This window comes from Streptomyces sp. AM8-1-1 (assembly GCF_032229325.1).
Classification (GTDB): domain Bacteria; phylum Actinomycetota; class Actinomycetes; order Streptomycetales; family Streptomycetaceae; genus Streptomyces; species Streptomyces achmelvichensis.
Genome location: NZ_CP135086.1, coordinates 2,453,409 through 2,510,784, shown reverse-complemented (window position 1 = coordinate 2,510,784; position 57,376 = coordinate 2,453,409). Strand labels below are relative to the sequence as shown.

The following is a 57,376-nucleotide window of genomic DNA, read 5'->3' as shown; positions in this document are numbered from 1 at the left end:
TCCGGTGCATATGCGACCGCCGCGGGAGTGCCTGCGCCGCCGCAGGCACCCACCCGAGAGGCCGGCGACGTCCTGAGGGCGGCGCCCGTGCTGCGTGACCTGCGGGACCGCGCGGGACGCAGCCCGCGCAGCCTGGGGTTCGCCGCGGGCGACGTCGTGGTGGTGTCCGGCCTGCCCGGCAGCGGGAAGTCCACGCTGATCAGGCGCGCGGCGAGCGGCCGGCGGATCGACTCCCAGGACACCCGGGACCGGTGGGACGCGAGGATGCCGAGGCTCCTCCCGTACGCCGTCTACCGGCCCTTCGTGCGCCTCGCGCACTACGCGGGCCTGCGCCGGGCCCTGCGCTCCGGCGAGAGCGTGGTCGTGCACGACTGCGGCACCCAGACCTGGGTGCGGCGCTGGCTGGGCCGGGAGGCGCGGCGCCGCGGCAGCGCGCTCCACCTCGTCCTCCTCGACGTCTCCCCGGGGATCGCCCGGCAGGGACAGCGCGAGCGGGGCCGTGGGGTGTCCGGGTACGCCTTCGCCCGGCACCAGCGTGCCGTGGGCCGGCTGATCGGCGACGCGGAGGCCGGGAAGCTGCCCGCCGGCTGTGCCTCGGCGGTGCTGCTCGACCGGGACGCGGCGACAGTGCTGTCACGGGTCGGTTTCGGCGAGGAGTGATCGCCCGGCCCCGTCCCCGGCCCGGCGGGCGCGCGCATTAGGGTCGGGGGAAGCACAGAGGAGAGCCGGGGGAGAGACCAGCACATGACCATTCCGGGACAGGCGCATCCGCATCCGTCCGGCGGCTGGCCGGCGAACGAGCTCGAAGAGGTGCTCGGCGCCTCGCTCGGCAACCCGGCCGCCGGGGGCCGGCTCGTGGAGGTCCTCGGCCGCAGCTTCCTCTGGGTCCCGCTCCCCAACGGCGGCGGCCCGGACAGTCCGAACCTCGATCTGCCCACCACCGAGATCGAGGGACAGGCGTATGTGCCGGTCTTCAGCTCCGAGCACCAGTTCCTGACCTGTGTGGGCAGCCATATGCCCTTCACCGTGGCGCCCGCGCGCGAGTTCGCCCGCGGGCTGCCCCCGCAGCTCGGCATCGCCGTCAACCCGGGCGGTGTCGTCGGCGCACCGCTGCCGCCGTCCGCCGTGGCGGAGCTCTGCCGGGCCGGACGGCACGAACCGGGCGACGCGCAGGCCGGCGCCGGGGGGCCGAGCGGCGGGCGGGTGCGGCTGTTCGAGCCGGACTGGCAGGAGGAGCCCGTCGACTTCCTGGCCGCCGCGGCCGGTGAGTTCCAGGAGTCCGGCGTCGTCGTCACCGCCCGGCGGGCGCTCGCGTCCATCGAGGGCGATCCGCCCACCCTGTTCATCGGTGTGCAGCTGTCCGGCTGGGACGCGGTCGGCAGCAACGCGCCCATGGACGCCCTCGGTCGGGCGCTCGGCCGGGTCCAGGTCGGCTGGCCGGTCAGCCTCGTCCTGCTGGACGTCGCCCAGGACCCCGTCGCCGACTGGATGCTGGCGCGGGTGCGGCCGTTCTACCAACGAGAGCACGTGTAGTCGTCAAGTCGGTGTCGAAACGGCCGATTAAGCTGGTTTCATGGCCTGCTGAATCGTGATGCGAAGAGGGGCGGAACCCAGAGTGAGTGCGTCAGGCACCGCGGCGGCCGGGCAGGTCGAGCACATGCTGCGCCAGGTGACTCCCGGACGCTACGACGCGTACGAGGCGCTGCTGAAGGCGCTGGCCGACCCGGCGAGCGGCCAGGTCTGGATGCTGCTCTGGCACGGCCGGGCGGGCTCGCCCGAGGCCCAGTACGGGAACATGGAGGTCGACGGCGTCGGCTACGCCCCCTGTGTCACCTCCGCCCAGGAGCTCGCCGTCTCCGGCTGGAACCGCGCGCACGAGGTCGTCGGCGGCCTCGACATCGCCCGCGCCCTCTACCCCGACCGCTGGGGCATCTGGCTCAATCCGCACGCCCCCGGCGGCGGTGTGGGCATCCCCTGGCCCGACCTCCGCAGGATCGCCACCGGTCTCGACCGGATGCCCGCGGGACCGCTGCGGCTGTCCGAGCCGGCCATCGAGATCCCGCAGTTCTACGCCCTGCTCTCGCAGAACGCCCACCGCACCCCGGCCGTCCGCTCGTTGCGCCGCGCCTGGGTGCAGCCCGCGCTCGGCGCTCCCTATCTGGCGATCGGGCTCGATCTGTACGACACGGGGCGGCAGTCGGTGGACGCGGTCCGCGCGATGATGCAGCAGTCGATCGCGGCCGTCCCGGAGGGACTGCCGGTGTCCACCGTCGCGATGTCCGACGAGTACGACCCCGTCACGATGTGGCTGCGGGCCAACTCCCGGCCGTTCTACGACCGTGATGCGCACGGCGCCCCCCAGGGCGGCGGTTACGGCTATCCGCCGCCTCACGGCCACTGAACCGACCGGCCTCGGCCGCTTTCCCACCACACCGCTCCAGAGGGCGAATTCGTCCTCTTTCCATGCCCTGCGCGGATGTTCTGGTCGGATTGTGTGTGCGCAACCCGTGAAGCGCCTTGTATTCGAATGAGGCGCCTCTGCGTGACGGGCGGTGCATCGGTGAACTTCCGTCCCATATGGGCTATTTGGCGTTCCGCTCAGTCGGCGGTCCCGTCCGTATAACGGAAACCTGCTTCCCTCATCACGTTTACGCAAACATTCCCCGAGGGGTCTGGCGGGTGATCGCGGCAGCGTTGAAGACTCCCGCAACAAGGACCCTTCGGTCCCGTGTACGACCTGCTTCTTCAAGCTTTCCTCGCACCACACACAACTGCACCACTGATGTGAACGAAGCCGCTACAGCGGCGGGCATGGGTCGGTCACCACCGGCCGAGAGGGGTCCCCACCACGATGACGGCACCACTGCACGACACGAGCGCGGCCGAGACCGCGGCCGTCGATGTCGCCGCCGATGTCCCGCAAAAGGCCATCGAGGGGCGTTCACCCTGGAAGATCGCCTGGGTCCGCCTCAAGCGGGACAAGGTCGCGCTGGCCGGTGGGGTCGTGGTGCTCCTGCTGGTCCTGGTCGCGCTCCTCGCTCCGCTGATCGTGGACGCGTTCGGCCACCCGCCGGAGGAGCTGCACGAGGACCAGATCGACCCGCTCCTCGGCACCCCGATCGGCAGCTGGGGCGGCATCAGCTCCGACTTCCTGCTCGGAGTCGAGCCGGTCAACGGCCGTGACGTCTTCAGCCGGATCATCTACGGCGCCCGCATCTCGCTCCTGGTCGCCTTCCTGTCCGCCTTCGTGGCCGTCTCCCTCGGCACCCTCTTCGGTGTCATCGCGGGCTACTTCGGCGGCTGGGTGGACGCGGCGATCAGCCGGGTCATGGACCTTCTGCTCGCCTTCCCGCAGCTGCTCTTCATCATCGCCCTGATCTCCGTCACCCCGAACGAGCTGTTCGGGTTCTCCGGCTCCGGACTGCGCATCGCCGTCCTGGTCCTGGTGATCGGCTTCTTCGGCTGGCCCTACATCGGCCGCATCGTGCGCGGCCAGACCCTGTCGCTGCGCGAACGCGAGTACGTCGAGGCGGCGCGCAGCCTGGGAGCCGGCCGGTCCTACATCCTCTTCCGCGAGCTGCTGCCGAACCTGGTCGCGCCGATCACCGTCTACACGACGCTGATGATCCCGACCAACATCCTCACGGAGGCCGCGCTGAGCTTCCTGGGCGTCGGAGTGAAGCCGCCCACCCCGTCCTGGGGCGAGATGCTCCAGACGGCCGTGCGCACCTACGAGGACGACCCGGTGTTCATGATCATCCCGGGTCTGGCGATCTTCATCACCGTGCTCGCCTTCAACCTCTTCGGTGACGGCGTACGGGACGCGCTGGATCCCAAGGGATCCCGCTGAACCACCGCAAGCCCTGCGGATCCACAGCCCCTGCCACCAGTCAGGAGCGATAGCCCAGAACCCGCGGCCCTCAAGGGCCGTGACTACTACGGAGGTTGCGAGCATCGTGACAACCCATCGCACGTCGAAGCGCAGGCTTGCCGCAGGCACGGCTGTCGTGCTCGCGGCCCTGCTCACCACCACGGCCTGTGGCGGCAACAAGGACGACGACAAGGACGGAGCCGGCAAGACGCCCGGCTTCAACGCCGGCATCGGCAAGGTCGCCAACGCGTCCACCGCCAAGGGCGGTGAGCTCAAGTTCGTCGGCACGCAGGACGCCGACTCGTGGGACCCGCAGCGCGGTTACTACGGCTTCATGTGGGACTTCGCCCGCTACTACACCCGCCAGCTGGTCAGCTTCAAGCCGGCGCCGGGTGCGGGCAGCACCGAGCTCGTGCCGGACCTCGCGACCGCGAAGGCCGAGATCTCGCCCGACGGCAAGACCTACAAGTACACGCTGAAGGACGACGTCACGTGGGAGGACGGCACGCCCGTCACCTCGCAGGACATCAAGTACGGCATCGAGCGCACCTGGGCCCAGGACGTCATCTCCGGCGGCCCGGTCTACCTGATGCAGGTCCTCGACCCGAAGACCGAGTACAAGGGTCCGTACAAGGACAAGTCCGCGGACAAGCTCGGCCTGAAGGCCATCGAGACGCCGGACGCGAAGACCATCATCTTCAAGCTTCCGAAGCCGAACGGCGACTTCGAGCAGATGCTCGCCATGCCGGCCGCCTCTCCGGTCAAGAAGGAGAAGGACACCGCCGCCAAGTACGGCCTGAAGCCCTTCTCCAACGGCCCGTACAAGATCGACTCGTACGCGCCGAACAAGTCGATGAAGCTGTCGCGCAACGCCAACTGGAAGGCCTCGTCGGACACGATCCGCAAGGCGCTCCCGGACAAGATCTCGGTCACCTTCATGACCAACGCGGACGACATGGACAAGCGCCTGCTCAAGGGTGACTTCGACATCGACATCAACGCGACGGGCATCGGCCAGGCGGCCCGCACCACCGCGATCCGCGAGCACAAGGGCAACCTCGACAACGGCCAGACCGGCTTCATCCGTTACGCGGTCTTCCCGCAGACGGTGGCGCCGTTCGACAACATCGAGTGCCGCAAGGCCGTCATCTACGCCGCCGACAAGAAGTCCCTGCAGACCGCCCGTGGCGGCCCGCAGGCCGGTGGCGACATCGCCCCGAACATGCTCCCCGCGGGCATCAAGGGCGCCGACCCGTCGTACGACCCGTACGAGGTCCTGAAGAACGACAGCAAGCCGAACGTCGAGAAGGCCAAGGCCGCGCTGAAGGCCTGTGGCAAGCCGAACGGCTTCAAGACCACCATCGCGGTGCGCAACAACAAGCCGGTCGAGGTCGCCACGGCCGTCTCGCTGCAGAACGCGCTGAAGCAGGTCGGCATCGACGCCCAGGTCGACCAGTTCGACGGCGCCCAGACGTCCGGCATCATCGGTTCGCCGAAGGTCGTCAAGGACAAGGGTTACGGCATCATCATCATGGGCTGGGGTGCGGACTTCCCGTCCGGACAGGGCTTCTCCCAGCCGCTGGTCGACGGCCGTTTCATCCTCCAGAGCGGTAACAACAACTTCTCGGAGCTGAACGACCCGGCGATCAACAAGCTCTTCGACCAGGCCATCGCGGAGACCGACCCGGACAAGGCCGGCGAGATCTACAAGCAGATGAACCAGAAGGTCTCCGAGGCCGCTGTCTACCTGCCCTTCGTCTACGACAAGACGATCACCTGGCGCAGCACCCGCCTCACCAACGCCTACACCGCGGACGCCTACAACGGCCGCTACGACTACGCCTCGCTCGGCGTCGTCAAGTAAAACCCAGTCAGTTCACGTTCCAGTGCCACACCCGCTAGGCACGAAGGGCAGGTGATGGCCGCGAGCGGTGGCCCGGGGCCCTCTCCAGAAGAGAGGGCCCCCGGGTCGCCGTCGGGCCGAGCGCAGTGCTTGCATATCTCATCCGGCGAATCTTCGCCGTCATCGTCATGCTGATGGTCATCACTCTGGTGACCTTCGGAATCTTCTTCCTGTTCCCCAAGATGATCGGGACGGACCCGGCGCTTTACTTCGTCGGCAAGCAGTCCGACCCGGCCGCCATCGAGGGCATCCGGCAGAAGATGGGCCTGGACGACCCGATCCTGGTCCAGTTCGGCAAGTTCGTGGTCGGGCTGGTGGCCGGACGTACGTACTCCAACGGTTCCGACGTGACGCAGTGCGCCGCGCCCTGCTTCGGGTACTCGTTCAAGACCGAGCAGGAGGTCTGGCCGCTGCTCCTCGAGTGGCTGCCGGTCACCCTCTCGCTCGCCCTCGGTGCCGTCGTGCTCTGGGTCATCGGCGGTGTCGCCACCGGCATCGTCTCCGCCCTCAAGCGCGGTACCCCGCTGGACCGTTCGGCGATGGGCATCGCCCTCGGCGGTGTCTCCCTGCCCATCTACTTCACCGGCATCCTGTCCCTGGCGCTCTTCTCCGACCAGCTCGGCTGGTTCGGGCGCCCGGACACGGAATTCGGTGAGGATCCGGCGACCTGGTTCAACGGCATGATCCTGCCGTGGGTCACCCTCGCCTTCCTGTACGCCGCGATGTACGCGCGGCTCACCCGGGCCACCATGCTGGAGGTCCTCAACGAGGACTACATCCGTACCGCCCGGGCCAAGGGCCTCACCGAACCCGTGGTCATCGGCAAGCACGCGATGCGCTCGACGATGACCCCGATCCTCACGGTCCTCGGCCTCGACCTCGGAGCGCTGGTCGGCGGCGCGGTGCTCACCGAGAGCACCTTCTCGCTGCACGGCCTCGGGTACAACGCGGTGAAGGCCATCAGCGACCACGACCTGCCGGTGATCCTCGGGGTCACCCTCATCTCGGCCTTCTTCGTGGTCCTCGCGAACCTTGTCGTGGACCTCATGTACGCAGTGATCGACCCCCGAGTGAGGCTCTCATGACCGAACTGACGAAGACCGGCGCCGTCGGCGAGCCCGTCTCCGCGGGATCGGCCCCCTCGACGGCCTTCCTCGAAGTCCGCGATCTCGAGGTGCACTTCCCCACCGACGACGGTCTGGTGAAGTCCGTCGACGGACTCTCCTTCCAGCTGGAGAAGGGCAAGACCCTCGGCATCGTCGGCGAGTCCGGCTCCGGCAAGTCGGTGACCTCACTCGGCATCATGGGCCTGCACCGCGTCGGCCAGTACGGCCGGCAGAAGGCCCACCTGTCCGGCGAGATCTGGCTGAACGGCAAGGAACTGCTGTCCGCCGATCCGGACGAGGTGCGCCGCCTGCGCGGCCGCGACATGGCGATGATCTTCCAGGATCCGCTGTCCGCGATGCACCCGTACTACACCATCGGCAAGCAGATCAGTGAGGCGTACCAGGTCCACAACAAGGTGGACAAGAAGACGGCGATGAAGCGCGCCGTCCAGCTGCTGGACCGGGTGGGCATCCCGGAGCCCCACAAGCGCGTGGACAGCTACCCGCACGAGTTCTCGGGCGGTATGCGTCAGCGCGCGATGATCGCGATGGCGCTCGTCAACAACCCCGAGCTGCTCATCGCCGACGAGCCGACCACCGCCCTCGACGTCACCGTCCAGGCGCAGATCCTCGACCTGATCCGGGATCTGCAGAAGGAGTTCGGCTCCGCGGTCATCATCATCACCCACGACCTGGGCGTGGTCGCCGAGCTGGCCGACGACATCCTGGTGATGTACGGCGGCCGCTGCGTCGAGCGCGGTCCGGCCGAGAAGGTCTTCTACGAGCCGCAGCACCCCTACACCTGGGGCCTGCTGGGTTCGATGCCCCGCATCGACCGCGACCAGACCGAACGCCTCATCCCGGTCAAGGGCTCCCCGCCCAGCCTGATCAACATCCCCAGTGGCTGTGCCTTCCACCCGCGGTGCCCGTACGCCGATGTGCCCAAGGGCGGCATCACCCGCACCGAGCGGCCGAACCTGCGTGAGGTGGGCAGCCGGCACCACTCGGCCTGCCACATGTCGCAGGAGGACCGCACGCGGATCTGGACCGAAGAGATTGCGCCGAAGCTGTGAGTGAGACAAAGGATTCCGAGATGACGATCCCGGAGCAGGCCACCTCCTCGCCCGAGCCGCTGCTCAAGGTCACCGGACTGGTCAAGCACTTCCCGATCACCAAGGGGCTGCTGCGCCGGCAGGCCGGCGCCGTCCAGGCGGTCGACGGCATCAGCTTCGACGTGCTTCCCGGCGAGACGCTCGGCGTCGTGGGCGAGTCCGGCTGCGGCAAGTCGACGATGGGCCGGCTCATCACCCGGCTCCTCGAACCGACCGGCGGTTCCATCGAGTTCGAGGGCACCGACATCACGCACCTCGGCGTGGGCGCCATGCGTCCGATGCGCCGGGACGTCCAGATGATCTTCCAGGACCCCTACGGTTCGCTGAACCCGCGTCACACGGTCGGTTCGATCGTCAGCGCGCCGTTCAAGCTCCAGGGCGTCACGCCCGAGGGCGGGATCAAGAAGGAGGTCCAGCGCCTGCTGGGCCTGGTCGGTCTCAACCCCGAGCACTACAACCGCTATCCGCACGAGTTCTCCGGCGGTCAGCGCCAGCGCATCGGCATCGCCCGCGCGCTCGCCCTGAAGCCGAAGCTGGTCGTGGCCGACGAGCCGGTCTCCGCGCTGGACGTCTCCATCCAGGCGCAGGTGGTGAACCTGCTCGACGATCTCCAGGAAGAGCTGGGCCTCACCTATGTGATCATCGCCCACGACCTGTCGGTGATCCGGCACGTCTCGGACCGCATCGCGGTCATGTACCTGGGCAAGATCGTGGAGCTGGCGGACCGCAAGTCGCTGTACGAGGCGCCGATGCACCCGTACACGAAGGCGCTGATGTCGGCGGTGCCGGTGCCCGACCCGCGTCGTCGCGGCGTCAAGAGCGAGCGCATCCTGCTCAAGGGCGACGTGCCCTCGCCGATCTCGCCGCCGACGGGCTGCCGCTTCCACACCAGGTGCTGGAAGGCGACGGAGATCTGCACCACGCAGGAGCCGCCGCTGATCGCCCTCAAGCCGGGGCAGCAGGTGGCCTGCCACCACCCGGAGAACGCGCCGGACCAGGTCCCGCAGGACGTGGTGATCGCGTCGGCGCGGGAGGCGATCGACATCGTCGACGCGAGGCCGAAGTCGGAGGAGACGGCGGAGGCCGCCGCGGCCGACGCCTCGGTTGCCGAGCCGGCCGTGGTCGAGACGCCGGTGACGAAGGCTGCCGAGCCCGAGGCGCCGGTGACGAAGGCCGCCGAGCCCGAGGCGCCGGTGACGAAGGCCGCCGAGCCCGAGGCCGCCGTGGTCGAGGCGCCGGTGACGAAGGCTGCCGAGCCCGACGCCCCTGTTGCCACGACCGCCGTGTCCGAGACGCCGGAGGCCGATGCGGACGAGGCCAAGGGCCCGGGGGGCACCGCCAAGGAGTAGAACCGGCACAATCGTCCGGTGCTCCAAGAACTGTTCACGCCCTCCGTCCAGCATTCGCTCGACCTCGCCGGAATCTTCGTCTTCGCGATCTCCGGTGCACTGCTCGCCGTGCGCAAGAACTTCGACGTCTTCGGCATCGCGGTGCTCGCCGAGGTCACCGCGCTGGGCGGAGGGCTGTTCCGTGACCTGGTCATCGGGGTCGTCCCGGCCGCCTTCACGGACCTGGGCTACTTCCTCATGCCCCTGGTCGCCGCCGCACTGATCTTCTTCCTGCATCCGCAGGTCGAGCGCATCCAGTCCGGGGTGAACGTCTTCGACGCCGCCGGCCTCGGCCTGTTCTGCGTCACGGGCACGACCAAGGCGTACGAGTACGGGCTCAGCCTGACCTCGTCGGCGGTGCTCGGCCTCGCGACCGCGGTCGGCGGCGGTGTGCTGAGGGACGTCCTCGCCAACGAGGTCCCGTCACTGCTGCGCTGGGACCGCGACCTCTACGCCGTCCCGGCCATCGTGGGCGCGACCATGGTCGTCCTGTGCATCCGCTTCGACGTGCTGAACGCGTTCACCAGCGGGACCGCCGTGATCACCGCCTTCCTGCTCCGGCTGGCGGCGATGCGGTTCAACTGGCGCGCACCCCGCGCCTGGAACCGGCGCTCGTCCGCCGCGGAGGAGGCATGACCCCTCTCCGCGGGCCCGCGTCCTGACGGTCGCCCGGAGGGAAGCGTCACAGCACAAAAAAGCTACCGCTCAGTAATGACCTGTTGTACCGTACCGGTATGGCACAGGCAGTTCAGGCATCGATCGGGGACAGCGAGTTCGACCGCGACACCGCTGTGTCCCTGCGCGCACCGGGCGTCTACGACGCGGAGCTCTCGGCGGGCTGGACGATCGTCCGCGCCGTCAACGGCGGGTACCTGCTGGCACTTCTCGGCCGCGCCCTCGGCGAGGCCCTGCCGCACCCGGACCCCTTCACCGTCTCGGCGCACTACCTCACCGCGTCGCAGCCGGGTCCCGCGCTGATCCGTACCGAGATCGTCCGCACCGGCCGCACCCTCTCCACGGGCCAGGCCTCCCTCGTCCAGTTCGAGGAGGACGGCACCGAGGTCGAGCGCATCCGCGTGCTCGCCACCTACGGCGATCTCGACACGCTCTCCGACGAGGTCCGCACCTCCGCGGCCCCGCCGGTCATGCCCCCGTACGAGCAGTGTCTCGGCCCCGCGGACGGTCCGGTGGCGATCCCCGGCAGCTCCGCCATCACCGAGCGGCTGAACATCCGGCTCGACCCGGCGACCGTCGGCTGGGCCGTCGGAGCTCCCTCGGGCAAGGGGGAGATGCGCGGCTGGTTCTCGCTCGCGGACGGCCGTGACGCGGACCCGTTCTCGCTGCTCCTGACGGTCGACGCCCTGCCGCCGACCTCGTTCGAGCTCGGGCTGACGGGCTGGACGCCCACGGTGGAGCTCACCACGCACATCCGCTGCCGTCCGGCTCCCGGCCCGCTGCGGGTCTCCATCGTCACCCGCAATCTCGCGGGCGGATTCCTGGAGGAGGACGCCGAGGTCTGGGACAGCCGCGACCGGCTCGTCGCCCAGTCCCGGCAGCTGGCGAAGGCCCCGCGCTAGCCGAGCGGCGGGTGCAGGCCCCGCGCCGGCCTCTATTCATTCTCTTGCGGTTATATAACTCAGTGAGTATGTTCGTGGGTATGCCCATACCGTTCGACGTGCTCGCGGAGCCCAGCAGGCGCAGAATCCTGGATCTGCTCCTGGAACGTCCGCATCTGGTCGGTGAGCTCACCGACCGGCTCGGCCTCAGCCAGCCCGGTACCTCCAAGCACCTGCGGGTGCTCCGCGAGGCCGGGCTGGTCCGGGTCCGGCAGGACGCGCAGCGCCGCTGGTACGAGCTGAGTCCCGAGCCCCTCGCGGAGCTCGACGCCTGGCTCGCGCACTACCGCCATCTCTGGGCGGGGAGCCTCGATGCGCTCGAACGTCATCTCGACGCGATGGAGGACGACTCCTCATGACCCCGCACCCCGACACCCTCACCACCGAGGACGGGCGCAACGCCCTGCGGATGGAGCGCCGTCTCGCGCACCCGCCGAAGAAGGTCTGGGCCGCGATCACCGCGCCCGAACACCTCGCCCGGTGGTTCCCCTCCGAGGTGACCGTGGAGCTGCGTCCCGGCGGCGCCATCGGGTTCCTCTTTCCCGGTGATTCCGGGCCCGGCATGACCGGCACCGTGACCGACGCGGACGAGCCGCACGTGTTCGCCTTCACCTGGGGCGAGGACCATCTGCGCTGGGAGATCACACCGGACGGCGACGGCTCGCTGCTGACCCTGGTGCACACCTTCGGCGACCGGTTCGGTGCGGCGAGCTTCGCCTCCGGCTGGCACGTCTGCATCACCGCGCTGGCGCAACTGCTCGACGGCCGGGTGCCCGACGTCGAAGGGGACGCGGCGGGCACCCTGCACGAGGCGTACGTCGAGCGGTTCGGCCTCGCCGCCGGCACGGTCGAGGACACGGCCGTCGGCCCGCGGATCCGCTTCGAGCGGCAGCTCGTCCGTCCCGCAGGGACGGTGTGGGACCTCCTGACCGGCGGTGGGACTCCCGAGGCCGGCGACCCGGTGCCCGAGGGTTTCACCGCGGCCGTCGCCCCCGCGGGACCGGTCGTCGAGGTCCGCGCCCCCGAACTGCTCGTCTACGCCTGGCAGTCCGAGGGTGAGGTCCGCTGGGAACTGGGCCAGGGCACCGGCCACGGCCCGCGTCTCGTCCTGACGCAGACGGGCCCGGCGGATCTGGACACCCGGGCCGCGCTGGACTCCTGGCGCCAGCGCATCGAGCACCTGGCGTCCCGGCTCCAGGAGCGCTGACGTCCGCTCCCGGGGCCCTGGCCGGGGCGTGCCGTCACACGGCTCGGCCGAGCCACGCCGCCAGCTGCGTGTACGCGTCGGAGCCCTCCGGCGCCTCCTGCACCGCCCCGAACGGGACGGGTCCGCCGCGGGGTTCGACCGGGAGGACCTCCCGGGCCAGCGGCAGGATGATCTCCGCCAGTTCCTGCTCCAGCGGGAGAGGATGCCCCAGCGCCTGGGACAGGTCCCAGGTGTGGGCCAGGGTCTCCATGACGTAGCCGCCCACCGCGGCCGCTCCGGGGATCTCGGCGCCCCACGGCACCGTCACCGGTCGCACCAGCTTCGCGTCGTCCGCCCAGGCCTCGCCGAAGCGGCCGCGCGCCACGTCGTACGCCGCGCTCCATCCGTCGTCCGCGATGCCGTCCGCGCGGGCGGGCACCGACAGACCGTCACCTCCCTCGCCGACGAGCGCGATCCGGTGCGTGCCGCCCACGACATGGGAGAGCAGCGCCCGTACGTCGAACTCGGGACAGGGCGTCGGAGCGTCCAGCCGGTCCGGTGTCACCGTCTTCACCAGGCCGGCGAACTGCTCGGCCGCGCGCTCGTACAGGGGGCGGGGATCGTTCATGTCGTCCATCTCCTCGAACTCCGAAGGCCCGCGGGCTCGCTGCTCGCCGGCCACACGCACTGTTCCGGGATAACCTGACATCTCCCGTCATGTTTTCCGGAGACGCTCGCCACGTGAAATCCGACCGGCTGCTGTCGATCCTCCTGCTGCTCCAGACCCGCGGCCTCGTGCCCGCCGCCGATCTCGCCGAGCGCCTGGAGGTGTCCGTCCGCACCATCTACCGCGACGTCGAGGCCCTGTCCGCCGCCGGCGTCCCCGTCTACGCCGAGCGCGGCCGGCACGGCGGGATCGCCCTGCTGCCGGGCTTCCGCACGGATGTCACGGGGCTGACGGCGGACGAGTCCCGCGCGCTGTTCGTGCTGGCCGCCCAGGGCGCCCACAGCGCGCTGGGGCTCGACGAGGCACTGGGATCCGCGCTGCGCAAGGTGATGGCGGCGCTGCCCGAACCCCACCGGCCCGGAGCCGAGTTGACCAGCCGCCGCATCCTGGTGGACCCCGCCCGCTGGATGAAGGCACCGGGTCCGGCCGTCGATCTGGACGCGCTCAACTCGGCCGTCTTCACGGACCGCCGGGTGCGGCTGCGCTACCGCCACAGCGGCACCACCGAACCGCGGACGTACACCCTCGACCCGTACGGCCTCGTGGTGAAGGCCGGGATCTGGTACCTGGTCGCCGACCACCGCGGCGCGCCCCGCCTCTTCCGGGCGGACCGGGTCCTCTCGGCCGCGGTCACCGACGACCCCGTGCGGCGGCGTGCCGGCCAGGAGTTGGCCGACGTCTGGGAGGTGCTGCGCCGTCAGGTCGAGGACCGGCCCGCGGAGGTGTGCGTGACGGCGCGGGTGAGCCAGGAGCGGCTGGATCTGTTTCTGCGTATGCACGGCAGCCGGCTGACCGGCGAGCCCGTGCCGGAGGAGCCGGACGCGGCCGGGCAGCAGGCGGAGGCGGAGACGCCGCGCTGGACCCGGGTGGAGCTCGCCCTCGGCTCTCTGACGGCGGTCCGCGTGCTGCTCGCCTTCGGCGAGAGCGTCGAGGTGCTCTCCCCGCCGCAGGCGCGTGCGGAACTGGCGCGCGCCGCGGCGGAGATCGTCGCGCTCTACGGGACGGGCGCCGTCAGTCCAGCCAGTGCCGGCGGCCGAGGCTGATCAGCCGCAGCTGGCGGCGGGCCAGGGAGGCGGTCCGGTCGAGCCCCGCGGGCCCGGCCTCCAGGAACGCGGACGCCGTCATGACCATGTGGTCCACATAGACGCCGGCGAGCATCCGCAGATCCGCGGCGCTCCAGCCCTCCGATTCGGGTTCGTCGGCGAACGCCGCCGCGACCTCGTCGCCGAACTGCCGCAACTGCTCGGCGATCGCCTCGCGTACGGACTGCACTCCGCCGTGCCGCTCCCGCGCGATGAAGCGCACATGAGCGGGGGAGGTGCGGACGAGATCCATGATCAGGGTCACCGTCCGGTCGATGCGCGCGTCGTCCGCCTCCTCGGTGAGCGCTTCGCCGATCGTGGCGTGCAGACTGCCGAGCGCCTCCTCGACCAGGGCGACACCGAGGTCTGCCGTGTCCCGGAAGTGGCGGTAGAAAGCCGTCGGCGCCACACCCACGGCCCGGGTCACCTCGCGCAGCCCGAGACTGCTCAGACTCTGCTCCTCGAGCAGCTGCAGCGCTGCGTCCAGGAGGGCCTGACGGGTTTTCTGCTTCTGGGCCTGGCGGATTCCGGCGGTGTGACTCATGGAACTGAGTAAACAACCGTTCTCCGGATAAGGGAAGTGTAGACTCGCCAGTCAGTGAACAGTCGTACCGACAAGTGTTCACCGAAATGTCGAAAGGATGACGATGATCGCCCTCGTCGCAGCACTGCTCCTTCTGGGGATCCTGCTGGGCGCCGTGGCCCAACTCCCCCTTTCCGCCACCTTCGTGGCCTGCGCCGTCATCGGCGTCTGGCTTCTCGTCTTCGCCGTGCGCGAGCGTCGCGCCCGTCAGCACTGACCCGGAAGGAGCCGAACCGGCCATGCAGCTCTCCGCCGTCAAGCACAGCGACCGCACCAAGCACAGCGACCGCACCCCGCGCGGCCGCAGCGCCGCCCGGGGGACCGCCGAGCGGGAACGCACCATCGCCCGGAGCGCCGATGCTCCGAACGCCGGCACCCCCAACTCCGCCGTGCCGAACCCGGACACGCCGGACTCCGGTACCCCGAGCACCCCGGACTCCGCCGCGCACACCCGTCCGACAGGCCGCCGCGACGCGGACGGCATGGCTGTCGCCGCCTTCGTGCTCGGACTCGTCGGCCTGCTCGTGATGAACATCGTGCTCGGCCCGATCGCCGTCGTGCTCGCCTCCCTCGCCCTGTGGCGGGGCACCGCACGCCGTGGCCGCGCCCTCCTCGGACTCGCGCTCGGCGTCGCCGACCTGGTCGTCCTCGGCGTGCTCGTGGCCATGAACGGCACCGTGGTCTGGGGCTTCGGCGGCTGACCGCTCCGCGACTCCCGGCGCGCCGCGAGCGGTTCCCCGCCGCACCCACCGCCTCCCGCAGCGCTGCGGGAGGCGGTCGGCGTTGTGCGGGGGCTACTTGCTCTGCAGCGACCCCAGCGGATGAGGGGCCTCCTCCAGCGCGGCCTGTGCCGCCTTCCAGCCGGTGTCGGCGGGGTCGAGCGCGCTGCGCAGATACGCCCAGGTCAACTGCTGGACCAGAGCGACGCGTTCGGGGCTCTCGTCCGTCGTCTCCGCGACCTCGTACCCCGGGATGCCGCCGAGCGAGTGCTCCGCCCCGAACAGCGTGAGCAGGCTCTTGCTTCCCGGGCTGAGGTGGTAGGGGTCGGTGAACCAGTCCGGCCCGCGGGTCGTGAGCGCGGACTGGTCCCGGTCGCCGGCGACGATCAGAGCCGGCGTGGTCATGCCGTCGAAGGACGGGTTCATGAAGGGCAGGTTCTCGACGGCGAACGGGGTCAGGTCGTCGCCGCCCCGGCCGGGCGGGGTCAGCAGCACGCCCGCCTTCACGCGCGGGTCGGACAGGTCCTCCCCGGGAGCGCCGTCGGGGTCGAGGACCCGTGCGCCCAGCAGTGTGCTCGCGGTCTGGGCGCCCCAGGAGTGACCGGCCACGGCGGTACGGCCGCGGTCGAGGCGTCCGCCGAGGCCCGGCACGGCGGCCTCCAGGACATCGAGCCCGTCGAGAACGCGCACCAGGTCCTCGACGCGTATGCGCCAGATCCGCGGCGTACGGGGGTCGTCGGCGGGCAGGCCGAGCGTTCTCGAGTCGAGATGGGTGGGCTGGACGACCACGAAGCCGCGGGCGGCCCAGAAGTCGGCGAGCGGTGCGTAGCCGTCCATCGACCAGCCGAAACCGTGCGAGAGGACGACGACGGGCAGGTCGCCGCCGGTCGCGGGCGCGGAGACGCGGACCTGGAGATCCTCGCCGCGGCCGGGGGCGGGCAGGACCACGGGCTTCGCGGACACGATCGTCGTGGGGGCGGGCGCGATCCGCAGCGCGGTCGGGTTGTTCGATGCGGGCGTGGATGCGGGCGTGGATTCGGGCATGGAGGTGCTTCCGTTCGGTTGCCGTGCGCGGTGGAGGGGTGTGACGGGCCCGGCGGCCGCGGTGCCGGGCAGGAGGCAGGGCGGCGCCGTGCGGCGTGGCCGTCCGGCCCCGGTTCTGACATCATGAGAAAAACGGAACTCTGCTCCGCAAACGATACGGAGCGTTGTTCCGCTTTGCAAGGTGCACCGGAGACTCGCAGGAGAGTCGCGGAGGACAGGGGAGGAGTGCAGCGGTGAACGAAGGCGGCCCCAGCGCGGGAAGCTCGGCCGGGTCAAGGCGCAAGGACGCACGGCGCAACCAGCAGACCCTGCTGGAGGCGGCCGCGACGGTCTTCGTCAGATCCGGCGTGGAGGCGCCGGTGCGCGACATCGCGGCCGAGGCGGGCGTCGGGATGGGCACGATCTACCGCCACTTCCCGACGCGGGCGGATCTCATCATCGCCGTCTACCGGCACCAGGTGGACGCCTGCGCCGAAGCCGGCCCCGCCCTGCTGGCGGCCGGCGCAACTCCGCACGCCGCCCTGGGGCGATGGATCGACCTCTTCGTCGACTTCCTGGTCACCAAGCACGGACTCGCCGCCGTGCTCCAGGCGGACAGCGCCGGTTTCGAGGCGCTGCACAGCTCCTTCCTCGACCGCCTCGTGCCCGTGTGCGGCGAGCTGCTCGACGCCGCCGCCGCATCCGGCGAGATCCGGTCCGACGTTGAGCCCTACGAGCTCATGCGCGGAGTCGGAAATCTCTGCATCGGTTCCGGCAGCGACGCACGCTACGACGCACGCCGACTGGTCGGCCTCCTCATCGCGGGACTGCGCCAACCGCGTTGACCGCGGCGCCCGCTCGCCCGCCCCCGTGTCCGGGCGTGGCGGGCCCCGCGCGCCCGTGCCCCCCTGCGCCGCGTCCGCGCCCCCGCCACGCCTCGTAGAATCGGGGCCACCATGGCTTACCTGGACCACGCTGCGACCACTCCGATGCTGCCGGAGGCCGTCGAGGCGATGACCGCGCAGCTCACCGTCACCGGCAACGCCTCGGCACTGCATGCCGCCGGGCGCCGGGCCCGCCGCGCTGTCGAGGAGGCCCGCGAGACCCTCGCCGAGGCTCTCGGCGCGCGCCCGAGCGAGGTGGTGTTCACCGCCGGCGGCACCGAGGCGGACAACCTCGCCGTCAAGGGCCTGTACTGGCAGCGGCGGGACGCGGAGCCCGCCCGTACCCGGATCCTCACCAGCCCCGTGGAGCACCACGCCGTGCTCGACGCCGTCCACTGGCTCGGCGAGCACGAGGGCGCGACCGTGGAGTATCTGCCGGTCGACACGTACGGGCGGGTGCACCCCGAAGCCCTGCGCGAGGCCGTCGAGCGGAACCCCGACGACGTGGCCCTCGCCACCGTCATGTGGGCGAACAACGAGATCGGCACCGTCATGCCGGTGGCGGAACTGTCCGCCGTGGCACGGGAATTCGGGATTCCGCTGCACTCCGACGCGGTCCAGGCCTTCGGCCAGCTCGACGTCGGGTTCGCCGACTCCGGGCTCGCCGCGATGACCGTCTCCGGCCACAAGATCGGCGGCCCCTACGGCATCGGGGCGCTGCTCCTCGGCCGGGAGTACACCCCGGTCCCCGTCCTGCACGGCGGCGGCCAGGAGCGGCATGTGCGCTCCGGCACCCTCGACACCCCAGCGATCGCCGCCTTCGCGGTCGCGGGCCGGCTCGCCGCCGAGCGGCGCGAGGAGTTCGCCCGCGAGATCGGCGCCCTGCGCGACGAACTGGTCGACGCCGTCCGTACGGCGGTGCCCGACGCGGTCCTCGGCGGCGACCCGGCCGACCGGCTCCCCGCCAACGCGCACTTCAGCTTCCCCGGCTGCGAGGGGGACTCACTGCTCCTGCTGCTCGACGCCCAGGGCATCGAGTGCTCCACCGGGTCGGCATGCACGGCCGGTGTCGCCCAGCCCAGCCATGTCCTGCTGGCGACGGGCTCGGACCCCGACCTCGCGCGCGGCACGCTCCGCTTCAGTCTCGGCCACACCTCCACCAGGGCGGATGTGAAGGCGGTGGCGGAGGCGATCGGACCGGTGGTGCAGCGGGCGCGCACCGCGGGCCTCAGCTGAGGGCTGTCCCCGGGGCCGGGTGGCGTCCCTGGGCCCGTCGCCCCGGACCGGGCGGCACCCCTGGGCCCGTCGCCCCGGACCGGGCTCAGGCCTTCTTCTCCGCCACCTGCCGGGCCGACGGCATCTGGCCGCGCACCAGTTTCAGATAGCGGTTCCAGTTCCAGTACGGTCCCGGGTCCGTGTGGTCCGTCCCCGGCACCTCCACATGGCCGATGATGTGCTCGCGGTCCACCGGTATCCCGTACCGCACGCAGATCCCCGCCGTGAGCTTCGCCGAGGACAGATACATGGCGTCGGTGAAGTCCCGGCGCCGGTCGACGAAGCCCTCGTGCTCGATGCCGATGCTCCGTTCGTTCATCTCGCGGTTCCCCGCGTGGAAAGCAACGTCGAGCTCGCGGATCATCTGGGCGACGCGGCCGTCCTTGCCCACCACGTAGTGCGTGGCCGCGCCGTGCCCCGGGTTCTTGAAGACCTTCAGCGCGGTCGGATAGCTGCCCTGCACGACATGGATGACCACCCGGTCGATGCCGTAGTCGTCGGGCCGGTCCGCGCGGCGCCAGTTCGCCCGGGCCGCTGCCGTCCAGACCGCGCCGACGTGGTCCAGCTCACCCTCCACCCGCTTCTTCTCCACGCCGGGCACCCGCCACCAGACCCGTCGCAGCTCGTCGTGGGCCAGCGCACCCGCCCCCACCACGGCGGCCGTGCCGCCGATCAGCGCGGCACGCCTGCTGATCCGCCGCTGTCCGCCGCGCTTCTCATCGCTTCCCATGCGCTGTTCAACGCATACTCGCGAGCCTCTGGTTCCCCGGGCCCCTTACCCTGGTATCGCTATGACTCAGACTTCCCAGCGTCCCCTCCGTGTGCTCGCCGCCATGTCGGGCGGCGTGGACTCCGCCGTCGCCGCCGCACGTGCCGCCGAGGCCGGCCACGACGTGACCGGTGTCCATCTGGCGCTCTCCGCGAATCCGCAGTCCTTCCGCACGGGTGCGCGCGGCTGCTGCACCATCGAGGACTCCCGCGACGCCCGCCGCGCGGCCGACGTCATCGGCATCCCCTTCTACGTCTGGGATCTTGCCGAGCGCTTCCGCGAGGACGTCGTCGAGGACTTCATCGCGGAGTACGAGGCGGGCCGTACGCCCAACCCCTGTCTGCGCTGCAACGAGAAGATCAAGTTCGCGGCGCTGCTCGACAAGGCGATCGCGCTGGGCTTCGACGCCGTCTGCACCGGCCACTACGCCACCGTCGTCGAGCGTGAGGACGGCAGCCGCGAGCTGCACCGTGCCAGTGACATGGCCAAGGACCAGTCGTACGTCCTCGGTGTGCTCGACGAGCGCCAGCTCGCGCACGCGATGTTCCCGCTCGGTGACACCCTCACCACCAAGGACGAGATCCGGGCCGAGGCCGAGGAGCGGGGGCTGGCGGTCGCGAAGAAGCCGGACAGCCACGACATCTGCTTCATCGCCGACGGCGACACCCAGGGCTTCCTGGCGAACCGCCTCGGCACGGCGGAGGGCGACATCGTCGACGAGGGCGGTGCGAAGCTGGGCACCCACGACGGGGCGTTCGGCTTCACGATCGGCCAGCGCAAGGGCCTGCGGATCGGGCACCCGGCGGCGGACGGCAAGCCGCGCTACGTCCTCGACATCTCCCCGGTGAACAACACGGTCACGGTCGGCCCGGTGGAGGCGCTGGACGTCACCGCCCTGACCGCGATCAAGCCCCGCTGGTGCGGGGCTGCGCCGACGGGTCCGGGGACGTACACCGCACAGCTGCGGGCCCACGGCGGCGAGACCGAGGTGAGCGCGGAACTGGTCGACGGCGAGCTGCGGGTGACCTTCACCGAGCCGGTGCGGGGAGTGGCTCCGGGCCAGGCGGTCGTGCTGTACGACGGCACGCGGGTGGTCGGCTCGGCGACGATCGCCTCCACGCGGCGCGTGACGGTATCGGTCGCCTGACGTCCCGTGTCCGAGGCCGCCTCTAGGTCCAGCCCGGGCGATCTTCGATGTTCAGCCTGTGGCGTCGGTTGCGGTGCAGCGCACGGCGGTGGGGGCACCCCCCGCCGGAGGCTGGGGGGATCGTCCTCGTACTGGGCGTACTCGGGCGACTTTGACAACACGGCGTGGGGGCACCTCCCGTGCCCGAAGGGCTACGGGGGAGTGTCGTAGCTGTCGTCACCGGCCCAACAAGATCGACCGGACAGAGCCTAGGCGGAGAAGAACTCCAGCAGCAGCGGCGCCAGCACATGCGGGGCCACCTCGTGCGTCTGGCCCGTCAGGGTGCGGTGCCGGCCGCGCGGGAGGGCCTGGGCGGCCAGGCGTGCGGCCTCCCGCATGAAGGGCGGGCTCATCCCCCCGTCCACGACCATCACCCGGGTCCCGATGCCGCTCAGCATCGCGGTCGGCACCCCGCCGCCCGCCATGACCTCGTGGTCGTACACGAGCGTGGGGGCGACCGCCTCCATGTCCGCCCACATCGGCGTCCCGCGCATCGCGTCCAGGCCCTCGGGCGGCACCCCCATCTCGCCCAGGAAGACCGCGAGCGCCTCCCCGCGCCGGTCCTCGGCGAGGAGAGCCCGCATCCGGTGTTCGTAGGGCGGTGGCGGGGCTCCCGGCGCCTCGTCCGGGTCGTACGGAGGCTCGTAGGCGGACAGCTGCGTGATCGGAAGTCCCGCTGCCGCCGCCCGCAGCGCCAGTGCCGCACCCGACGACGTCCCGTGCACGGACGCGGCTCCGCCCGCCTCGCCGATCACTGCGGCCAGGTCCTCGATCTCCCGCTCCACGGCGTACGGCGCGGTGTCACCGCTCGCGCCACGGCCGCGCCGGTCGTACGTGAACACGCTGAACCGCGACGCGAGCAGCCCCGCGAGCGGTGCCTCCACCGCGGACGTGCACAGCGCCCCGCTGACCAGAACCACCGGCGGGCCGTCGCCCCGCTGCTCGTACGCGATGAGGGTGCCGTCCTCCGACTCCGCCTTGCTGAGCGTCCTGCTCATGTTGTCCATGAGAAGGCTGACCGGGGCCCGCTCGGGAACTCATCGGTCGCGCGCGAGATTCTTTTCCGCTCACCCGGCGCGGGCGGCGGTCAGTCCTCGACGACCTCGGTGTCGTAGAAGCAGAAGTGGCCCTTGATCTCGGCGACTTGGGTCTTCGGCTCCGGATACGACCAGACCAGGTCCGGTGCGTCCGGCAGCGACCAGTAGTCGGCGTCGCCCTTGAAGGGACAGTGGGTGTGGGTGCCGGAGGCGGTGAGCAAATCACTGCGCACGTCCCCGGGCGGAAGGTAGTAGCGGTCGGGACAGCCGGTCTCGCGCAGGATCAGGGGCCTGCGGCTCTCCGCGAGCAGCACCCCGCCATGGCGGGCGATGACATGGACCGAGCCCTGCTCGACCGTGATGCGATGTCCGGTGTGTGCCTTCGTCATGACACGTACAGCACCGGCGGCGGCCGGCTTCTTCCCGCCCGGCCCCTCTCCGGGGGTCCGACGCCGGGTGACCCGGTCGTACGGTGGCGTCATGAACATCTGCGTCTTCCTCTCCGCCGCCGACCTCGACGACCGCTACACCCGCCCGGCCCGCGAGTTCGCCGAGCTCCTCGGCAAGGGCGGGCACACGCTCGTGTGGGGCGGCTCCGAGAGCGGGCTGATGAAGGTCGTCGCCGACGGGGTGCAGGCGGCGGGCGGACGCCTCGTGGGCGTCTCCGTCGACTTCCTCCACACACTCGCCCGCGCCGACGCCGACGAGATGGTGATCGCCAAGGACCTGTCCGAGCGGAAGGCGCTGCTGCTCTCCCGCTCCGACGCCGTCGTGATCATGGTCGGCGGCACGGGCACCCTGGACGAGGCGACCGAGATCCTGGAGCTGAAGAAGCACGGCAAGCACACCAAGCCGGTCGTCCTGCTGAACACCGCCGGGTTCTACGACGGCCTCAAGCAGCAGTTCCGGCGCATGGACGAGGAGGGCTTCCTGCCCCTGCCCCTGACCGACCTGGTGTTCTTCGCCGAGGACGGTGTCGCGGCCCTCGCCTACCTGGAGGAGGCCGCCGGGGTGCAGTAGCCGGTCGCGGCAGTGCGAGCATGGGCGGTATGCCAACACATCTGATCACCGGGGCGGGCTCCGGCATCGGCGCGGCGGTCGCCCGCCGGCTCCACGAGCGCGGCGACACACTCGTCCTGCTGGCCCGCGACGCCGGCCGCGCGAAGGAACTCGCCGCCCGGTACGAGGGCGCCCGTACGCTCGTCGCCGACCTGGCCGACCCGGACCGCATCTCCAAGTCGTTCGGCATGCAGCCCATGCCGGACCGGCTCGACTCGCTCCTGCACATCGCGGGCATCGTCGACCTCGGCCCGGTGGCCGAGCTGCGGCCGACGACCTGGCACCAGCAGCTCAACGCCAACCTGATCTCGCCCGCCGAGCTGACCCGGCTGATGCTTCCGCAACTGCGCGCCTCCCGGGGCCAGGTGCTGTTCGTCAACTCGGGCGCCGGCCTCAACGCGCACGCCGACTGGTCCGCGTACGCGGCCTCCAAGCACGGACTGAAGGCGCTCGCCGACTCGCTGCGCCACGAGGAGAGCGGCAACGGCGTACGGGTCACCTCGGTCTACCCCGGCCGCACGGCAAGCCCCATGCAGGCCAAGGTGCACTCGCAGGAGGGCAAGGAGTACGACGCCGCGCGCTGGATCGACCCCGAGTCCGTCGCGACGGTCATCCTGACCGCACTGGACCTGCCGCGCGACGCGGAGATCAACGACGTGACCGTGCGGCCGGGCCGGTGAGCGACGTGCTGTTCGGACCCGCGACCGGAGTGGGCTCCATGCCCGGCACGGACGCACGCGAGGCCGCGAAGACGGTCGCCGGGTCCGTCGAGGAGTTCCCGTATCTGCCCGAGCTGCCCGCCCGCGGGCCGGGCGCCGACATGATCGGGCGGACCATCGGGCTGCTGGTCGAGATGTACGCGCATGTCGAGCCCAGCGGCTGGCGCATCAGTGACCGTCCGGGCCGCGACACCCGGCGTGCCCGCTCCTGGCTCGGCGAAGACCTCGACGCGCTGGAGGAGTTCACCCAGGGATACGAGGGGCCGCTGAAGATCCAGGCGGTCGGGCCGTGGACGCTCGCCGCCGCCCTGGAGCTGCGCAACGGCGAGGCGGCCCTGTCCGACGCCGGTGCCTGCCGGGACCTCGCCGCGTCGCTGGCGGAAGGACTGCATACGCATCTGGCGGATGTACGCCGCCGGGTGCCGGGCGCCTCCGTGACGCTCCAGCTCGACGAGCCCTCGCTGATCGCGGTGCTGCGCGGGCAGGTCGCCTCGGCCAGCGGCTACCGCACGCACCGGGCGGTGGACCGACAGGTCGTGGAGTCCGCGCTGCGGGACGTCATGGGCGTGAGCGAAGGCCCCGTGACCGTCCACTCCTGCGCGCCGGACGTGCCGTTCGCCCTGCTGCGCCGGGCCGGCGCAGCAGGCATCTCGTTCGACTTCGGTCTGCTCACCGAGCGTGACGACGACGAGATCGGTGAGGCGGTCGAGGGCGGCACGAAGCTGTTCGCTGGAGTCGTGCCGTCCACTGACACGGCATTGTCCGACCCTGCGGGTAGCGTCATGGGTGTCAGGACGCTGTGGCGCAGGCTGGGGCTGAATCCGGGGACTCTCGCCGAGTCCGTCGTGATCACTCCCACCTGTGGACTGGCGGGTGCCTCACCGGCGTACGCGCGGGCGGCGCTCGCCCACGGCGTCCGGGCCGCGAGATCGCTCGCAGACAACCCTGAGTAAGGGTGCCGGGGAATCGGGAGGACGAAACGGTGGCTGGCGAACAGCAGACGGGACTGCCCGCAGAGGCACGGGAGCAGCATGCCCTCATCGCCGAGCAGGTCGAGGAGCACCGCTTCCGTTACTACGTGAAGGACCAGCCGGTCGTCAGCGACGGCGAGTTCGACAGGCTGATGCGCTCGCTGGAGGAGCTCGAGGAGCAGTACCCCGAGCTGCGCACACCCGAGTCCCCGACACAGAAGGTCTCCGGGCAGTACGAGACAGACCTGGCGAAGGTCGAGCACCGCGAGCGCATGCTCTCCCTGGACAACGCCTTCGACGAGGGCGAACTGTCCGCGTGGGCCGAGCGCGTCGCCCGTGACGTCGGCACCTCGGACTTCCACTTCCTGTGCGAGCTCAAGGTCGACGGCCTCGCCGTGAACCTCACGTACGAGAAGGGCAGGCTGACCCGGGCGGCCACGCGCGGCGACGGCCGGGTCGGCGAGGACATCACGCCCAACGTCCGCACGATCGCCGACATCCCCAACCGGCTGCGGGGCGACCGCATCCCGGACCTGGTGGAGATCCGCGGCGAGGTCTTCTTCCCGATGGCCAAGTTCCAGGAGCTCAACGCCCGGCGCGTGGAGGCCGGCGAGCAGCCGTACGCCAACCCGCGCAACTCCGCGTCGGGCTCGCTGCGGCAGAAGGATCCCAAGGTCACCGCGACCCTCCCGCTGCACATGGTGGTGCACGGCATCGGCGCCCGGCAGGGCTTCGACATCGACCGCCTCTCCCAGGCGTACGACCTGCTGCGTGAGTGGGGCCTGCCCACCGCACGGCACAACAAGGTCGTGGATTCCCTGGAGGGCGTGCGGGAGTTCATCGCCCACTTCGGCGAGAACCGCCACTCGATGGAGCACGAGATCGACGGGGTGGTCGTCAAGCTCGACGAGATCCCGCTCCAGGGCCGCCTCGGCTCCACCGCGCGGGCGCCGCGCTGGGCCATCGCCTGGAAGTACGCCCCGGAGGAGGTCAACACCAAGCTGGTCAACATCCGGGTCGGCGTGGGCCGTACGGGCCGCGTCACGCCGTACGCCCAGGTGGAGCCGGTCACCGTGGCCGGCTCCGAGGTCGAGTTCGCCACCCTGCACAACCAGGACGTGGTCAAGTCCAAGGGCGTGCTCATCGGGGACACCGTGGTGCTGCGCAAGGCCGGTGACGTCATCCCGGAGATCCTCGGTCCGGTCGTGGACCTCAGGGACGGCAGCGAGCGGGAGTTCGTGATGCCGGCCGAGTGCCCCGAGTGCGGGACGGCCCTGCGGCCCTCGAAGGAGGGCGATGTCGATCTGCGCTGCCCCAATGCCCGTTCCTGCCCGGCCCAGTTGCGCGAGCGCCTCTTCTATCTCGCGGGCCGCAAGTCCCTGGACATCGAGCACTTCGGCTATGTGGCCGCCGCCGCGCTGACCAGACCGCTGGAGCCGGCGGAGCCGCCGCTGCGGGACGAGGGCGACCTCTTCGACCTGACCATCGAGCAGTTGCTGCCCATCAAGGCCTACGTCCTCGACCAGGACAGCGGACTGCCCAAGCGCGACCCGAAGACCGGCGAGGAGAAGATCGTGACGGTCTTCGCCAACCAGCAGGGCGAGGCGAAGAAGAACGCCGTGGCGATGCTGGAGAACATCGCCGCCGCCAAGGAGCGCCCGCTCGCCCGGGTCCTCACCGGCCTGTCCATCCGGCATGTGGGGCCGGTCGCCGCGGAGGCGCTGGCCCGTGAATTCCGGTCCATCGAGCGGATCCGCCAGGCGACCGAGGAGGAACTGGCCGCCACCGACGGCGTCGGCGGCATCATCGCCGCCTCCCTCAAGCAGTGGTTCGCGGAGCCGTGGCACGAGGAGATCCTGCGCAAGTGGGCCGCGGCCGGCGTCCGGACGGAGGAAGAGGGAGCGGGGGAGGACCAGGGGCCCCGCCCGCTCGAAGGACTCACGGTCGTCGTCACCGGGACACTGGAGAACTACACGCGGGATGGCGCAAAAGAGGCCCTCCAGGGCCTCGGGGCGAAAGTGGCCGGTTCTGTTTCGAAGAAAACGGCGTTCGTGGTGGTCGGGGACAACCCCGGCTCCAAGTACGACAAGGCGATGCAGTTGAAGGTGCCCGTCCTGGACGAACAGGGGCTGGTGATTCTGCTCGAACAGGGGCCGGATGCGGCTCGTGAGGCCGCTGTGCCCCCAGAGGCGTGACGGAGGGGGCGTGCGCGGGTCTTGGAGGGGGCTCGTTCGAGGAGCCGAAGGGGGCGCGCGGGGCGGGAATGAGACGCCCCGTGAGGGGTTCCGACGACCGGTACAGGTCACCCGTTCAGCGCATAGCAGATGGATAAGGGTGGCCGGGTCGCATTCGGGCAAGACCTGTAGAGCGCTGCCCGTCGAAGCCAACTGCGGCCTACTGTTGAGACGTGCGCCTGTCGTGCACGGCTGCGTGGTGGGATGTCAGTCGTGGTGGCATGACAACGGGAGCCATCGCGAGGCATCGGCACCGCCGGCTGTGAGAGGGACGGGAATGAAACCGACCGAGAGCGCCGCCCCGGTCTCACGGCCGCGGGGATTCGCGGCCCTGGCCGGCATGACGCCGGGACTGCCCGTCACCGTCGTCACCGGCGCCGCGTTGGTGCTCGTCGCCGGCGTCCTCGACACCGTCCGCGAAGGCCGTGCTCTCTTCCCGGGCTCCACGGCCGGCTGGTCGCTCGCCGTCCTCACCGGAATCATCGTGGGCCACCTCGTCGCCCTCGGCCGCGACCGCTGGTGGGGCGGCACCGGCTCCGGCTCCGCCCTGACCCTCGCCGTCCTGCTGCTGTTCGGCTGGGTTCCGGCCGGACTGGTCAGCCTGGCCGTCGTCGCCCTCGTCGGCGCGGCCCGCACCCACCGCCGGCGGCAAGGTCTGCTGCACGGCTCCGTCGACATCCTCGGCATCGGTGCCGCGGCTCTCGTGCTCGCCCTCTTCGGGGTGACTCCGAGCGTCGAGCAGCCCTGGGAACCACTCGACTGGGGTATCGCTGCCCTGCCCGAAGTGATGCTGGCGGCCACCGTCTATCTCACCGTCACCCGCGTCCTGTTGTGGTACGTGCTCTCGCCCCAGGGCAGCGGGCTGCCCACCATCGCCCGTACGGCCCTGATGCGGCAGGGCCTTGTCGCGGTCGCCCTGCTCGGCATCGCCCCGCTGATCTGCGTCGTCGCCGTCGCCATGCCGCTGATGCTGCCGCTGTTCGCGGTGCCGCTGATCGCGCTGGACTCCACCCTGTGGATCGCCCGGGCCCGGGCGGAGGAGCAGTTGCGCGACCCGCTCACCGGGCTGCCCAACCGGCAGTGGCTGCTGGAGCGGACCTGGGCCGCCCTGGAGGACGCGGAGGGCAGCGGCGCGCGGTCCGCGCTCGTCCTCATCGACCTCGACCGGTTCCGTTCCGTCAACGACACCCTCGGCCATCTCGCCGGCGACCGGCTGCTGCTGCAGATAGCCGAGCGGCTGCGGCTCGCTCTGCCGCGCGGCGCCGAGGCGGCCAGGCTCGGCGGCGACGAGTTCGCCGTGCTGCTGCCGGTCGCCGACTCCACCACCAGTGCCCAGCGCGTCGCCCGCCTCCTGGTCGCCGAACTGTCCTCACCGCTCGACCTGGACGGGCTCACCCTCGTCCTGGAGGCGAGCGCCGGGGTCGCCGTCTTCCCCGATCACGCGCTGGACGCCGAAGGACTGCTGCGCCGCGCGGACGTCGCCATGTACCAGGCCAAGCGGGACCGTACGGGCGTCGAGGTCTACGAATCCAAGCGCGACAGCAACACCCCCGACCGGCTCGGCCTGCTCGGCGATCTGCGCCGCGCGCTGGACGCCGGTGACGTGGAGCTGCACTACCAGCCCAAGGTCCGCTTCGACGGCCATGTGGCGGGCCTGGAGGCCCTGGTGCGCTGGGTGCACCCGGACCGCGGGCGGGTGCCGCCGGACGAGTTCATCGCCATCGCCGAGTCCTCCGGCCTGATGCCCCACCTCACGGAGTACGTGCTCGACACCGCCCTCGCGCAGGTCGCCAAGTGGCGCTCGCAGGGACTGTTCGTCCCGGTCGCCGTCAATGTCTCGCCGCGTGATGTCCACACCCCCGGCTTCGCCGGATCCGTCGCCGCCCGCCTCGCCCGGCACGGCGTCCCGCCGGGAGCCCTCCAGCTGGAGATCACCGAGCACGTGCTGCTGGAGGACCCGCAGCGCGCCGCCGACACCCTCGCCGGGCTCACCGACCACGGCGTGAAGATGTCCCTGGACGACTTCGGCACCGGCTACTCCTCGCTCGTCCATCTGCGCAGGCTCCCCGTCAGCGAACTGAAGATCGACCGCTCCTTCGTGGCCAGGCTCGCCGTGGACAACGAGGACGCGGAGATCGTCCGCTGCACTGTCGACCTCGCCCACTCGCTGGGCCTGCTGGTCGTCGCCGAGGGCGTCGAGGACGACGAGACCTGGGAGCGGCTGCGCGATCTGGGCTGCGACGCCGTGCAGGGATGGCTGGTCGCCGCCGCCATGCCGCCCCAGGAGACGACGGCCTGGCTGCGGGCCAGGGGTGAGCGCGGCTGGCACCGCCATGCGGAGGTCGAGTCCTCGGACGCCGACGAACCATCCGGCCAAGTGGTGCCCTGAAGGGCCGTACACCGGCCTCGACGGGCGCTCAGCCGCCCCCCGGCCCTGATCTGTCCGACGGCACCGGGAGGGCCTGCCGTACCGCTGTGGCCGCTCCTCGCCGGTACCGTGCGACGGCCATGAGCCGTGCCCGGAGCCGGACACCCTCCGGAGGGTGGTGCCCGCCCCCGCCTCGCCTCGCCTCGCCGCCTCGCCGCGCCACCTCCCCCGCGCCGCCCCCGCCTCGGCCCCCGCGCCCGCAGACGCGTCCCCGGCAGCTGTCAGGATGGGCCGCCCGGAGCCCGTGGAGCGGCCCGGACGCGAAACCGTTTCGTGGGCAGCGCCCCGGGCCCCATAGGATTGGGCCAAACCACACACACTCACCCCTGAGGATCGCTGCATGCCTGGCATTACGCGCGAGGAGGTCGCCCACCTCGCCCGGCTGGCGCGTCTGGAGCTGAAGGGCGAAGAGCTCGATCACTTCGCCGGACAGCTCGACGACATCATCGGCGCGGTCGCCCGCGTCTCCGAGGTCGCCGACCAAGACGTACCCCCGACCTCCCACCCGCTGCCGCTGACCAATGTCATGCGCGCGGACGAGGTCCGTCCGTCGCTCACCCCCGAGCAGGCGCTCTCCGGCGCCCCGGCCCAGGAGCAGCAGCGTTTCAAGGTGCCGCAGATCCTGGGGGAGGACTGATCATCATGACGGACATCATCAAGCTCACCGCGGCCGAGATCGCCGGGAAGATCGCCGCCGGCGAACTGACCGCCGTGGAGGTCACCGAGGCCCACCTGGCCCGTATCGAAGCCGTCGACGAGAAGGTGCACGCCTTCCTGCACGTCGACCGCGAGGGCGCGCTCGCGCAGGCCCGTGCCGTCGACGCCAAGCGCGCCGCGGGCGAGAAGCTCGGCCCGCTGGCCGGTGTGCCGCTCGCGCTGAAGGACATCTTCACCACCGAGGGCATCCCGACCACCGTCGGCTCCAAGATCCTCGAAGGCTGGATCCCGCCGTACGACGCCACCCTGACGCGCAAGCTCAAGGAGGCCGACGTCGTCATCCTCGGCAAGACCAACATGGACGAGTTCGCCATGGGGTCCTCCACCGAGAACAGCGCGTACGGCCCGACGGGCAACCCGTGGGACCTGACCCGTATCCCGGGCGGTTCCGGCGGCGGCTCCAGCGCCGCGCTGGCCTCGCACCAGGCCCCGCTCGCCATCGGCACGGACACCGGCGGTTCCATCCGCCAGCCCGCGGCCGTCACTGGCACGGTCGGCGTCAAGCCCACCTACGGCGGCGTCTCCCGCTACGGCATGGTGGCGTTCTCCTCCTCCCTCGACCAGGGCGGCCCCTGTGCCCGCACGGTCCTGGACGCGGCTCTGCTGCACGAGGTCATCGCCGGCCACGACCCGCTGGACTCGACGTCCATCGACGCCCCGGTCCCGGCGGTCGTCGAGGCCGCGCGCAACGGCTCCGTCACCGGCATGCGCGTCGGTGTCGTCCAGCAGTTCCGCGGCGAGCACTACCAGGCCGGCGTCATGCAGCGCTTCGACGAGGCCGTCGCGGTGCTCAAGGAGCTGGGCGCCGAGATCATCGAGCTGGACTGCCCGTCCTTCGACCTCGGCCTGTCCGCGTACTACCTGATCGCGCCGTCCGAGTGCTCCTCGAACCTCGCCCGCTTCGACGCCATGCGCTACGGCCTGCGGGTCGGCGACGACGGCACGAAGTCCGCCGAGGAGGTCACCGCCCTCACACGTGAGGCCGGCTTCGGCGACGAGGTCAAGCGCCGCATCATGCTCGGCACGTACGCGCTCAGCTCCGGCTACTACGACGCGTACTACGGCAGCGCCCAGAAGGTCCGCACGCTCATCAAGCAGGACTTCGACAGGTCGTTCGAGCAGGTCGACGTCATCGTCTCGCCGACGACCCCGACCACCGCCTTCCCGATCGGTGAGCGCGCCGACGACCCGATGGCGATGTACCTTGCCGACCTGTGCACCATCCCGACCAACCTGGCCGGCAACGCGGCGATGTCGCTGCCCGTCGGCCTGGCCCCGGAGGACAATCTCCCGGTCGGACTGCAGATCATCGCCCCCGCCATGAAGGACGACCGGCTGTACAAGGTCGGCGCCGCCGTCGAGGCCGCCTTCGTGGAAAAGTGGGGACACCCGCTGCTTGAGGAGGCTCCGTCGCTATGAGTGCCATGGCCAAGAAAGCCAAGAACTTCAAGAAGTCCAAGTCCGGTCTCTACGTGTCGCTCGGCACCACCGCGTTCGGTGCGCTCAGCGTCGCCAAGCAGGCCAGGCTCGCCCGCCAGGACAACGACACGCTCCGGCTCATCGATGCCGCCATCTCCGCCGCGGCCATCGTGACCGGCCTGGCGATCCTGTATCGCGAGCTGAAGCGGCTCGGCGACGACGACGTCCTGCTGGGCTGAGAGGGAATGTTTCACCGTGACCGTCACTGAACTGGTGTCGTACGAATCGGCCCTCGCCGAGTACGACCCCGTCATGGGCCTCGAGGTCCATGTCGAACTCGGCACCAAGACCAAGATGTTCTGCGGCTGTTCGACCGAGCTGGGCGCCGCGCCCAACTCGCAGACCTGCCCCACGTGCCTCGGTATGCCCGGCTCCCTCCCGGTCGTCAACGCGATCGGCGTCGAGTCGGCCATCAAGATCGGCCTCGCGCTCAACTGCGAGATCGCCGAATGGTGCCGTTTCGCCCGGAAGAACTACTTCTATCCGGACATGCCGAAGAACTTCCAGACCTCGCAGTACGACGAGCCGATCGCCTTCAACGGCTATCTGGACGTCCAGCTCGAGGACGGGGAGATCTTCCGCGTCGAGATCGAGCGCGCCCACATGGAGGAGGACACCGGCAAGTCGACGCACGTCGGCGGTGCCACCGGCCGTATCCACGGCGCGTCCCACTCCCTGCTGGACTACAACCGTGCCGGCATCCCGCTGATCGAGATCGTCACCAAGCCGATCGAGGGAGCCGGCGAGCGCGCGCCCGAGGTCGCCAAGGCGTACGTCGCCGAACTGCGCGAGCTCATCAAGGCGCTCGGTGTCTCCGAGGCCCGGATGGAGATGGGCCAGATGCGCTGCGACGTGAACCTGTCGCTGCGCCCGCACGGCCGGGAGAAGTTCGGCACGCGCTCGGAGACGAAGAACGTCAACTCCCTGCGTTCCGTCGAGCGCGCGGCCCGCTTCGAGATCCAGCGGCACGCCGCGGTGCTCGGCTCCGGCGGCACCATCGTCCAGGAGACCCGCCACTTCCACGAGGAGGACGGCTCCACGACGTCCGGCCGTGTGAAGGAGGAGGCCGAGGACTACCGGTACTTCCCGGAGCCCGACCTCGTCCCGATCGCTCCGCCGCGTGAGTGGGTCGAGGAGCTGCGGGGGTCCCTGCCCGAGCTGCCGCGGCTGCGCCGCAACCGGCTGCGCGAGGAGTGGGGTGTCTCCGAGCACGACATGCAGTCGATCCTCAACGCCGGTGCGCTCGATCTGATCGTCGCCACCGCCGACGCGGGCGCCCCGGCCGACCAGGCCCGTAAGTGGTGGATGGGCGAACTGGCCCGTAACGCCAACGAGTCCGGCCGTGCGCTGGACCAGCTGCCGATCACTCCGGAGCAGGTCGCGCGCGTCACCGCGCTCGTCGCTTCCGGCGATCTGAACGACAAGCTGGCCCGCCAGGTCATCGAGGGCGTTCTCGCGGGCGAGGGCGACCCGGACACCGTGGTCGAGAAGCGCGGCCTGAAGGTCGTCTCCGACGAGGGCGCGCTGGGCACGGCCGTCGACGAGGCGATCGCCGGCAACGCGGCCGTCGCGGACAAGATCCGCGGTGGCAAGGTGGCCGCGGTGGGCGCGCTGGTCGGCGCGGTCATGAAGGCCACCCGAGGCCAGGCGGACGCGGCTCGCGTCAAGGAGCTCATCCTGGAGAAGCTCGGCGTCACCGAGGGCTGATCGACACCCTCCTGCACCATCCCAGGCGGCCCGCACCGAACGGTGCGGGCCGCCTCGGCGTCTCCGTCGCCGGCACGGAGGCCCGCGGTCGGCAGCTGCCCCGGGTCAGTTGCGTATGCCCAGGCCCGGCAGCAGCAGCTCGCCGCGGTCCTTGCAGCTGGCGTCCCGGGCCCGCAGTTCGTTCGGCAGTTTCGTGCCCCGGGCTCTCAGCTCCGCCAGCGCCAGCCGCGCGGCCTCCGCCGCCTCGGGCCGCTCGGGCTGCGGGAACTCCGCCTGCCACCAGCCTCGGTCGCGGGAGTGCCAGCCGCGGGAGAACATCAGCCGGGCCCGCTCCGGGCTGTCCTCCCCGTCCCGGTCGTCGACCGAGACATGCAGCCCGTCCTGCAGCGAGTAGGAGATCTGGAGCTGGCGGCCGCGGTCGGCGCCGCTGGTCAGGGAGAACCCGGCCCAGTCGCCTCCGACCTGTACGGAGAGCTGCTCGATCCAGGCGGTCAGCAGCAGCCTCAGGGCGCTCTCGAAGTGTTCGAGGCTGGAGGCCATCCGCCCGCCGGGCCGCTCCACCGGACGCTCGCCGGGACCACTGCGATCCAGCTGCCAGACGTACGGCAGCAGGTCGAAGTCGTGCTGCTCGTCCGCCGACCAGGCGCCGCCCCACTCGAAGGTGCGGCGCTCCTCGCTCTCCAGGTATTCCGTGGGGTGGACCGACAGCTCGGCGTGGTGCCGGGTCGCCGAGAGGAGGACGGTCCTCGCGGCGTCCCGCCAGCGGACATTGGGCCCGTCGGCCGAACCGCCGTAGAGCGTGGGCTCACCGATCCGGGCGACGATCGTGTCGTACACCTCCCGGAACGTCTCCCGCCGCTCCCGCAGCGAGGCGCTCGGGTCGTAGGCGAGCACGGGCACGGGAACGCGGCCGATGTACCCCGCGGGCGCGTCGTGCAGCGCCAGCGCGAAGTCCGCGGCTTCGCAGGGGTTAAGGATCGGCTGATTGGTCCCCGTGGTCTCCATGCCGTCCATCGTGCCAGTCGCCGCAGACAACACCGGGGGTGCGCAGGCGGATTTACGGTTTCCGGACGGCGCGGATTCGCCCCCGGGACACCGGCCGGACGCGGGCGTACAGGTCACGGCCCTCTCCCGTCCGGCCGGGAAGCGCCGCACAGCCCACGCAGCGGGATCGGAGTCCCGCGGACCTGGCGAGAATTCGCGGTGCCGAGGGGACGGGCACGGCCCGTCGGCAGGGGGAGGGCCGGCACGGGACCGTTCACCACGGCGCCGTCCGTGGGTCTTCCCCAGGTCATCCGGCCCGATTACGGTCCCCGGCAGCACCGGAATCAGGAGGATCACGTGACCACTGACATGTCACGGCGGCGTCTGCTCGCCCTCGGCGGAGGCGCCATCGGCGCCGCGGCGGCCGGGTCGTTGCTGCCTCCGTCCCTGCAGGCGGCACTGGCCGCCGAGCCTCCTTCCGGCGGGATGCGGGCGATCAGGCATGTCGTCGTGCTGATGCAGGAGAACCGGTCCTTCGACCACTACTTCGGCGCGCTCCGCGGTGTCCGCGGCTTCGGCGACCGCAACGCTGTCGAGCTGCCCACCGGAGGGTCCGTCTTCGAGCAGCCGGGACCGAACGGCAGCGCCGTGCTGCCCTTCCCGGTACGCGAGGCCGCCGAGGCACAGCAGAAGGACCTCCAGTACATCGGCGCACTCGACCACTCCTGGAGCGGCGGCGCCAAGGCCTGGGGCGGCGGCTGGATGAACAACTGGGTCTCCGCCAAGTCGGCCGCCACGATGGCGTACTACGACCGGCGTGACATCCCGCTGCACTACGAACTCGCCGACACCTTCACCGTCTGCGACGCCTACCACTCCTCGATCCACACCTCCACCAGCCCCAACCGCAACCACCTGTGGAGCGGGAGGACCGGCTTCGAGGCGGACGGGACGCGGGCCGTCGACAACGACGCCTACGACGAGGGCACCCACCCCGGCTACGACTGGGGCACGTACGCCGAACGTCTGGAGCGGGCCGGGCGCAGCTGGAAGACGTACACCGAGTGGGAGAACTTCACCGACAACCAGCTGGAGTTCTTCACCACCTTCAAGGCCGTGGCCCGCAAGGCGCTCGCCCGGACCGGCGGCCACACCTTCATGGAGTCGTTCTACGCGGCCGTCCGCGACACCGACGACACCGCCGAACGCGAACGGCTGCTCGGCCTGCTGGAGGAAGGCGTCGCCGCGCTCTCCCCCACCGAGCGCCGGCTCTTCGAGCGCGGGCTGCGGCGCGTGCCGACCGGCACCCTCGCCGAGGAGTTCGCACGGGACGTTGCCGCGGGCACGCTGCCCGACGTGTCCTATCTCGTCCCCTCCGCGGTCGACTCCGAGCACCCGAGCGTCTCCTCGCCCATCCACAGCGCCACGATCGTCTACAAGATCCTGGACGCCCTCGGCAGGCATCCCGAGGTGTGGCGGCACACCGCCCTGCTCATCAACTACGACGAGAACGACGGCTTCTTCGACCATGTGCCGCCGCCCGTCGCTCCCCCCGAGATCACCGAGGAGCAGTGGCAGGGCAAGCCCACCGGCCTCGGCATCCGGGTGCCGATGCTCGTCGTCTCGCCCTGGTCCGTCGGCGGATACGTCTGCTCCGAGGTCTTCGACCACACCTCCGTGATCCGCTTCCTGGAGGAATGGACGGGCGTACGGGAGCCCAACATCGGCGCCTGGCGTCGCACGGTCACCGGCGACCTCACCTCCGCGTTCGACTTCCGCCGGGGCAGGCCGCAGCCGGACGTCGAACAGCCCGGCGCCATTCCGGCGTTCAGCGGCCGCTGGCAGCCGAAGCCCCCGCAGGTCCAGCGGATGCCGGAGCAGGAGCCGGGCAGCCGGCCCGCGCGGCCGCTGCCGTACCAGCCCGATGCCCACGGCCGGGTCACCGGCGGCTCGTTCACGGTCGCGCTCAGCAACAGCGGCCGGTCGAGCGCGCACTTCGCGCTCTACCCGTACGCGGGTGAGTTCCCCGTCCCGCAGCACAAGGACGTCCGGGGCACGGCGCGCTGGACGGTCCCCCTCGCCGGGGACGCCTACCGCTTCACGATCACCGGACCCAACGGCTTCCGCCGTGAGTTCGCGGGCACCGCCGAAGGTTCCGCCGCGCTCACCACGCAGGTCGACCACCACGACCGGGATCTCCACCTCGTGCTGCGCAACGCGGGCAGCAGGCCGGTCACCTTCACCGTCCGGCCGCTGGCCTACGTCGACGAGGCCGACCTCGACGACTGGACCCGCTCCCTCACGGTCAAGCCCGGCCGCAGCCGCACCGTCGTCCACTCGGCGGCCGACGCGCACGGCTGGTACGACATCGAGGTGACGGCCGACCGCGAGCCCGCGTTCCGCCGCCGGTTGACGGGTCATGTCGAGAACGGCCGTGCCAGCGTGTCGGGGTGAGCGCACACGCCTGTGAGTAAGCCCACGAAAGGGGCAAAGGATCACGATCGGCTGTCAGAGTGTTGCCTTGTAGGTCATGAGTTCTTTGCGGGCTGTTCCCGGACAAAGATCCACGAACCATCCGGGGAGCAGTCCGTTGGCAGCCATTGCCCGTTGGTGCGTCGCGCACCGGCTCGTCGCCGTACTCCTCTGGCTGTTCACCCTCGGGGGCGCCGCCGCCGCCGCGGGGTTCGCGGGCTCCGCGTACTCCACCGACTACGACGTCCCCGGCACCGAGTCGGGCCGCGCCACGGCGCTGCTCGACGCCGGCTTCCCCGGCCGGGGCGGCGACTCCGACACCGTCGTCTGGCACACCGAGGACGGCAGCGTCCGGGCCGCCGAGGTCCGGCAGCGCATGTCCCGGATGCTCGGTGAGGTCGCCGGGCTCGACGGAGTCGCCGCCGTCACCGGCCCGTACGGCTCCGAGGGCGTGGGGCAGATCAGCGAGGACGGACGCACCGCCTTCGCCACCGTCGTCTTCACGCAGAAGGCCGACGGCATTCCGCTGCCGCAGATCGAAGCGGTCGTCAACGCCGCCGAAGCCGCCGAGACGGACACGGTCCAGGTCGCGCTCGGCGGCAGTGCGGTCGTCCGCACGGAATCGGCGTCGCCGGGGCATGCCGCCGAGGTCGTCGGGGTGGCCGTCGCGGCCGTCGTCCTGTTCCTCGCCTTCGGCTCCCTCGCGGCCAGTCTGCTGCCGATCGCCACCGCCCTGGTCTCCGTCGGCACGGCGTACGCGGGCATCGTCCTGCTCGGCCATGTGATGACCGTCGCCGACTTCGCGCCGATGCTCGGGCTGCTGATCGGGCTGGGCGTCGGTATCGACTACGCGCTGTTCATCGTCACCAGACACCGCACGGGCCTGCGCCGCGGGCTGCCGGTCGCGGAGGCAGCCCACAACGCCGTCGCCACCACCGGGCGAGCAGTGGTCTTCGCCGGCGCCACCGTCTGCATCGCCCTGCTCGGCATGCTCATCCTGCGGCTCGACTTCCTCAACGGCGTGGCGATCGCCGCATGCCTCACCGTCGTTCTGACGGTGGCCGCCTCGGTGACCCTGCTGCCCGCCCTGCTGTCCTTCATCGGCATGCGCGCGCTCGGCGCACGCGAACGGCGCCGACTGGCCAGGCGCGGCCCCCGGCGAGAACTGCCCTCCGGGTTCGCCGCCCGCTGGTCCGCGTTCGTGGAACGCCGGCCGAAGCTGCTGGGAGGCGTCGCGGCCGTCGTCATGCTGGTCCTCGCGGTTCCGACCCTCTCGCTCCACCTCGGCACCTCGGACCAGGGCAACAACGCCTCCACCGCGACCACCCGGCAGGCGTACGACCTGCTCGCCGACGGGTTCGGCGCAGGCGTCAACGGACCCCTCACCCTCGTCGCCCGCCTCGACAGCGCCGACGACCGGCTCGCGATGAACACCCTGGCGGGCACCCTGCGCGGCACGGAAGGCGTCGCGTCGGCCGGTCCCGTGACGTACAACGGCAGCGGCGACACGGCCCTGCTCCCCGTCGTACCGGAGTCCGCGCCCCAGTCGAAGGCCACCAGCGAACTCGTGGACCGGCTGCGCGACGACGTCCTGCCGGCCGCCACCGACGGCACGTCGCTCGCCGTGTACGTCGGCGGAGTCACCGCGAGCTACGACGACTTCGCCGACATCATCGTCGGCAAACTGCCCCTCTTCGTGGGCGTGGTCATCGCCCTCGGCTGTCTGCTTCTGCTGCTGGCGTTCCGCTCGGTCGGCATCCCCTTGAAGGCCGCCGTGATGAATGTGGCCGCCGTCGCCTCGTCCTTCGGCATCGTCGTCGCCGTCTTCCAGTGGGGCTGGGGCAGTGAGCTCCTGGGACTCGGCCGGGCGGGCCCCATCGAGCCCTTCCTGCCGGTCATCATGGTCTCGGTGCTCTTCGGACTCTCGATGGACTACCAGGTCTTCCTGGTCAGCCGGATGTACGAGGAGTGGCTGGAGACCGGCGACAACTGCCGGGCCGTGCGCGTCGGGCTCGCCGAGACCGGCCGGGTGATCAACTCCGCGGCCGTCATCATGATCTCCGTCTTCCTCGCCTTCGTCCTCAGCGGCGACCGGGTCATCGCGATGTTCGGCATCGCGCTCGCGGCGGCCGTCGCCCTGGACGCCTTCGTCCTGCGCACGCTGCTGGTGCCCGCCCTCATGCACCTGCTCGGCGGTGCCAACTGGTGGCTCCCCGGCTGGCTCGACCGCCGGCTGCCGAGGATCAGTATCGAAGCCCCCGACATCCGTTCGCATGCGAGGATCCCAGGGCAGCGCACGAGCGAGGACGGGCAGCTCGTGCCATGACGGGCAGCTCGTGCCATGACGGGCCGAAGGAGCTCCGATGTTCGCGATATCCCTGGGCGACGAGGCGGCGGAACTGCGCCCCCTGGAGCCGTGGCAGGCCGAGGAGTTCCTCGCCCACATGGACCGCGGGCGTGAGTTCATCGGTGAGTTCATCGCCCTCGCCGCCGCGGCCACGGACCTCGATTCGGCCCGGGCCTTCCTGCACTCCTACGCGGAGAAGCAGGCGGCGGACGGCGGACGGATCTACGGCATCTGGCTGGACGGGACGCTGGTCGGCGGTGTGCTCTTCCGGGTCTTCGACGCCGCCCTGGAGTACTGCGAGGTCGGCTGCTGGCTCGAACCGGCGGCCGTCGGCAAGGGGCTCGTCACCCGGGCGGTCCGGTTGCTGATCGACTGGGCCGTGGTCGAGCGGGGAATCCACCGCGTCGAGTGGATGGCGGCCTCCGGGAACACCGCGAGCGTCAATGTCGCCAAACGGCTCGGGATGACGCGGGAGGGCGTGCTGCGGGACGCGTTCCCCTACCGGGGAGTACGGCACGACATGGAGGTCTGGTCGGTCCTGGCGCCGGAGTGGCGGGAGCTGCGGAGCCGCTGACCGGCCGTGCCTTCCCGGCCGGCCGTGCTTGTTAAGGGGACTCTCAGACAAGCCGCCTAGCGTGCGCCCCATGAACCCCACCGAAACCGACAAGACCACCGACAAGACGACGCAGCCGGCGGCGGCCGGCACCGGCGCTGTCGACACGAAGGCCGAGGACACGGCCGTCGCGGCCCCCGGGACGTCGGAGAAGACCGCAGGTACGACCGCGGAGACCGTGGGGGACGAGCACGACACCGCGGTCTTGGACGACATCGACGACGAGCGGCCGGATGCGGACGGCGACGGACCGACGCCGCGTGCGTCCTCCGGCCTCGTCGCGTCCGCCGGAGCCGTCTTCGCGGCGGGACTGGGCGTCGTCGGCCTCAGCGGCAGCTGGATCGGCCGGGTCGCCGCCGAGCGGCAGACCCTGATCGGCCAGATCAAGACGTCCCAGGGCGGCTCCCCGGCCGACCAGATCTCCGCGATCTACGGCGACGCCTGGCACACCACCGCCCTCAGCAACGGCGTCTTCGCGCTGCTCGCGCTGATCATCGGGCTCGTCGTCCTCACCCGGCCCCGGAAGTCCGGCTGGGTACCCGCCGTCGCCGTGGCCGGAGCCGCACTCGGCGCCCTCGGACTGATCGTGTCCATCGGCATGTACTTCGACATCATCCTGGCCCTGCCCAGCGCCGGGTCCTGAGCCCCGGGCAGCCACCCCGGGGCACCGGGCACCGGTAAATCCGGTGCCCCGAACCCCTGCCGGGTGTTCCCCTGTGCGGATGGACCATGAGGAAGCACTCCGGCTGTTCGACCGCAGGCTCCGTCGGCGCACCGGCGCCGACGGGCCACAGGCCCGGCTGCGGCGGGCCGGCGACGTGATCCGGGAGAGCGGCTCCGACGACGACTGGCACGGCGTCGTCTGGTCGGGTCTCGACGCCGCCACCGCCGACGCGGCCATCGCCGCACAGATCGCGTACTTCACCGCGCTCGGACGCGACTTCGAGTGGAAGCTGTACGCCTACGACCGGCCCGGCGACCTCGGTGCCCGGCTGCGGGCCGCGGGCTTCACGCCCGAGCCCGAGGAGACGCTGATGGTCGCCGAGACCGCCGCTCTTCCGGCCCCCACCACGCTCCCCGACGGCATCCGGCTCGTGGAGGTCACCGACCCCGCGGGTGTGGAGCTGATGGCCGAGGTGCACGAGCAGGCCTTCGGCACCAGTGCGGCGAAACTGCGCGACCAGCTCCTCGCACAGCTCTCGCGGACACCCGACACCGTCCTGATGACCCTGGCCATGGCCGGTGACGTGCCGGTCTGCGCGGCCCGGATGGAACTGCACCCCGGCACCGGGTTCGCGAGCCTGTGGGGCGGCGGCACCCTCGAGGCCTGGCGGGGCCGCGGCATCTACCGTGCGCTGGTCGCCCACCGCGCCCGCCTCGCCGCGGCGAAGGGCTACCGCTACCTCCAGGTCGATGCCTCGGACCAGAGCCGCCCCATTCTTGAGCGGCTCGGATTCGCCGTCCTCACCACCACGACGCCCTACCTCTACGAGCAGCGCGTCCACCCGTCGCGACCGGCCGTCTGAGGCCCCTCGCAGCGCGCCCTGAGGCGGTACGCGAGCGGGCCTTAGGCCTTACCCGACGGCCGTACGGCCCGTCTAAGGCCCCCGCCCCGGCGAAGATGCGGCACTCTCCCGATGTGAGCGACCCCCCTGGGGGACGAGATTGGTGGCACGGCGGAAAGCCGGCAGGACCACCGAAGAATCCGACCAGGGAGTACGAGATGTTCGAGTACGAGATCGCATCGATCCGCCGGGCCGAGCTCATCCGGGAGGCCGAGACCGAGCGCCTGGTGCGCCAGGTGCGACTGGCCCGCCGTGCCGCGAGGCGGTCGGCCAAGGACGGGGAGGGGCCGGTGAGCCGGCTCAGGGAACACTTCGTCCGGGCCGCCTGAACCGGCCGGGCCGTCCGACCGTGACCGTCGTACCGATCAGGGCCGAGGGCAGGGCCGCAGACAGGGATCCCGCCGCGTTGTCGGAGCCCTGTGCGATGCTCGGCACCGTGGAGACCATGTCCGTGAGTCCGGTGTTCGTGGGGCGTGCGGGGGAGTTGTCGGTGCTCACCGACGCGCTCGCCCGCGCGGCCGGCGGCGGTGCCTCGGGGAGCCCCGCGGGCGAGCCGCAGGCTTTGCTCGTCGGCGGTGAGGCCGGGGTGGGCAAGACCCGTCTCGTCGAGGAAGTGCTCGCCGAGGCGTGCCGTCGCGACGCCGTCGTGGCGGTCGGGGGATGCGTCGAGATCGGCGCGGACGGGCTGCCGTTCGCGCCGTTCTCGACGGCGCTGCGCGCCCTGCACCGGCAGCTGCCCGAGGAGCTGGCCGCCGCGGCCGCGGGCCAGGAGCACGAACTGGCGCGGCTGCTCCCCGAATTGGGGGAGCGTCACGAGCGGAGCCGGCACGACGAGGAGGGCATGGCGCGTCTCTTCGAGCTGACCGCCCGGCTGCTGGAGCGGATCGCCGCGGACCGCACGGTCGTCCTGGTGCTGGAGGACATGCACTGGGCCGACGCGTCGACCCGTCATCTGCTCGCTTATCTCTTCCGCACGCTGCGGCGCGGCCGGCTGGTCGTGATCGCGACCTATCGCTCCGACGATGTGCACCGCCGCCATCCGCTGCGGCCCTTCCTCGCCGAGCTCGACCGTATGCGGACCGTGCAGCGCGTCGAGCTGACCCGGTTCAACCGCGGTGAGGTGCACCGCCAGCTCGCCGGAATCCTTGCGGCGGAACCCGAACCGGCCATGGTGGACCGGGTGTTCGAGCGCTCCGACGGCAACGCGTTCTTCGTCGAGGAACTGGCGCGCAGCATGGCCGACCGCTGCCCGAGTCTGCCCGACTCGCTGCGGGACATCCTGCTCGTGCGCATCGAAGCGCTGCCCGAGGACGCCCAGCGGGTCGCGCGCATCGTCGCCGAGGGCGGCTCGACCGTGGAGTACGGGCTGCTGTTCGCCGTCGCCCGGCTCTCCGAGGACGACCTGATCGAGGCCCTGCGGGCCGCCGTTGGTGCCAACATCCTGCTGGCCACACCGGACGGCGACGGCTACCGCTTCCGGCACTCCCTGGCCCGCGAGGCCGTCAGCGACGACCTGCTGCCCGGCGAGCGCTCCCGGCTCAACCGGCGCTACGCCGAGGCGCTGGAGGCCGATCCCACGCTCGTACGCGACGAGGAGCGCGTCATGCGGCTGGCCAGCTACTGGTACCACGCGCACGACGCCGCCAAGGCCCTACCCGCGGTGCTCGCCGCCTCGGTCGAGGCCCGCCGCCGCCATGCCTACTCCGAGCAACTGCGGCTGCTGGAGCGGGCGATGGAGCTGTGGGACAGCGCCCCCGCCGATGTACGGGCGGCGCTGCGGCCCCTGGACTACGCGGAGGCCTACCCTCCGTGCGGCGGCGACCCGCAGACCACACCACTGCGCTTCCTCGATCTGATGGCGGAGGCCGCGGTCGCCGGGCGCCTGTGCGGCGAACGCGAGCGAGCCCTGAAGATCACCAAACGGGGGCAGCGGCTCGCGGAGGCCGATGACGACCCCCTGCGCGGCGCCTGGTTCTCCCTCCAGCGCTCCCTGCTGGTCTCCTCGCTGGGCCGCGGCGACGGCTGGGCCGAACTCGCCGACGCCCAGGAACTGGTGCGCGGACTGCCGCCGTCCCCGGTGCACGCGGAGGTGCTCGCCGAGGCGGCCAGTTGGGGCATGGTGCACGCCCCCGGCCCGGGGAGTCTGGCGACCGCCGAGCGCGCCGTCGAGTACGCCCGCATGGTCGGCGAGGAGGACAACGAACTCCGGGCCCGGCTGACACACGGCAGTCTGCTGGTCGACGCCGGTCATGTCGACGAGGGGCTGGCGGAGATGTACCTCGTCAAGGAGCGTGCCGTGCTTCTCGATCTGCCCTCGCTCATCGGCCGCACCCATGTGAACCTCCCGTCCGTACTGGAGGGCATCGGCCGCTCGGCGGAGGCGGTGGACGTGCTCACCGAAGGCGTCACGCTCTCCCGCAAGTACGGTCTGTGCGACACCGAGGCGTGGATGCTCGGCAACCTGGCCGAGTCGTACCAGTCGCTCGGCCGCTGGGACGAGACGCTGGAGGCCGCGGAACGGGCCCTGCGGATCGGGCTCAGCCCCAAACCCCGGGGCTACGCGGCCACCCGGCTCGCGACCCTGGCCCTGGCCCGCGGTGACACGGGGAGGGCCACGGAGCATCTGGAGGCGGCGCGCGCCCACTTCGGGCCGCACGACCCCATGCCGCAGAGCTCACTCCCGCTGGACGTGATCGCACTGGGCATCGCGGCGGCGCAGGGACGGGTCACGGAGGCGCGGACGGAGTTCGAGCGGGCGGCAAAGGCCGGCTTCCCGCCGGGCACCCAGAGGTATGCCTGGCCTCTGCTGCGCGCGGCGGCCACGCTGGAGGCCGACACCCGTGGCCTGCCCGCGGCGGCACCGGGCCGCGCCGAGGCCCTGGACCGCATCCGCAAGGCGGCCCGCACCCTGGTCACCGCCGTCCCCGTCTGGACGGCCCACGAGCGGTGGGTACGGGCCGAACTGCTGCGCGCGGGCGGCCAGGACACGGCCGCCGACTGGGAAGAGGCCGGCGTCGCCTTCGAGGCCGTGGACTTCCCCTACGACCTGGCACAGGTCCGCGTGCGCTGGGCGGAGTCCCTGCTGCCCTCGGACCGCACCCGCGCGGCGACACTGCTGCGCGAGGCTGCGGAGACGGCGCGGGGGCTGTGCGCCCGTCAGCTCTCCGAGGACATCGCGCTGCTCGCCCAGCGTGCCCGGATCTCCCTGGCCGACGCCCCGCCCACCGCCCCGGCCGCGACTCCGGCCGCCCCTGGCCCGGTGTTCGGTCTGACCCGCCGCGAGGAGGACGTCCTGCGGCTCGTGGCGGCGGGACGGAGCAATCGCCAGATCGCGGAGGAGCTCTATATCTCGCCGAAGACGGCGAGCGTGCACGTCTCCAACATCCTGGCCAAGCTGGGCGTCTCGGGCCGCGGCGAGGCGGCGGCGCTGGCACACCGCCTGCGCCTGTTCCCGACGCCGGACGAGGACCAACCGGCCTCGGCCTGAGCGGGCCGTGGCGCTCGGCCTGAACGGGCCGTAGGGCTCGGCCTGAACGGTCAAGGCTCGGCCTGAACGGCAAGGCTCGGCTTGCACGGGGCGGGCCGTCGAGGCGCCCGGTGGGCGCCCCGGGGGTGCCCGCGCCCGGGGCGGGTGGTGGGGCGCCCCCGGGACGCCGCTACGTGGCGCCTATGTGACGTCCACCTTGAGGATCTTGTCGTCGCCCGCCGCGGGCGTGCCCCTGTTGTCCGTCTCGCTCGTCACCAGCCAGAGATCGGAGCCGCCCACCGCGAGCACGGTGCGCAGCCGGCCGTGTTCCTCCTCCAGGAACGACTGCGGGTCCGCCGAGGCTTTGGTGCCCGCCAGCGGGATCCGCCAGAGCCGCTCGCCCCGCAGCCCCGCCATCCAGATCGAGCCCCGCGCGTACGCGATACCGCTCGGGGACGCCTCGGACGTCTTCCAGACCGCCACCGGCTGCACGAAGCCGGACCCGCCGCCCTTGCCCTCGACCTCCGGCCAGCCGTAGTTCTTTCCCGGCTCGATCAGATTCAGCTCGTCCCAGGTGTTCTGCCCGAACTCCGATGCCCACAGCCGCTTCTCGGAGTCCCAGGCCAGCCCTTGCACATTGCGGTGCCCCCACGAGTAGACGACCGAGTCGGCGTCCGGATTGCCGTGCACCGGCTGCCCGTCCGGGGTCATCCGCAGGATCTTGCCGCCCAGCGACTTCTTGTCCTGCGCGAGCCCCGTCTCACCCGTCTCGCCCGTGCCCGCGTAGAGCATCTTGTCGGGGCCGAACGCGATCCGTCCGCCGTTGTGGATGGAGCCCTTGGGAATGTCGCGCAGCACCGTGTCCGGGGCCCCGAGCTGCTGGCCGGGCGGCTTCCGCTCGTCGTACAGCATGCGGGCGATGCGGTTGTCCGACGCGGTGGTGAAGTACGCGTACACCTGGTGGTCGGAGGCGAAGCTCGGGGAGACGGCGAGGCCCAGCAGCCCGCCCTCGCCCTCCGGGGAGACACCCGGCACCGAGCCGATCTCCGTCTGCTTCCCGGTCTCCACGTCGACGCGGGTGACCGTCCCCTGGTCGCGCGAGCCCACCAGCAGGTCGCCGTCCGCCAGCGCGGCCACGCCCCAGGGGGACTTGAGGTTCTCGGTGAGCGTGGACACCACCTTCGCCGAGCCCTTCGCCGGAGGCGCGGAGGGACTCGCCGCACCGCCGGACGCGGACCCGGTCGGGGCCGGTTTCGCGGTCGCCCCCGACCGGTCGCCCGGGGGCGTGCCGTCATCGGACGAGCACCCGGCGGTGAACACCAGGAGGGCAGCGGCCAGCACGGCCGTCACTGCGGGACGTGGCACAGGACTGATCCTTTCGACGGCTGCGGAAGCTGCCTGACTACCCTTCCTACACCGCCCGGGCCCCCGAGGTTCCCGATCTTCCCGACCGGACCGCACGAGTTGCCGTCAGTCCCAAGATCCGCGTGCCGGCGGCAGTCCCGCGACCTCCGCCACGTCCCGGGCCGACAGCGCCAGCCGCACCGCGTCCGCGTTCTCCACCGCCCATCGCTCCCGCTTCGCCCCCGGGACGGCCACCACATGCCGCCCCCGGCCCAGCACCCAGGCCAGTGCCACCTGCGCGGGAGTGGTGTCCGGGCCGTGCCGCTCCGCGATCCGCCGCAGGCCGGCGACGACGGGCTGGTTCGCCGCCATCATCTCGGCCGTGAACCGCGGATGCCGTGCCCGTACGTCGTCCGGCTCGAAACCCTGCCCCGGCGTGAGCGTCCCGCTCAGAAACCCGTTCCCCAGCGGCATGGCCGCCAGGAAGCCCACTCCGCGCGCCTCGCACCACGGCAGCAGCCGCTCCAGCGCGTCCGGGGACCACACCGACAGTTCCGCCTGCACGGCGCTGACCGGGAAGACCTGCTGGACGCGTTCCAGCTGGCGGATCGTTCCCTCGTACAGATGCGCGCCGGAGCGCCGCGACGCACGGGCCCCGACCGCGCACAGTCCCAGCGCGCGCACCTTCCCGGCGCCCACCAGTTCCGCCATCGCTCCCCAGGTCTCCTCGACGGGGACCTCGGGGTCGGCGCGGTGCAGTTGGTAGAGGTCGATCACATCGGTCTGGAGCCGGCGCAGCGATGCGTCGCAGGCCCGCTTCACATAGCCCGCACGGCCGTTGGCGACCACGTGCTGATCACCGACGAGCAGGCCGACCTTGGTCGAGACGAACGCGTCGCGGCGGCGCTCCTTCAGCACCCGGCCGACCAGCAGTTCATTGGTGAACGGCCCGTACATGTCGGCCGTGTCCAGCAGCGTGGAGCCGGCGTCCAGCGCGGCGTGCACCGTCCGCAGCGAGCGGTCGCCGCGTTGCTCGGAGGTGCTGTACGCCCAGCTCATCGGCATACAGCCGAGTCCGACGGCACCCGTCTCGAGAGCCGCCGCACCGATTGTCCTGCGCTCCAACTGCCCGTATCCCTCCGTCGGCCGACCCCAAACTAACCAATGCGCCGGCCCGCCCTGCGCGCAGCCTCACGACCATTAGCCTCCTGACCATGACTTCAGACGTGTGGCTCCCCATTCCGGCCGGCGAGATCGACGGGCTCCCGGACCCCGCCGGGTCCGGTCTGAACTACCGTTTCTGGGACGGTGGTCCGGACTTCCCCGCCGACCCGGCGGACTGCGTCTTCTACGCGGTCCCCTACATGAAGGGCATGGAGGTCGCGGTGCGTCCGCTGTCCGCCATGACCTCCGTACGGGTCGTGCAGACGCTCTCCGCCGGTATCGACCATGTGGAGCCGGGCGTGGGCTCGCTGCCGCCGGGTGTACGGCTGTGCAATGCCCAGGGCGTCCACGAGGCGTCGACCGCCGAGCTCACGCTCGCCCTGATCCTCGCCTCCCTGCGCGGCTTCCCCGGTTTCGTCCATGGTCAGGACAAGGAGGAATGGCGGGCGGGCTTCTATCCGGCGCTGGCCGACAAGTCGGTGCTCATCGTCGGGTACGGCTCGATCGGAGCGGCGATCGAGGACCGGCTCGTGCCATTCGAATGCGCGCGGGTGGCGCGCGTCGCGCGCTCCGCACGCGCTTCGGAGCGCGGCGAGGTGCACGCACTGACCGATCTGCCGGCCCTGCTGCCGCAAGCGGACGTGGTCATTCTGTCCACGCCCCTGACCGAGTCGACGAAGGGCCTGGTGAACGCGGGCTTCCTCGCCGAGATGAAGGACGGCGCCCTTCTGGTGAATGTCGCGCGCGGCCCGGTCGTCGACACCGAGGCCCTCCTCGCGGAGCTCGGCAGCGGCCGGCTGACGGCCGCCCTGGACGTCACCGACCCGGAGCCGCTGCCGCCCGGGCATCCGCTGTGGCACGCTCCCGGCGTACTCATCAGCCCCCATGTCGGCGGCTCCACTTCGGCGTTCATGCCGCGTGCCAAGCGGCTGCTGGCCGGACAAGTCACCCGATTCGCGGCAGGGGACCCCGTACGCAACGTCGTGCTCACAACTGAATGAACGAACACTCCGCCACATGCGGAAACTCTGTGAAGTCACTCGGTTGCAGCGCGTGCCGGTGACACGAGAGACGGTCACGGAGAGTAGAGGGGCTATATCCCAGAGTGACGATCCTGGTGTATCGTCCGGACTCGGGGGCTGTGCCGGGCGAGGGGCGGCGCAGTGACGCGACCTGACTGCCGAGCAGACTTCGAGGGGGGCGACGGGCGATGTACGGCCAATGGACGAACGATCCGACGCGGCAGGGCCGCCGACGACCACCCTTGCACCCTCCTCCGGGCGGCGGTGCGACGCCGGCTCCGCGAGGAGTGGCGCGGTGAGCGCGCCGGGAGCGCTCATGGCCCGCCGGGCGGTCCCCGGCAAGGGCTCGGGGCTGGTCCCGCAACTGGTCCTGGCCGGCGTCTGCGCGGCATACGGCGTGGGCGCGGCCTTCGGCTGGGGCTCCCGCGAACTGGCGCTGATCATGGGCGACTTCGGCCTCAGTGCCGCCGCCCTGGTCGCCGCGGTCTCCTGCTTCCTCTATGCGCGCAGCGGGCAGAGCCGCTTTCGTCCCGCCTGGGTGCTGTTCGCGGTCTCCTCCGCCATGGCATCCGCGGGGAACGCCGTGTGGGGCTGGTACGAGGTCGTGCTCGACCGTGAGGTACCGAGCCCGTCCATCGCCGATCTGTTCTTCCTCTGCTTCGCGCCGCCCGCCATCGTCGGGCTCCTGGTCCTCGCCAAGCGCCCCGTCACCCGGGCCGGCTGGGTCTGCCTCGCCCTCGACGCCTGGCTGATCGGCGGCTCGCTGCTGACCCTTTCCTGGAGCCTCGCGCTCGCCCACTCCACGCAGGTCCAGGAGGCGAGCGTGGCGCCCGCCGCGCTGTCCCTGGCCTATCCGCTGCTGGACATCGTGCTGGTCAGCATGGTGCTCGCACTGCACTTCCGGCGCTCGGCCACCAACCGCTCCGCCATCAACACCGCCATCGCCGCGCTCGCCCTGACCGTGCTGTGCGACGCGCTGTTCACCTCCCCCCTGCTGCGGGAGAGCTATCGCTCGGGCCAGATCCTCGACGCGGGCTGGTTCGCCGGCTCACTGCTGCTGGCCTACGCACCCTGGGGCGCGCGGCGTACCGCAGAAGCGCCCGGAGGACCGCGAGGCCCCCGTCTGCCCAGCCGCCCGGTCGCGGGCTCCCTGGCCGCGCTCACGCCCTACCTCGCTGCCGCGGTGTGCACCCTCGGCATCCTCTACAACGTTGTCGAGGGCCGGAGGGTCGACCGTGTCGTCGTCCTGACCGGCTGCACGGTGGTGCTCGCCCTGGTGGTCCGGCAGGGCATCATGCTCCTCGACAACATCGCGCTCACCCATGAACTGGCGCAGAAGGAGAACCACTTCCGCTCCCTGGTACAGGGCTCCAGCGACGTCATCATGATCGCGGCCTCCACCGGGATCCTGCGCTATGTGAGCCCCGCCGCCGCCGGTGTGTACGGCCGGGAGGCGGACGAGCTCATCGGTTCGGAACTGGCCTCGCTCATCCATCCCGAGGACTTCGGACGTGTCGTCCACGAGGTGCGGCGATTTCTCGCCGCTCCCCCCGCGGAGGAGCCCACCACCCGGATCGAGTGCCGTTTCCGCTCCGGCACCGGCGACTGGCTCAACGTGGAGTCCACGGTCAACCGGCACCAGGGCGGCCTGATCTTCAACAGCCGCGATGTCACCGAACGGGTGAGACTCCAGGCCCAGTTGCAGCACAACGCCGAACACGACCCCCTCACCGACCTGCCGAACCGGGCGCTGTTCACCGAGCGCGTCCGGCAGTCCCTCACCGGCCGGCGGTCCGGGGACCCGGGCACGGCCGTGCTCTTCATCGACCTCGACGGCTTCAAGGGGGTCAACGACCGCCTCGGCCACCAGGCGGGCGACGAGCTCCTGATCCAGGCGGCCCGCCGGCTGGCCGAGTCCGTCCGCGCGGGGGACACCGCGGCGCGGCTCGGCGGGGACGAATTCGCCGCCCTGATCCTCGGTGACGGCACCCGCGACGAGTCGGCCCGTGAGTCCCAGGTCCGCGAGATCGCCGACCGGCTGCGTCTCACGCTCTCGCAGCCGTACCGCATCGACGGCAGCGAAGTGCGGGTGGCCGCCTCCATCGGGGTGGCCTTCGCCGAGCCCTCGATCACCCCCACCGACCTGATGCGCAACGCCGACCTCGCCATGTACCGCGCGAAGGCCGGCGGCAAGGACCGCGTCGAGCTGTACGCACCCCAGATGCAGGCCGAGGTGGTCCGCCGCTCCGAACTCGCCGCCCGGCTGCGCAGCGCGCTGCACGAGGGCGAGTTCGCGCTGCTCCACCAGCCGGTGGTGAGCCTGGCCACCGGCCGGATCGAGGCCGTCGCGGCGCAGGCCCGCTGGCGCTCCACCCAGGGCATCCTGTTCACGCCCGCGGAGTTCCTGCGGGTCGCCGACGACGGCGACCGCACCGCGGAGCTCGGCCGCTGGCTGCTGGAGGAAGCGGTGGAGCAGGCCGCCGAGCGCAGCAGAATCGGCCACCGGGTACCGGTCTCCGTCCGTATCTCCGCGCGGGGACTGCTGGACAGATCGATGCCGCTCGGCTCCATCGAGGCGCTGCTGACCCGGCACGGACTGGCGTCGGGCGCGCTGATCATCGAACTGGCCGACAGCGATCCACGGATCTCGTTCGACGAGCTGGAGCAGCGCCTCGTCTCGCTGCGCCGGCTGGGCGTGCGGATCGCCCTCGACGGCTTCGGCAGCGGCTATGCCGCCATCAACGCCCTTCGCAGACTGCCGGTGGACGTCTTGAAGCTGGACAGAGGACTGGTCGAGGGCGTCGTCGAGTCGGCGCGTCTGCACAAGATCACCAGCGGTCTGCTGCGCATCGCCTGCGACCTCGGGATGCAGTCCGTGGCCGACGGGGTGGATGTGCCGGAGCAGGTTCTCGCGCTGCGCGCCATGGGATGCACACACGGTCAGGGCATGGCCTTCTCCGGCGCGCTGGACGAGTACCGGCTGCGCAGAGCGCTGGTCCGCGACGAGTTCCCGGTGCCCGGCGGCATCGCTCTGCCGGTGCTGACGGGTGGCGCTCTACCGGCTCAGAGCGGATCACATGGTGAGACGCGCGTCCCACCCACTTGACACTCCCCCCGCGTCGGGGGGAGGGTCTGTGCCATGCGCACCCGAATTCTCGTACTTGGAAAGCGCGTCGGCTGAGTGGGCCATGACGGCCCGCAGACCCCTCCCGACGCGCTCCCCTCGCTTGCCTCATGGCACGAGGGGTTTTTTGTTGCACCGGCACCACTGTCATACCGCACAAAACGAGCAGTCCTCGCATAAACCCTCAGCTTCGAGAAGAGAATGCCGATGACCGAGCAGGCCACCGGGGCCCACCATCCGCAGCCGCGGGCCCGTACCGGCGGACACCAGACCGCTGCAGTTGAGCACGTCACGGGCGCGCAGTCCCTCATCCGCTCTCTCGAGGAAGTGGGGGCCGACACCGTGTTCGGCATCCCCGGCGGCGCCATCCTCCCCGCGTACGACCCGATGATGGACTCGCAGCGGGTGCGCCACGTCCTGGTCCGCCACGAGCAGGGCGCGGGGCACGCCGCCACCGGATACGCGCAGGCCACCGGCAAGGTCGGCGTGTGCATGGCCACCTCGGGCCCCGGCGCCACCAACCTGGTCACCCCGATCGCCGACGCGCACATGGACTCCGTCCCCATGGTCGCGATCACCGGCCAGGTCGCCTCCAAGGCCATCGGCACGGACGCCTTCCAGGAGGCGGACATCTGCGGCATCACGATGCCGATCACCAAGCACAACTTCCTGGTCACCAACGCCGACGAGATCCCGCGCACCATCGCCGAGGCCTTCCACATCGCCTCCACCGGCCGCCCGGGTCCCGTCCTCGTCGACATCGCCAAGGACGCCCTGCAGGCGCGGACCACCTTCAGCTGGCCGCCGCAGACCGACCTGCCCGGCTACCGTCCGGTGACCAAGCCGCACGCCAAGCAGATCCGTGAGGCCGCCAAGCTCATCACCCAGGCCAAGCGGCCCGTCCTGTACGTCGGCGGCGGGGTTCTGAAGGCCAACGCCACCGCCGAGCTGAAGGTTCTCGCCGAGCTCACCGAAGCCCCCGTCACCACCACCCTGATGGCGCTGGGCGCGTTCCCCGACAGCCACCCGCTGCACGTGGGAATGCCGGGCATGCACGGAGCGGTCACCGCCGTCACCGCGCTGCAGAAGGCCGACCTGATCGTCGCCCTCGGAGCCCGTTTCGACGACCGTGTCACCGGCAAGCTGGACAGCTTCGCCCCGTTCGCCAAGATCGTGCACGCGGACATCGACCCGGCCGAGATCGGCAAGAACCGCACAGCCGACGTCCCGATCGTCGGCGACGCCCGCGAGGTCATCGCCGACCTGGTGCTGGCCGTCCAGGCCGAGCACAGCGAGGGCCGCACCGGCGACTACAGCGCCTGGTGGAAGGACCTCAGCCGCTGGCGCGACACCTACCCGCTCGGCTACGACCAGCCGGACGACGGCAGTCTGTCCCCGCAGCAGGTCATCCAGCGCGTCGGACAACTCGCGCCCGAGGGCACGATCTTCGCCGCCGGCGTCGGCCAGCACCAGATGTGGGCCGCGCACTTCATCGACTACGAGAAGCCCGCCACCTGGCTCAACTCCGGCGGCGCCGGAACCATGGGGTACGCGGTCCCGGCCGCGATGGGTGCCAAGGCCGGCATGCCGGACCGCACCGTCTGGGCGATCGACGGCGACGGCTGCTTCCAGATGACCAATCAGGAACTGACCACCTGCGCGCTCAACAACATCCCGATCAAGGTCGCCATCATCAACAACGGCGCCCTGGGGATGGTCCGCCAGTGGCAGACCCTGTTCTACAACCAGCGCTACTCCAACACCGTGCTGCACTCCGGCCCCGAGAACGGCATCGCCGTCGCGGGCCAGTCCAGCGGCGGCACCCGCGTCCCGGACTTCGTCAAGCTGTCCGAGGCCATGGGCTGTCACGCGATCCGCTGCGAGTCCCCGGACGATCTGGACAAGGTCATCGCCGAGGCGAACGCGATCAACGACCGCCCGGTCGTGATCGACTTCATCGTCCACGAGGACGCCATGGTGTGGCCGATGGTCGCCGCCGGCACCTCCAACGACGAGGTCATGGCCGCCCGCGGGGTCCGCCCCGACTTCGGCGACAACGAAGACGACTGAGCGCGCCCAGAGAACGAGTAGAGAGAAACCGACCATGTCCAAGCACACGCTCTCCGTTCTGGTCGAGAACACGCCCGGCATCCTCGCCCGGATCGCCGCCCTGTTCTCCCGCCGCGGCTTCAACATCGACTCGCTCGCCGTGGGCGTCACCGAGCACCCCGACATCTCCCGCATCACCATCGTGGTCAATGTCGAGGACCTGCCGCTGGAGCAGGTGACCAAGCAGCTCAACAAGCTGGTCAACGTCCTGAAGATCGTCGAGCTCGAACCGGGCGGCGCGATCCAGCGCGAACTCGTGCTGGTGAAGGTCCGCGCCGACAACGAGACGCGCTCGCAGATCGTCGAGATCGTCCAGCTGTTCCGCGCCAAGACCGTGGACGTCTCACCCGAGGCGGTCACCATCGAGGCCACCGGTTCGAGTGACAAGCTCGAGGCGATGCTGAAGATGCTGGAGCAGTTCGGCATCAAGGAGCTCGTCCAGTCCGGCACGATCGCCATAGGGCGCGGTGCCCGGTCCATCACCGACCGGTCCCTGCGTGCTCTGGACCGCAGCGCCTGACAGCGCCCGCCCCGCGCTCTGCTCGCATCGCGAGACCGTCGCACTTCCGCCCCCGACCCCGCCGTACGGTGGGACGCACACCTGCACACCAAGGAGATATTCCAGTGGCCGAGCTGTTCTACGACGACGATGCCGACCTGTCCATCATCCAGAACCGCAAGGTCGCGGTCATCGGCTACGGCAGCCAGGGCCACGCCCACGCGCTGTCGCTCCGTGACTCGGGCGTCGACGTCCGCGTCGGTCTGCACGAGGGCTCCAAGTCCAAGGCCAAGGCCGAGGAGCAGGGCCTGCGCGTGGTGACGCCGGCCGAGGCCGCCGCCGAGGCCGACGTCATCATGATCCTCGTCCCGGACCCCATCCAGGCCCAGGTCTACGAGGAGTCCATCAAGGACAACCTCAAGGACGGCGACGCGCTCTTCTTCGGCCACGGCCTGAACATCCGCTACGGCTTCATCAAGCCGCCGGCCGGTGTCGACGTCGCCATGGTCGCCCCGAAGGGCCCGGGCCACCTGGTCCGCCGTCAGTACGAGGAGGGCCGCGGCGTTCCGTGTATCGCCGCCGTCGAGCAGGACGCCACGGGCAAGGGCTTCGAGCTGGCGCTGTCGTACGCCAAGGGCATCGGCGGCACCCGCGCCGGTGTCATCAAGACGACCTTCACCGAGGAGACCGAGACCGACCTCTTCGGCGAGCAGGCCGTTCTCTGCGGCGGTGCGTCCGCGCTCGTCAAGGCGGGCTTCGAGACCCTGACCGAGGCGGGCTACCAGCCGGAGATCGCGTACTTCGAGTGCCTCCACGAGCTGAAGCTGATCGTGGACCTCATGTACGAGGGCGGCCTGGAGAAGATGCGCTGGTCGGTCTCCGAGACCGCCGAGTGGGGCGACTACATCACCGGCCCGCGGATCATCAACGACCAGACCAAGGCCGAGATGAAGAAGGTTCTCGCCGAGATCCAGGACGGCACCTTCGCCAAGAACTGGATGGACGAGTACCACGGCGGTCTGAAGAAGTACAACGAGTACAAGAAGGCCGACAGCGAGTCGCTGCTGGAGACCACCGGCAAGGAGCTGCGCAAGCTCATGAGCTGGGTCGACAACGACGAGGCGTGAGCCGCGGACGGGGGCCGGGACAACAGAGTCCCGGCCCCCGTCGCACACCCCGCCGCGGTCCGGCCGCTGCTCCATTCCGGCTGACCACGGACGGGTGATCCTGCCTCGGAGGCGTAAGACCTGCGCCGAAGCACCACTACACTTCTCAACACATACGCGTCAGGCCCACAGTGTCGTGCGTCTTCCACGCGGCTTGCCCCTCCACCGCCTGCGGCCGTCGGGACGGCCGCTCTCCCCCGTAGCGCGTGGCGCACGGGCGGGGGCCCCATGGACTTGTGAGGACACACGTGAGCTCGAAACCTGTCGTACTCATCGCTGAAGAGCTGTCGCCCGCCACCGTCGACGCGCTGGGCCCGGACTTCGAGATCCGGCACTGCAACGGCGCCGACCGCGCGGAGCTGATCCCCGCCATCGCCGATGTGGACGCGATTCTCGTCCGTTCCGCCACCAAGGTGGACGCCGAGGCCATCGCCGCGGCCCGGAAGCTGCGCGTCGTCGCGCGCGCCGGCGTCGGACTGGACAACGTCGACGTCTCCGCCGCCACCAAGGCCGGCGTGATGGTCGTCAACGCGCCGACGTCCAACATCGTCACCGCGGCAGAGCTCGCCTGCGGTCTGCTGGTCGCCACGGCCCGCAACATCCCGCAGGCCAACACCGCCCTGAAGAACGGCGAGTGGAAGCGGTCCAAGTACACGGGTGTCGAGCTCAGCGAGAAGACCCTCGGCGTCGTCGGCCTCGGCCGCATCGGCGTGCTGGTCGCGCAGCGGATGTCCGCCTTCGGCATGAAGATCGTCGCGTACGACCCCTACGTCCAGCCCGCGCGGGCCGCGCAGATGGGTGTCAAGCTCCTCTCGCTCGACGAGCTGCTCGAGGTCTCGGACTTCATCACCGTCCACCTGCCGAAGACCCCCGAGACCCTCGGTCTCATCGGTGACGAGGCGCTGCACAAGGTCAAGCCGACCGTCCGCATCGTCAATGCCGCGCGCGGCGGGATCGTCGACGAGGAGGCGCTGTACTCGGCGCTCAAGGAGGGCCGCGTCGCCGGTGCCGGCCTCGATGTGTACGCCAAGGAGCCCTGCACCGACTCCCCGCTCTTCGAGCTGGACGAGGTCGTCTGCACCCCGCACCTCGGCGCCTCCACCGACGAGGCACAGGAGAAGGCCGGCGTCTCGGTCGCCCGCTCCGTGCGTCTCGCGCTCGCTGGTGAACTCGTCCCGGACGCGGTCAACGTCCAGGGCGGCGTGATCGCCGAGGACGTCAAGCCCGGTCTGCCGCTGGCCGAGCGCCTCGGCCGGATCTTCACCGCGCTCGCGGGCGAGGTCGCGGTCCGTCTCGACGTCGAGGTCTACGGCGAGATCACCCAGCACGACGTCAAGGTGCTGGAACTGTCCGCGCTCAAGGGTGTCTTCGAGGACGTCGTCGACGAGACCGTCAGCTACGTCAACGCCCCGCTGTTCGCGCAGGAGCGCGGTGTCGAGGTGCGCCTGACGACCAGCTCCGAGTCGCCGGACCACCGCAACGTCGTCACCGTCCGCGGCACCCTGTCGGGCGGCGAGGAGGTCGCGGTCTCCGGCACGCTGGCCGGTCCCAAGCACCTCCAGAAGATCGTCGCGATCGGTGACCACGACATCGACCTGGCGCTCGCCGACCACATGGTCGTCCTGCGCTACGACGACCGCCCCGGTGTCGTCGGCACCGTCGGCCGGATCCTCGGCGAGGCCGGACTGAACATCGCGGGCATGCAGGTGTCGCGTGCGGAGGAGGGCGGCGAGGCGCTCGTCGTGCTCACCGTGGACGACACCGTGCCGCAGCAGGTGCTGACCGAGATCGCGGACGAGATCGGCGCTGTCTCGGCCCGTTCGGTGAACCTCACCGACTGACCGCCTGTCGTTGTACGCCGAAGGGCCCGGCTCACCGGAGTGAGCCGGGCCCTTCGCGTTGCTCCGTGTCAGCGGGCGCCGGCCGGGCCGTCCCGTCCCGGGTCGTGTGCCGCTCGCACCGTCTGCGGGGGAGTGGCGTTCCGCAGCAGGGTGGCGGCCAGGACCGCGGCCGCGACCAGCACGACGGCCGCGCCGACGGCCGCGAGCTGCATGCCGTGGACGAAGGCGTCGCGGGCCACCGCCAGCACCGATTCGCCGAGCCTGCCCGGCAGTTGACCGGCGACGGCGGCCGCCCCGCCCAGCGTCTCGCGGACCGCGTCCACCCGGTGGCGGATCCCGAGAAGGCCCGGGTGGCGGGCCTGTTCTACCAGGCGCCACTGGCCGGCGTGATGATCCAGTGGCTGGTGGACCCGGACACCGCCTCGTCCGCCGACGACCTGACGAACGGGCTGCGGGCCGTGATGGAGGACCGCGGCTGACGGCGTTTCACCAGCGGTCAGGGGGCGGGCGGCCGGGACTCCTGAATGTTCCGCGAAAGTGTGCGCCGCCGACGCGGGGTTCAGGCGTAGCGGTCGAAAAGAGCCTGAAGGTACCCCTCCAGCCGTCTGGTCAGCACCGTGGAGGTCAGATCGGCACGGCCCAGCTCCCGCCAGGGGGCAGCAAGCTTCTCGGCGTCCGGAGCGTAGGCCAGGGCGTCCAGCAGTCGCCAGTAGAGATGGGCGGCGCGGTCTTCGGACAGCCTGCCTCCTGCCGCTGCGTACAGGTCGGCGAAGCGCATGCCCTCGGGCACCCCGTGCAGCAACGCGAGGGCCGTCGAACAGTGGGCCACGTCCAGGTCGGCCGGTCCCCAAGAGGTTTCCACCCAGTCGACGACACCGC

Annotated in this window: 52 protein-coding genes (2 of these 52 only partly in view); 41 read left to right on the top strand and 11 right to left on the bottom strand. The window is 71.0% G+C overall.

Annotation, left to right across the window (positions count from 1 at the left end; translation table 11 throughout):
* From RPQ07_RS11215 to RPQ07_RS11160, 12 genes are all read left to right on the top strand, one after another.
* Window positions 1–660 carry the 3' portion of an AAA family ATPase gene (locus tag RPQ07_RS11215; protein WP_313943961.1) on the top strand. The gene continues 15 nt to the left of window position 1, outside the view, so the window shows 660 of its 675 coding nt (coding positions 16–675); its start codon lies beyond the left edge, outside the window; the stop codon is at window positions 658–660.
* A gap of 84 nt (window positions 661–744) precedes the next feature.
* A complete protein-coding gene (locus RPQ07_RS11210; RefSeq protein ID WP_313943960.1) occupies window positions 745–1,533 on the top strand; it encodes an enhanced serine sensitivity protein SseB in 789 nt (262 codons plus the stop codon).
* A gap of 82 nt (window positions 1,534–1,615) precedes the next feature.
* On the top strand, window positions 1,616–2,401 hold the full coding sequence (locus RPQ07_RS11205) for an enhanced serine sensitivity protein SseB C-terminal domain-containing protein (protein WP_313943959.1): 786 nt from the start codon (window positions 1,616–1,618) through the stop codon (window positions 2,399–2,401).
* A gap of 450 nt (window positions 2,402–2,851) precedes the next feature.
* The gene (locus tag RPQ07_RS11200) at window positions 2,852–3,850 is read left to right on the top strand and encodes an ABC transporter permease (RefSeq protein ID WP_313943958.1); all 999 of its coding nucleotides are present in this window, start codon (window positions 2,852–2,854) and stop codon (window positions 3,848–3,850) included.
* A gap of 106 nt (window positions 3,851–3,956) precedes the next feature.
* Window positions 3,957–5,735: an ABC transporter substrate-binding protein gene (locus tag RPQ07_RS11195; RefSeq protein ID WP_313943957.1), complete on the top strand. Its 1,779-nt coding sequence runs from the start codon at window positions 3,957–3,959 to the stop codon at window positions 5,733–5,735.
* Between the two features lie 125 nt (window positions 5,736–5,860).
* Window positions 5,861–6,859, top strand: a complete 999-nt coding sequence (locus RPQ07_RS11190; protein ID WP_313943956.1) for an ABC transporter permease — start codon at window positions 5,861–5,863, stop codon at window positions 6,857–6,859.
* Window positions 6,856–7,953 carry an ABC transporter ATP-binding protein gene (locus RPQ07_RS11185; protein ID WP_313943955.1) on the top strand — a complete coding sequence of 366 codons (1,098 nt, stop codon included), beginning with the start codon at window positions 6,856–6,858 and terminating at the stop codon, window positions 7,951–7,953. Before RPQ07_RS11190 ends, RPQ07_RS11185 begins: the two co-directional genes overlap by 4 nt.
* A gap of 20 nt (window positions 7,954–7,973) precedes the next feature.
* Window positions 7,974–9,341, top strand: coding sequence for a dipeptide ABC transporter ATP-binding protein (locus tag RPQ07_RS11180; RefSeq protein ID WP_313943954.1), 1,368 nt, complete (start codon window positions 7,974–7,976; stop codon window positions 9,339–9,341).
* Between the two features lie 18 nt (window positions 9,342–9,359).
* A complete protein-coding gene (locus tag RPQ07_RS11175) occupies window positions 9,360–10,016 on the top strand; it encodes a trimeric intracellular cation channel family protein (RefSeq protein ID WP_313943953.1) in 657 nt (218 codons plus the stop codon).
* A 98-nt stretch (window positions 10,017–10,114) separates the two neighbouring features.
* A complete protein-coding gene (locus tag RPQ07_RS11170; RefSeq protein WP_313943952.1) occupies window positions 10,115–10,957 on the top strand; it encodes a thioesterase family protein in 843 nt (280 codons plus the stop codon).
* Window positions 10,958–11,037: 80 nt separating this feature from the next.
* Complete coding sequence (locus RPQ07_RS11165; protein ID WP_313943951.1) at window positions 11,038–11,355, top strand: metalloregulator ArsR/SmtB family transcription factor; 318 nt, start codon at window positions 11,038–11,040, stop codon at window positions 11,353–11,355.
* Window positions 11,352–12,203: an SRPBCC family protein gene (locus tag RPQ07_RS11160; RefSeq protein ID WP_313943950.1), complete on the top strand. Its 852-nt coding sequence runs from the start codon at window positions 11,352–11,354 to the stop codon at window positions 12,201–12,203. The genes RPQ07_RS11165 and RPQ07_RS11160 overlap by 4 nt, the downstream gene beginning before the upstream one ends.
* 34 nt (window positions 12,204–12,237) lie before the next feature.
* Here RPQ07_RS11160 and RPQ07_RS11155 read toward each other — a convergent pair whose 3' ends face one another.
* Window positions 12,238–12,810, bottom strand: a complete 573-nt coding sequence (locus RPQ07_RS11155) for a TIGR03086 family metal-binding protein (RefSeq protein ID WP_313943949.1) — start codon at window positions 12,808–12,810, stop codon at window positions 12,238–12,240.
* A gap of 113 nt (window positions 12,811–12,923) precedes the next feature.
* On the opposite strand from RPQ07_RS11155, the gene RPQ07_RS11150 reads away from it, so the two are divergent.
* Window positions 12,924–13,952 (top strand): YafY family protein, encoded by a 1,029-nt coding sequence (locus RPQ07_RS11150; protein ID WP_313943948.1) that lies wholly within the window; start codon window positions 12,924–12,926, stop codon window positions 13,950–13,952.
* On the opposite strand, the gene RPQ07_RS11145 is transcribed toward RPQ07_RS11150, so the two are convergent.
* Window positions 13,921–14,535, bottom strand: a complete 615-nt coding sequence (locus RPQ07_RS11145) for a TetR family transcriptional regulator (protein ID WP_313943947.1) — start codon at window positions 14,533–14,535, stop codon at window positions 13,921–13,923. The two genes, RPQ07_RS11150 and RPQ07_RS11145, sit on opposite strands and share 32 nt — an antisense overlap.
* A 97-nt stretch (window positions 14,536–14,632) precedes the next feature.
* Here RPQ07_RS11145 and RPQ07_RS11140 point away from each other — a divergent pair, with 97 nt between their 5' ends.
* Together RPQ07_RS11140 and RPQ07_RS11135 are read left to right on the top strand one after the other, a co-directional pair.
* On the top strand, window positions 14,633–14,791 hold the full coding sequence (locus tag RPQ07_RS11140) for a hypothetical protein (RefSeq protein ID WP_313949143.1): 159 nt from the start codon (window positions 14,633–14,635) through the stop codon (window positions 14,789–14,791).
* 172 nt (window positions 14,792–14,963) lie between these two features.
* Window positions 14,964–15,275 (top strand): DUF4190 domain-containing protein, encoded by a 312-nt coding sequence (locus tag RPQ07_RS11135; protein ID WP_391846277.1) that lies wholly within the window; start codon window positions 14,964–14,966, stop codon window positions 15,273–15,275.
* Between the two features lie 93 nt (window positions 15,276–15,368).
* On the opposite strand, the gene RPQ07_RS11130 is transcribed toward RPQ07_RS11135, so the two are convergent.
* Complete coding sequence (locus RPQ07_RS11130) at window positions 15,369–16,337, bottom strand: chlorophyllase (RefSeq protein WP_313943946.1); 969 nt, start codon at window positions 16,335–16,337, stop codon at window positions 15,369–15,371.
* 233 nt (window positions 16,338–16,570) lie between these two features.
* Between RPQ07_RS11130 and RPQ07_RS11125 the strand changes: the two genes are divergently transcribed.
* Window positions 16,571–17,161, top strand: a complete 591-nt coding sequence (locus RPQ07_RS11125; protein WP_313943945.1) for a helix-turn-helix domain-containing protein — start codon at window positions 16,571–16,573, stop codon at window positions 17,159–17,161.
* A gap of 111 nt (window positions 17,162–17,272) precedes the next feature.
* Window positions 17,273–18,436, top strand: a complete 1,164-nt coding sequence (locus RPQ07_RS11120; protein WP_313943944.1) for a cysteine desulfurase family protein — start codon at window positions 17,273–17,275, stop codon at window positions 18,434–18,436.
* 85 nt (window positions 18,437–18,521) lie between these two features.
* Here the strand turns inward: RPQ07_RS11120 and RPQ07_RS11115 are convergent, their stop codons facing one another.
* On the bottom strand, window positions 18,522–19,205 hold the full coding sequence (locus tag RPQ07_RS11115) for an N-acetylmuramoyl-L-alanine amidase (RefSeq protein ID WP_313943943.1): 684 nt from the start codon (window positions 19,203–19,205) through the stop codon (window positions 18,522–18,524).
* 61 nt (window positions 19,206–19,266) lie between these two features.
* On the opposite strand from RPQ07_RS11115, the gene mnmA reads away from it, so the two are divergent.
* Complete coding sequence (gene mnmA, locus RPQ07_RS11110) at window positions 19,267–20,391, top strand: tRNA 2-thiouridine(34) synthase MnmA (RefSeq protein ID WP_313943942.1); 1,125 nt, start codon at window positions 19,267–19,269, stop codon at window positions 20,389–20,391.
* A 248-nt stretch (window positions 20,392–20,639) separates the two neighbouring features.
* Here mnmA and RPQ07_RS11105 read toward each other — a convergent pair whose 3' ends face one another.
* Window positions 20,640–21,437, bottom strand: a complete 798-nt coding sequence (locus tag RPQ07_RS11105) for an alpha/beta fold hydrolase (RefSeq protein ID WP_313943941.1) — start codon at window positions 21,435–21,437, stop codon at window positions 20,640–20,642.
* A gap of 80 nt (window positions 21,438–21,517) precedes the next feature.
* Window positions 21,518–21,856 carry a DUF427 domain-containing protein gene (locus RPQ07_RS11100; RefSeq protein WP_313943940.1) on the bottom strand — a complete coding sequence of 113 codons (339 nt, stop codon included), beginning with the start codon at window positions 21,854–21,856 and terminating at the stop codon, window positions 21,518–21,520.
* Between the two features lie 91 nt (window positions 21,857–21,947).
* Between RPQ07_RS11100 and RPQ07_RS11095 the strand changes: the two genes are divergently transcribed.
* The 9 genes from RPQ07_RS11095 to gatB all read left to right on the top strand — a co-directional run bounded on the left by RPQ07_RS11095 (window position 21,948) and on the right by gatB (window position 32,781).
* Complete coding sequence (locus tag RPQ07_RS11095; protein WP_313943939.1) at window positions 21,948–22,487, top strand: TIGR00730 family Rossman fold protein; 540 nt, start codon at window positions 21,948–21,950, stop codon at window positions 22,485–22,487.
* A 29-nt stretch (window positions 22,488–22,516) separates the two neighbouring features.
* A complete protein-coding gene (locus tag RPQ07_RS11090; RefSeq protein WP_313943938.1) occupies window positions 22,517–23,206 on the top strand; it encodes an SDR family oxidoreductase in 690 nt (229 codons plus the stop codon).
* Between the two features lie 38 nt (window positions 23,207–23,244).
* The gene (locus RPQ07_RS11085) at window positions 23,245–24,198 is read left to right on the top strand and encodes a methionine synthase (RefSeq protein ID WP_413777832.1); all 954 of its coding nucleotides are present in this window, start codon (window positions 23,245–23,247) and stop codon (window positions 24,196–24,198) included.
* A gap of 29 nt (window positions 24,199–24,227) precedes the next feature.
* Complete coding sequence (ligA, locus tag RPQ07_RS11080) at window positions 24,228–26,411, top strand: NAD-dependent DNA ligase LigA (RefSeq protein WP_313943936.1); 2,184 nt, start codon at window positions 24,228–24,230, stop codon at window positions 26,409–26,411.
* A 316-nt stretch (window positions 26,412–26,727) separates the two neighbouring features.
* Window positions 26,728–28,839, top strand: a complete 2,112-nt coding sequence (locus RPQ07_RS11075; protein WP_313943935.1) for a bifunctional diguanylate cyclase/phosphodiesterase — start codon at window positions 26,728–26,730, stop codon at window positions 28,837–28,839.
* A 379-nt stretch (window positions 28,840–29,218) separates the two neighbouring features.
* A complete protein-coding gene (gene gatC / locus RPQ07_RS11070; RefSeq protein WP_015036350.1) occupies window positions 29,219–29,515 on the top strand; it encodes an Asp-tRNA(Asn)/Glu-tRNA(Gln) amidotransferase subunit GatC in 297 nt (98 codons plus the stop codon).
* Between the two features lie 5 nt (window positions 29,516–29,520).
* Window positions 29,521–31,014, top strand: coding sequence for an Asp-tRNA(Asn)/Glu-tRNA(Gln) amidotransferase subunit GatA (gene gatA / locus RPQ07_RS11065; RefSeq protein ID WP_313943934.1), 1,494 nt, complete (start codon window positions 29,521–29,523; stop codon window positions 31,012–31,014).
* Window positions 31,011–31,253 (top strand): hypothetical protein, encoded by a 243-nt coding sequence (locus RPQ07_RS11060; RefSeq protein ID WP_313943933.1) that lies wholly within the window; start codon window positions 31,011–31,013, stop codon window positions 31,251–31,253. Before gatA ends, RPQ07_RS11060 begins: the two co-directional genes overlap by 4 nt.
* Window positions 31,254–31,269: 16 nt before the next feature.
* Complete coding sequence (gene gatB / locus RPQ07_RS11055; protein ID WP_313943932.1) at window positions 31,270–32,781, top strand: Asp-tRNA(Asn)/Glu-tRNA(Gln) amidotransferase subunit GatB; 1,512 nt, start codon at window positions 31,270–31,272, stop codon at window positions 32,779–32,781.
* Between the two features lie 105 nt (window positions 32,782–32,886).
* Here gatB and RPQ07_RS11050 read toward each other — a convergent pair whose 3' ends face one another.
* Window positions 32,887–33,786, bottom strand: coding sequence for a hypothetical protein (locus RPQ07_RS11050; protein WP_313943931.1), 900 nt, complete (start codon window positions 33,784–33,786; stop codon window positions 32,887–32,889).
* Window positions 33,787–34,122: 336 nt separating this feature from the next.
* On the opposite strand from RPQ07_RS11050, the gene RPQ07_RS11045 reads away from it, so the two are divergent.
* The 7 genes from RPQ07_RS11045 (at window position 34,123) to RPQ07_RS11015 (ending at window position 44,249) form a co-directional block, all read left to right on the top strand.
* Window positions 34,123–36,219: a phosphocholine-specific phospholipase C gene (locus RPQ07_RS11045; RefSeq protein WP_313943930.1), complete on the top strand. Its 2,097-nt coding sequence runs from the start codon at window positions 34,123–34,125 to the stop codon at window positions 36,217–36,219.
* 136 nt (window positions 36,220–36,355) lie between these two features.
* Window positions 36,356–38,563 (top strand): MMPL family transporter, encoded by a 2,208-nt coding sequence (locus tag RPQ07_RS11040; protein WP_313943929.1) that lies wholly within the window; start codon window positions 36,356–36,358, stop codon window positions 38,561–38,563.
* 37 nt (window positions 38,564–38,600) lie between these two features.
* The gene (locus tag RPQ07_RS11035) at window positions 38,601–39,158 is read left to right on the top strand and encodes a GNAT family protein (RefSeq protein ID WP_313943928.1); all 558 of its coding nucleotides are present in this window, start codon (window positions 38,601–38,603) and stop codon (window positions 39,156–39,158) included.
* A 70-nt stretch (window positions 39,159–39,228) separates the two neighbouring features.
* Window positions 39,229–39,840, top strand: a complete 612-nt coding sequence (locus tag RPQ07_RS11030; protein ID WP_313943927.1) for a hypothetical protein — start codon at window positions 39,229–39,231, stop codon at window positions 39,838–39,840.
* A 79-nt stretch (window positions 39,841–39,919) separates the two neighbouring features.
* A complete protein-coding gene (locus RPQ07_RS11025) occupies window positions 39,920–40,723 on the top strand; it encodes a GNAT family N-acetyltransferase (protein WP_313943926.1) in 804 nt (267 codons plus the stop codon).
* Between the two features lie 197 nt (window positions 40,724–40,920).
* Window positions 40,921–41,091 (top strand): hypothetical protein, encoded by a 171-nt coding sequence (locus RPQ07_RS11020; RefSeq protein ID WP_313943925.1) that lies wholly within the window; start codon window positions 40,921–40,923, stop codon window positions 41,089–41,091.
* Between the two features lie 95 nt (window positions 41,092–41,186).
* Window positions 41,187–44,249, top strand: a complete 3,063-nt coding sequence (locus tag RPQ07_RS11015; protein ID WP_313948858.1) for a helix-turn-helix transcriptional regulator — start codon at window positions 41,187–41,189, stop codon at window positions 44,247–44,249.
* Between the two features lie 180 nt (window positions 44,250–44,429).
* Here RPQ07_RS11015 and RPQ07_RS11010 read toward each other — a convergent pair whose 3' ends face one another.
* Window positions 44,430–45,593: a PQQ-dependent sugar dehydrogenase gene (locus RPQ07_RS11010; RefSeq protein ID WP_413777725.1), complete on the bottom strand. Its 1,164-nt coding sequence runs from the start codon at window positions 45,591–45,593 to the stop codon at window positions 44,430–44,432.
* 105 nt (window positions 45,594–45,698) lie between these two features.
* On the bottom strand, window positions 45,699–46,697 hold the full coding sequence (locus RPQ07_RS11005) for an aldo/keto reductase (protein ID WP_313943924.1): 999 nt from the start codon (window positions 46,695–46,697) through the stop codon (window positions 45,699–45,701).
* 89 nt (window positions 46,698–46,786) lie between these two features.
* Between RPQ07_RS11005 and RPQ07_RS11000 the strand changes: the two genes are divergently transcribed.
* From RPQ07_RS11000 to serA, 6 genes are all read left to right on the top strand, one after another.
* Window positions 46,787–47,737, top strand: coding sequence for a 2-hydroxyacid dehydrogenase (locus RPQ07_RS11000; RefSeq protein WP_313943923.1), 951 nt, complete (start codon window positions 46,787–46,789; stop codon window positions 47,735–47,737).
* Between the two features lie 316 nt (window positions 47,738–48,053).
* Window positions 48,054–50,864: a putative bifunctional diguanylate cyclase/phosphodiesterase gene (locus RPQ07_RS10995; RefSeq protein ID WP_313943922.1), complete on the top strand. Its 2,811-nt coding sequence runs from the start codon at window positions 48,054–48,056 to the stop codon at window positions 50,862–50,864.
* A 219-nt stretch (window positions 50,865–51,083) separates the two neighbouring features.
* Window positions 51,084–52,952, top strand: a complete 1,869-nt coding sequence (locus tag RPQ07_RS10990) for an acetolactate synthase large subunit (protein ID WP_313943921.1) — start codon at window positions 51,084–51,086, stop codon at window positions 52,950–52,952.
* Between the two features lie 34 nt (window positions 52,953–52,986).
* On the top strand, window positions 52,987–53,511 hold the full coding sequence (gene ilvN / locus RPQ07_RS10985) for an acetolactate synthase small subunit (protein WP_005311534.1): 525 nt from the start codon (window positions 52,987–52,989) through the stop codon (window positions 53,509–53,511).
* A 104-nt stretch (window positions 53,512–53,615) separates the two neighbouring features.
* Complete coding sequence (ilvC, locus tag RPQ07_RS10980) at window positions 53,616–54,617, top strand: ketol-acid reductoisomerase (RefSeq protein WP_313943920.1); 1,002 nt, start codon at window positions 53,616–53,618, stop codon at window positions 54,615–54,617.
* A 287-nt stretch (window positions 54,618–54,904) separates the two neighbouring features.
* Complete coding sequence (gene serA / locus RPQ07_RS10975; protein ID WP_313943919.1) at window positions 54,905–56,497, top strand: phosphoglycerate dehydrogenase; 1,593 nt, start codon at window positions 54,905–54,907, stop codon at window positions 56,495–56,497.
* A gap of 68 nt (window positions 56,498–56,565) precedes the next feature.
* On the opposite strand, the gene RPQ07_RS10970 is transcribed toward serA, so the two are convergent.
* The gene (locus RPQ07_RS10970; protein ID WP_313943918.1) at window positions 56,566–56,820 is read right to left on the bottom strand and encodes a hypothetical protein; all 255 of its coding nucleotides are present in this window, start codon (window positions 56,818–56,820) and stop codon (window positions 56,566–56,568) included.
* A gap of 3 nt (window positions 56,821–56,823) precedes the next feature.
* Between RPQ07_RS10970 and RPQ07_RS10965 the strand changes: the two genes are divergently transcribed.
* A complete protein-coding gene (locus RPQ07_RS10965; protein ID WP_313943917.1) occupies window positions 56,824–56,976 on the top strand; it encodes a hypothetical protein in 153 nt (50 codons plus the stop codon).
* Between the two features lie 80 nt (window positions 56,977–57,056).
* Here RPQ07_RS10965 and RPQ07_RS10960 read toward each other — a convergent pair whose 3' ends face one another.
* Window positions 57,057–57,376: the final stretch of a phosphotransferase family protein gene (locus RPQ07_RS10960; RefSeq protein ID WP_313943916.1), read on the bottom strand. It continues 664 nt past the right edge of the window; only the last 320 of its 984 coding nucleotides appear in the window; the start codon falls outside the window, past its right edge — the gene reads right to left on this strand; its stop codon occupies window positions 57,057–57,059.

Bases quoted from the DNA above. Each gene is read 5' to 3' on its own strand.
- RPQ07_RS11200 (WP_313943958.1), top strand. From the start codon at position 2,852: ATGACGGCACCACTGCACGACACGAGCGCGGCCGAGACCGCGGCCGTC.
- RPQ07_RS11025 (WP_313943926.1), top strand. From the start codon at position 39,920: ATGGACCATGAGGAAGCACTCCGGCTGTTCGACCGCAGGCTCCGTCGG.
- RPQ07_RS11115 (WP_313943943.1), bottom strand. From the start codon at position 19,205: ATGGGAAGCGATGAGAAGCGCGGCGGACAGCGGCGGATCAGCAGGCGT.
- RPQ07_RS11030 (WP_313943927.1), top strand. From the start codon at position 39,229: ATGAACCCCACCGAAACCGACAAGACCACCGACAAGACGACGCAGCCG.
- RPQ07_RS11035 (WP_313943928.1), top strand. From the start codon at position 38,601: ATGTTCGCGATATCCCTGGGCGACGAGGCGGCGGAACTGCGCCCCCTG.
- RPQ07_RS11210 (WP_313943960.1), top strand. From the start codon at position 745: ATGACCATTCCGGGACAGGCGCATCCGCATCCGTCCGGCGGCTGGCCG.
- RPQ07_RS11140 (WP_313949143.1), top strand. From the start codon at position 14,633: ATGACGATGATCGCCCTCGTCGCAGCACTGCTCCTTCTGGGGATCCTG.
- RPQ07_RS11050 (WP_313943931.1), bottom strand. From the start codon at position 33,786: ATGGAGACCACGGGGACCAATCAGCCGATCCTTAACCCCTGCGAAGCC.
- RPQ07_RS11180 (WP_313943954.1), top strand. From the start codon at position 7,974: ATGACGATCCCGGAGCAGGCCACCTCCTCGCCCGAGCCGCTGCTCAAG.
- ilvN (WP_005311534.1), top strand. From the start codon at position 52,987: ATGTCCAAGCACACGCTCTCCGTTCTGGTCGAGAACACGCCCGGCATC.
- RPQ07_RS11130 (WP_313943946.1), bottom strand. From the start codon at position 16,337: ATGCCCGAATCCACGCCCGCATCCACGCCCGCATCGAACAACCCGACC.
- RPQ07_RS11155 (WP_313943949.1), bottom strand. From the start codon at position 12,810: ATGAACGATCCCCGCCCCCTGTACGAGCGCGCGGCCGAGCAGTTCGCC.
- RPQ07_RS10990 (WP_313943921.1), top strand. From the start codon at position 51,084: ATGCCGATGACCGAGCAGGCCACCGGGGCCCACCATCCGCAGCCGCGG.
- RPQ07_RS11100 (WP_313943940.1), bottom strand. From the start codon at position 21,856: ATGACGAAGGCACACACCGGACATCGCATCACGGTCGAGCAGGGCTCG.
- RPQ07_RS11120 (WP_313943944.1), top strand. From the start codon at position 17,273: ATGGCTTACCTGGACCACGCTGCGACCACTCCGATGCTGCCGGAGGCC.
- RPQ07_RS11090 (WP_313943938.1), top strand. From the start codon at position 22,517: ATGCCAACACATCTGATCACCGGGGCGGGCTCCGGCATCGGCGCGGCG.
- mnmA (WP_313943942.1), top strand. From the start codon at position 19,267: ATGACTCAGACTTCCCAGCGTCCCCTCCGTGTGCTCGCCGCCATGTCG.
- gatC (WP_015036350.1), top strand. From the start codon at position 29,219: ATGCCTGGCATTACGCGCGAGGAGGTCGCCCACCTCGCCCGGCTGGCG.
- RPQ07_RS11145 (WP_313943947.1), bottom strand. From the start codon at position 14,535: ATGAGTCACACCGCCGGAATCCGCCAGGCCCAGAAGCAGAAAACCCGT.
- RPQ07_RS11085 (WP_413777832.1), top strand. From the start codon at position 23,245: ATGCCCGGCACGGACGCACGCGAGGCCGCGAAGACGGTCGCCGGGTCC.
- RPQ07_RS11160 (WP_313943950.1), top strand. From the start codon at position 11,352: ATGACCCCGCACCCCGACACCCTCACCACCGAGGACGGGCGCAACGCC.
- RPQ07_RS11075 (WP_313943935.1), top strand. From the start codon at position 26,728: ATGAAACCGACCGAGAGCGCCGCCCCGGTCTCACGGCCGCGGGGATTC.
- RPQ07_RS11060 (WP_313943933.1), top strand. From the start codon at position 31,011: ATGAGTGCCATGGCCAAGAAAGCCAAGAACTTCAAGAAGTCCAAGTCC.
- RPQ07_RS11170 (WP_313943952.1), top strand. From the start codon at position 10,115: ATGGCACAGGCAGTTCAGGCATCGATCGGGGACAGCGAGTTCGACCGC.
- gatA (WP_313943934.1), top strand. From the start codon at position 29,521: ATGACGGACATCATCAAGCTCACCGCGGCCGAGATCGCCGGGAAGATC.
- RPQ07_RS11095 (WP_313943939.1), top strand. From the start codon at position 21,948: ATGAACATCTGCGTCTTCCTCTCCGCCGCCGACCTCGACGACCGCTAC.
- RPQ07_RS11015 (WP_313948858.1), top strand. From the start codon at position 41,187: ATGCTCGGCACCGTGGAGACCATGTCCGTGAGTCCGGTGTTCGTGGGG.
- RPQ07_RS11165 (WP_313943951.1), top strand. From the start codon at position 11,038: ATGCCCATACCGTTCGACGTGCTCGCGGAGCCCAGCAGGCGCAGAATC.
- RPQ07_RS11020 (WP_313943925.1), top strand. From the start codon at position 40,921: ATGTTCGAGTACGAGATCGCATCGATCCGCCGGGCCGAGCTCATCCGG.
- RPQ07_RS11185 (WP_313943955.1), top strand. From the start codon at position 6,856: ATGACCGAACTGACGAAGACCGGCGCCGTCGGCGAGCCCGTCTCCGCG.
- RPQ07_RS11000 (WP_313943923.1), top strand. From the start codon at position 46,787: ATGACTTCAGACGTGTGGCTCCCCATTCCGGCCGGCGAGATCGACGGG.
- RPQ07_RS11105 (WP_313943941.1), bottom strand. From the start codon at position 21,437: ATGGACAACATGAGCAGGACGCTCAGCAAGGCGGAGTCGGAGGACGGC.